Genomic DNA, 57,671 nt, shown 5'->3' with positions numbered 1-57,671 from the left:
GGCAGCACCAGCCCGATGGCCTTGGCCGCCCCGGTCGTCGTCGGCACGATGTTCACGCCGGCAGCGCGGGCCCGACGCAGGTCGCGGTGCGGCCCGTCCTGCAGGTTCTGCTCCTGCGTGTACGCGTGCACGGTGGTCATGAACCCGTGCTCGATGCCCGCCAGGTCGTCGAGCACCGACGCCAGGGGTGCGAGCGCGTTGGTCGTGCACGACGCGTTCGAGATCACCGTGTGCACGGCCGGGTCGAACGTGTCCGAGTTCACGCCGTACGCGATGGTGGCGTCCGCTCCGGTGGCCGGCGCACTGATGAGGACCCGTCGGGCGCCGGCGGTCAGGTGCCCGGCTGCCGCGTCGCGTGCGGTGAAGCGTCCGGTGGACTCGAGGACGACCTCGACGCCGAGTTCGGCCCAGGGCAGGTCCGCCGGCGACGTCGATGCGAGCACGCGGACGCGGCGGCCGTCGATGACGAGCGTGTCGCCGTCGACCTCGACGGTGCCGTCGAACGGCCCGAGGGCGGAGTCGTAGCGGAACAGGTGCGCGAGTGTGTCGGGGGCGGTCAGGTCGTTCACGGCGACGACCTCGAGGTCGTCACCGCCCCGTGCGAGCAGGGCGCGGAGCGTGTTGCGGCCGATGCGGCCGAAGCCGTTGATGGCGATGCGGGTCATGTGGAGTTCCTTTCGTTCCGTGGTCCATGCTCACGGGCCGGGAGGCACGGCTCCAGTGGCAGGGAAGCCAGCGTCCGAAAGGATGTCGCCACCACCGCCGCGTCGGCGCGGTCAGTCCTGGAACGTCCGGCGGTACTCGGTGGGCGAGGTCCCGAGGATCCGCCGGAAGTGCGTCCGCAGGTTCGCGTCGGAACCGAGGCCCGCTCGTTCGGCCACCTGGTCGACGCCGAGGTCGGACTGCTCCAGGAGCTCCCGGGCGAGGTCGACGCGCGCCCGCAGCACCCACTGCATCGGCGTGTACCCGGTGTCCTCCACGAACCGGCGTGAGAACGTCCGGGTCGACACCGTGGCATTGCGCGCGAGCGCTTCGAGCGTGAGCGGCTCGGCGAGGTGCCGGAGCGCCCACTCCCGGGTGTCGGCGAACACGTCGCCGAGCGGTTCGGGAACGCTCCGCGGTACGTACTGCGCCTGGCCGCCGCTGCGGTACGGGGCACTGACGAGCCGTCGGGCGACGTGGTTCGACAGCGCCACGCCGTGGTCCTGTCGGACGATGTGCAGGCACAGGTCGATCCCGCTCGCGGCGCCGGCACTGGTCAGCACCGAGCCCGCGTCGACGAACAGCACGTCCTCGTCGACGTCCACCTCGGGGTACCGCTCACGGAGCACCCGCGTGTAGTGCCAGTGCGTCGTCGCGCGGCGGCCGTCGAGCAGCCCGGCTGCCGCGAGCGCGAACGCCCCGGTGGAGATCGCCGCGATGCGGACGCCGCGCTCGTGGGCCCGCGCGAGTGCCGTGACGACGTCGGCCGGCGGCGCCGAGTCCGACGGGCGGCGGTAGCCGGGCACGAAGACGGTCTCCGCCCAGTCCAGTGCCTCCAGCCCGTGGTCGACCGCGTAGGCCAACCCGTCGCCGCCGGTGATCCGACCGACCCGGGGGCCGCAGACCCGTACCTCGTAGGGCATGCTCGGCCGGTTCGAGAACACCTGCGCGGGGATCCCGACGTCGAGCGGTTTCGCGCCGTCGAGCACCAGGACCGCGACGCGGTGCAGTGGGGTCCGGGCCATACCGGCGACGCTAGCCGAACACGTCACCCTCGCGTTCTCCACAGATCTGTCAGCCCCCTCCCCTAGGATCAGCACACCACGTACGCTCCGTACGTGCCGTACTCACCGGAGGCCCTCGTGCCCATCGCAGCCGACTACCCCACGTACTCGCGCGCCCGCGAGCACTTCAAGGACATGCTCGACGCCACCGCGACCGGCCGCACCGTGACGGTCGCCCGCGACGGCGCCGTCTCCGCGATGCTGCCCGTCGACCGGCTTCGCGACTACTTCTTCCGGACCGTCTCCCCGCGGGTCAGTGTCTTCCGCGAGGCCGGCGCGGTCGTCGCCCTCATGGAGGGGCGCCCGTTCGTCGCCCAGGGAACGGACGTCGACGACGCACTCGACGACCTCGCCCTGTCGCTTCGGGAGTACGCGGTCGACTGGGAAGACCGTCTCCAGCACGCCCCGAACCACCACGACGCGTGGGCGCTCGTCCAGCTGGTCAAGCTGTCCACGGACGCCGAACTGCGCGACTGGTTGGAGCGCGGCGGTGAGTAGCCCGAGGCACCCTGCTCCGAACCGCGAGCACCACGACACGTTCTGCACGACCGAGCGCTGGACACTGGTGCGCGGCGCCACCGGTCAGCCCGTCCGGCACCATCGCACCTACGAGCTCGTGCTCTGGGACGCACGCGTCCTGCGCACCCGGATCTCGAAGCCCGTCGACCGGTCGACCTACGGTGCGCGCATGTGGGCGCACGTCCTGCGCCACCAGCTGCAGGTCGATGCACCGGCCTTCTGGCGCTGCGTCGACGACGGCACGCTGCCGGACCGGGGCAGCCCCGTGCACCAGGCGCCCGCGAACGCCCTCCCGCTGTACCTGGTGCGGGCACTCCACGACCTCGGTGTGCCCGAGTCGGAGATCCTCGATCTCGGACCCGCCGGCGCTGCCGAACTCCACGCCGAGCTCCTGCGCCGGGCGGCCGAGCCGTCCTGACCGTCAGGCGTCGCGGACGGCCAGCACCCGGTGCGGCGATGCCCGTTCCGCTCGCCACCCGGTCGGCAGCGTGTCCCGCAGTTCCGCCAGCGTGAAGGACCGGCGGATCGACCGCAGGCCGTCGACCCGGACGAAGGTCCCCGCGGACACCAGCGGCGACGCCAGCGCGTACGCCCGGTAGGCCTCGCGCGACCGACGGATGTCCGAGTGCACGCTGCGACCCGACGCGAGCGCCTCCGAGTCCGCCAGGAACCCGTTCCGCTCGTCGTCGCCCAGGTGGTGCAGGACGTGGTTCGACACCACGACGTCGAACCGCTCGCCCGCCGTCACCAGGTCACCGCTCGACTGCTGCCGGAAGGTGACACCCCGCGGTGCCCGTCGGTTCGCCGCGTCGATAGCCCGCGGGTCCGGGTCGACCCCGACGACCTCGACGTCGAACCCGTCGCTCGCCGCCCACCGCACGACGGCACGGGCCAGGTCGCCGCCGCCGCACCCGAGGTCGAGGACCCGGGCGCGGCCGTTCACCGGCAGGGCCGGTACGACGTGGGTCCGCCACGCCGAACGCCAGCCGCTCACCAGGGCGTTGACGAGCGCGAAGCGCCGGAAGGTCCGCGCGAGCGCGCGCGGGTCGCAGTCCGGGTCGTCCATGAGTTCGGTCAGGTCGACCGCGCGCGTGCGCAGGTCGAGGACCGGGAGGCCCGTGGAGCCGCCGTCGGGACGGCTCACGTGCGCACCATGGTCAGTCGCGCACTCTCGACCGTGAGACCGGGGCCGAAGGCGAGCGCCACGACGGCAGCACCGTCCGGGGTCCCGGCGTCGAGTGCCTCGCGGAGCACGAACAGCACGGTCGCGCTCGACATGTTCCCGTGGTCGCGCAGCACCGTCCGGCTCGCAGCGATCGCCGTGTCCGGCAGGTCGAGCGCCTGCTGCGTGCGGTCGAGGATCGCACGCCCTCCGGGGTGCACGGCCCACACCGGCACGTCGGCGGCCGGTCCGTCCAGAAGTGACGCGACGGCCTCGGCGACGCTGCTGCCGACGAGCTTGGGGACCGTGGTGCTCAGGACCATCTCGAAGCCCTCGTCGCCGATGTTCCAGGCCATCTCGCCGGCGCTCTCGGGCACGACGGCGGTGGCGAACGCGTCGAGGCGCAGGCCGGGGCCGTCGGCGGTGACCACGACGGCGGCGGCACCGTCCCCGAAGACGCTGTTCGCGACGATCTGGTCCGGGTCGTCGCTCGCGCGGACGTGCAGGGTGCAGAGCTCGGCGCAGACGACCAGCACGACCGCGGCCGGGTCGGCCTCGGCGAACGCGGCCGCGATCCGGAGCGCCGGGAACGCCGCGCAGCACCCCATGAACCCGATGTGGTGGCGGAAGACGTCACGGCGCAGGCGGAGCTCGGTCACGATGTCCAGGTCCGGGCCGGGCTGCGTGAAGCCGGTGCACGACACCGTGACGACGTGCGTGACCGCGGCCGCGTCGACGTCTGCGCGGGCCAACGCGTCACGAGCAGCCTCGACGAAGAGCGGCGGCGCGAGCTCGCGGTAGCGGTCGTTGCGGGTGCCCGTCGAGGGCGAGTGCAGCGCGCCGTCCGTGTCGCGGAACGCGCCCGCTGGACGGCTCCGGTCGAGTTCGGCCAGCACGGTGTGCCGGTGCTCGACCGCCGAGGCGTCGAAGGCTGCGGGGACGAGCCGCCGGCCGAGACGACCGAGCTCGGGCTGCGCAGCGAAGAGGTCTCGCACGGCAGCCTGCTCGAGCGTCGTCTCCGGGACGGCGGTTCCGATGGCGCGGATCGTTGCGGACACGACTCATCCTGTCACCGGGTCGCTGACGCGTCCCCAGGTTCTCCCACACCGCGGAACGGACACAGCACCGTGGTTTCCCACGGTGCTGTGTCCGGAACCTGGTTCCGCGGAACGGAACTGCACGGAACGGCGACTACGCCTGCTGCGCGCGCTCCAGCACCAGCTCACGGACGCGGGCGGCGTCCGCCTGGCCCTTCATGGCCTTCATGACGGCACCGATGATGGCGCCGGCGGCCTGGACCTTGCCGTCCTTGATCTTCGCGAGCACGTCCGGCTGGCCGGCGAGTGCCTCGTCGACCGCGGCGGTGAGCGCCGAGTCGTCGGACACGACCTTGAGCCCGCGGGCCTCGACGACCTGGGCCGGCGAGCCCTCGCCGGCGATGACGCCCTCGAGCACCTGGCGTGCCAGGCGGTCGGTCAGGTCGCCGGACTCGACGAGCGCGATGACCTCGGCGACGTGCTGCGGCGACACGAGGTCGCCGGGCTCGGCGTCCTGCGCGTTCGCGACACGGCTGATCTCGCCGGTCCACCACTTGCGGGCCGCCTGCGGCGCGGCTCCGGCGGCGACGGTGCCCTCGACCTGGTCGAGCAACCCACCGTTCACGACGTCCTGGAACTCCAGGTCGGCGAAGCCCCAGTCGCCCTTCAGGCGACGGCGGCGAGCCACCGGGGCCTCGGGCAGGGACGCACGGAGCTCCTCGACGACCGCGGGGTCCGGCACGACCGGCAGCAGGTCGGGCTCGGGGAAGTAGCGGTAGTCGTCGGCATCCGACTTCGGACGGCCGGCCGAGGTGCGGCCGGTGTCCTCGTGCCAGTGACGGGTCTCCTGCGTGATCGAGCCGCCGTCGGCCAGGATCGCGGCCTGGCGCTGGATCTCGTAGCGGATCGCACGCTCGACGGCACGGAACGAGTTGACGTTCTTCGTCTCGGTGCGGGTGCCGAGCTTCTCCTGGCCGCGGGGGCGCAGCGAGATGTTGGCGTCGCAGCGCAGGTTGCCGCGCTCCATGCGGGCCTCGGAGACACCGAGTGCGCGCACGAGGTCGCGGATGACCTGCACGTACGCGGCACCGAGCTCGGGGGCACGGTGCTCGGCACCGAAGATCGGCTTCGTGACGATCTCGACGAGCGGCACACCGGCGCGGTTGTAGTCGACGAGCGAGTACTCGGCACCCTGGATGCGGCCGGTGGCACCACCGACGTGCGTCAGCTTGCCGGCGTCCTCTTCCATGTGGGCGCGTTCGATCGGGATGTTGAAGATCGTGCCGTCGGCCAGTTCGACCTCGACCTCGCCCTCGAACGCGATCGGCTCGTCGAACTGCGAGACCTGGTAGTTCTTCGGGTTGTCCGGGTAGAAGTAGTTCTTCCGGGCGAACCGCGACGACTCGGCGATCGAGCAGCCGAGCGCGAGCCCGAGCTGGATCGAGTACCGGACGGCCTGCGCGTTGACGACGGGCAGCGACCCGGGCAGCCCGAGGTCGACCGGCGTCACGTTCGTGTTCGGCTCGCCACCGAAGAAGTTCGGCGCGTCCGAGAACATCTTGGTCTTCGTCGCGAGCTCGACGTGCACCTCGAAGCCGAGCACCGGCTCGTAGCGCTCCAGTGCCTCGTCGAAGTCCATGAGCGCGTCCTTCTGCGCCATCAGATCACACCTTCCTGCGCAGCCGACTGCTGACTTTGGTCGAGGTCCGGGATCCGGTCGATGAGCGGGGCTCCCCACTGCTGTTCGAGCAGACGCTCGAGTGCCGCACCGTAGCGGTACAGGCGGGCGTCCTCGCGCTGCGGGGCCATCAGCTGGACGCCGACGGGCAGGCCGTCCTCGGGTGCGAGGCCGTTCGGGATGCTCATCCCGGGCACGCCCGCCAGGTTCGCCGGGATCGTGGTGAGGTCGTTGAGGTACATCGCGAGCGGGTCGTCGATGCGCTCACCGATCGGGAACGCGGTCGTCGGGGCCGACGGGCTGATGAGCAGGTCGACCTGGTCGAACGCGGCCTGGAAGTCGCGCTGCACGAGCGTGCGGACCTTCTGCGCCGAGCCGTAGTAGGCGTCGTAGTACCCGGCGCTCAGGGCGTAGGTGCCGAGGATGATGCGACGCTTCACCTCGGGACCGAACCCGGCTTCGCGCGTGGCGGCCATGACGTCCTCGACCGTCGCACCGTTGTCCGGCGTGACGCGCAGGCCGAAGCGCACCGAGTCGAACTTCGCCAGGTTCGACGAGGCCTCGGCCGGCAGGATCAGGTAGTAGGCGCTGATCGCGTAGGCGAACGACGGGGCGTCGATCTCGACGACGACCGCACCGGCCGACTCGAGCAGCGCGACGGTCTCCTGGAAGCGCTGCGTGACGCCGGCCTGGAAGCCGTCGCCACCGGCGAGCTCCTTCACCACGCCGACGCGCAGGCCGCGCAGCGTGTCCGCCTGCAGTCCTTCGCGGGCGGCGGCGGCCATCGAGGGCCAGGCGTCGGGGATCGAGGTGGAGTCGCGCGGGTCGTGCCCGCCGATGACGTCGTGCAGGAGCGCGGCGTCGAGGACGGTGCGGGCGACCGGGCCGATCTGGTCGAGGCTGGACGCCAGGGCGATCGCGCCGTAGCGGCTGACCCCGCCGTAGGTCGGCTTCACACCGACGGTGCCGGTGACGGCGCCGGGCTGACGGATCGAGCCACCGGTGTCGGAGCCGAGGGCGATGGGTGCCTCGTGCGCGGCGACGGCAGCGGCCGAGCCACCGCCGGACCCGCCGGGGATGCGGTCGAGGTCCCACGGGTTGTGGGTCGGTCCGTACGCCGAGAACTCGGTGGTCGAGCCCATCGCGAACTCGTCCATGTTGGTCTTGCCGAGCGGCACGAGGCCGGCGGCGCGGAGCTTCGCGACCGGGGTGGCGTCGTACGGCGGCATCCACCCTTCGAGGATCTTCGAGCCCGAGGTGGTCGGCATGTCCTGCGTGCACAGGACGTCCTTGATCGCGATCGGGACACCGGCGAGGGGCCCGAGGTCGTCGCCGGCCGAGCGACGCGAGTCGATCGACTTCGCGACGGCGATGGCGTTCTGGTTGACGTGCAGGAAGGCGTGTACGTCGCCGTCGACGGCGGCGATGCGGTCGAGGTGGGCCTGCGTGGCCTCGACGCTCGAGACGTCGCGCGCCACCAGGGCGTCGGCGAGCGCCGCGGCGCTCATGCGCGTGATGTCGGTCACTGTTCTTCTCCCAGGATGGCGGTCACTCGGAACCGTTCGCCGTCGGAGTCCGGCGCTCCGGAGAGCGCCTGCTCCTGCGTCAGCGTCTGGCCGACGACGTCGGGTCGGGTGACGTTGCCGAGCGGCACGGGGTGGCTCGTCAGCGGGACGTCGTCGGTCGCGACCTCGGCGACCTTGGCGACGCTCTCGACGATGTGCGACAGCTCCCCGGTCAGCTTCTCGATCTCGTCGGGCGTGAGTGCGATACGTGCGAGGTTCGCCAGGTGCGCGACCTGCTCGCTCGTGATGTCAGGCATGGTGCTCCGTCGATCGGTTCGTGGACGTCCGACAGTCTATTGGCTGCGGTCGATCACGCAGGCGCGGCTGTGGACGGCTGCCTGGAGGCCCGTCACCGGTCCGGCGGACCGGTGACGGGCCTCCAGGCGGCGTGGACCCGAGCCGTCACTTCCCGTTCTGGTCACCCGCTGCCGGAGCCGCCGTGGCGGCGGGCGCAGCCGGTTCCGCCGGCGCCGCCGGAGCAGCCGGTGCAGCGGGTGCAGCGGGTGCAGCGGTCTGCGTCGGCGTGGTCGGCGTCGACTGGTCGGCCTGCGACGCACCGGATCCCGACGACGCCGAGGACTGCGACTGCGACGACTGCGACGAGTGGCTCGCCTGCCCGATCATCGCCTGGCTCGGCGTGGGCAGGGCGTCCCCGCCGACCGTCTGGTCCAGGTACGCCATCATCGACTTCCCGACCCCGAACTTCGCGCTGTACCCGGTGGTGCCCTGCAGGAACGGCCAGTTCGCCAAGCTCACGCTCCCCTGCACGTTCCCGATCCAGGTGGCGTTCGTGTACTTCGTCGACGACGCGACGAGCCAGTTCTGCACGTCGCCGTCGGTGGTGCCGGTCTTCGCGAACTTCGGCACGCTGTCGCCGGGGTTCGCACTGGCGGCGGTGCCGGAGCCGGACAGCACGCCCTGCAGCGCGTAGTCGACGGTGCCGGCGACGTCCGCCGAGACCCCCTGCGTGCAGGACGACGGCGTCGGGGTGATCTTCGTGCCGTCCGACTCGGTGACCGAGTCGATCGCGGTCGGCGTGCAGACGACGCCGCCGTTCGCGAAGCCCGCGTAGGCCTCGGCCAGGTCGATCGGCGACAGCTCGTTGACGCCGAGGATCGACGAGGGGGTCTGCCCGAGGGCACCGCCGTCGGCGCGGTGGATCCCCATCGACTGCGCGAGCTGCGCGATCTTGCAGAGGTCGAGCTGCTTGCCCATCGCGCCGAAGGCGGTGTTGATCGACTCGACGGTGGCGGCCTGCACGGTCATCGACGCCGGCACGGACTCGGCGTTCGCGACCGGCCACGTCCCGCCGCTGACGTTCTGGCAGGAGTTCGTGAACTCCGAGTTCTGGAACGTGTGCTCGGTGGTCGACACCGATTCGGACAGGGTGTGGCCGGTCGCGAGCCACTCGGCCAGGGTGAACACCTTGTAGGTGGAGCCGGTCTGGAACCCGCCGGAGTTGCCGTAGCCGGAGTCCGCGCTGTAGTCCACCGCGGTCGACCCCGCTGCGGCGTTGTCGCCCTGCGTGTACGACGTGTTCTGCACCATCGACATGATGCGTCCGGTGCCGGGCTCGACGGTGACGTTGGAGCCACCGACGTCGACGCCGGCCATCGTGGCCGGCACGTAGGTCGACAGTGCGGTCTGCGCCTGGCCCTGCAGGTCGAGGTCGAGCGAGGTGTGGATCTGCAGGCCCTTGGTGTCGAGCGTCGCGATGCGCGCCGCGGCGGTCTTGCCGAACGCCGGGTCCTGCAGCACCTGGTCGCGGACGTAGTCGCAGAAGTAGCCGGCGTCGTAGTTCGTCGCCGCGGTCGAGCAGCCGTTCGCGGTCTCGGTGATCTTCGGCGTGACCGGGGTCGCGATGGCCTTCGTCATCTCGGCCTTCGTGATCGACCCGTGCGCCTGCATGCGGCGGAGCACGTAGTCGCGTCGCTCCTTGGTGAGCGCGTAGCCGTTCGCCTGCCCGTTCGCCTTGTCACCGGGCACGTCGATGCGCAGGTTCGAGGGGTTGTTGAGGATCGCCACGAGCGTGGCCGACTGCACCAGCGACAGGTCCTTCGCGTGCACGCCGAAGTAGTACTCGGCACCGGCCTCGGCGCCGTACACCCGACCGCCGAGCCCGACGATGTTCAGGTACCCGGTCAGGATGTCGTCCTTCGAGTACTTCTTGTTCACCGCGATCGCGTACCGCATCTCCTGCAGCTTCCGCTGCGGGGTGACGCCGGCTGCGTCCTCGTAGCAGGCCTCCACCTTCTTCGCCGTGGCGGCCTGGTCCTTGCCGGTGAGCTCCTCGCACTGCTGCACGAGGACGTTCTTGACGTACTGCTGCGTGATGCTCGATCCGCCCTGGACGTCGCCGCCGACGACGGTCGCGGCGACTCCGCGCAGCGTGCCGAGGACGTCGATGCCGCCCTCGTCGTAGTAGCGGGGGTCCTCGGTGTCGATGGCGGCCTGCTTGAGCGTGTCCGCCATCTGGTCGGCTGTGACGTTCGTCCGGTTCTCGGCGTAGAACGACGCGATCTTGACCTGCTTGCCGCCCTTCGTCGCGTACACCGACGACACCTGCTGCGGCGTCTGCACGTCGAGGTAGCTCGGCAGGTCCTCGAAGAACGCGACCGCACCCGAGGTGCTCTCGCCCGCGACGGCGACCGCGGGCGTCACCGCGACGGCGACGAGCATGCCGGCGAGCACGGACATCACCACGAACATCAGGAGAGCACCAGGCCATCGCACCACACGCATGCCCCGAACCGTAGGGAGGCGGGCTGTACTGGTTCTGCCGTGGAACCGACTGAGGCTGCGCCGTCGCTCAGGTTGCCGCTCAGGCACCACCTGTCGCGGGTCGCGATCCGCGCGGGGTCGCGGATCCGGCCGGGAGGCCCGGTGCGGCCCCGGCACGTCGGCCGCCGGTCACGATCCGGTCACGCCCAGGGCCCCACCCTGTCAGTCGCGCGGCTGCAGGTCCTGCGGACGGACCAGGTACATGTCGACCGACGCACCGACGACGCCGTCGTCACCGGTGCTGCCGCGTCGGACCTGCTCGCGGACGAGGTCACCGCGGCCGATCCCGATCAGGGCGACGTCGTGCAGCGATGCGGTCCCCGGCTTGAGGTAGTCGTTGTGCCCGACCGGACGGCGGAACAGGTCGCCGGCGGCCAGCGCGTCGGCACCGCCGGCCAGGTTCATCACGGTGGCGCCGAACGACGAACCACCCGGGTCCGTGCCGTAGTACCCGGACCCCGCGATCGGGTCGCTGTGCGCGACACCGACGAACACCTCGTCCGAGGCGACGTCCAGGTCCGCCGCCGACCGGACGTCACTGCCCGGTGACCCGAGCACGGTGAGGGTGTCGGCGCTCATCCGTCCGGAGGCGAGCGCCATGAGCGCCGTCGTCGACCCGTACGAGTGCGCCACGATGTTCAGCCGGGGCTGGTCGCCGTCGCGGATCTGCCGCAGGCCGTCGACGGTGCGCTCGAGTCGCTGCGCCCCGGAGTCGGCGAGGCTGAGCGACATGATGTTCGACAGGTCGGGCGTGCGGTAGCCCATCCACGCCACGACGGCGACGCCCGTCCCGTCGCCGGAGCCACCGGCCGCCAGCGGCGCGAGGGTCGCTTGTTCGCTCGCCAGGTCGTTGGCGGTGTTCGTGAAGTCGGCCATCTGCCCGGTCACGGTGAAGAACATCCCGGGGACGATGACGGTCACGTCCGCCGCGGTGTCGAGGTCTCCGATGCTGATCGCCGCTCGGCCCGCCGCTCGGGTGTCGAGCGTGATGAGGAACCGCTGCGGGTCACCGGGTTCGCGCCGCAGCGAGTCCCGCACCTGTCCGAGCATCGCGGCGTGCGCGGCTCCGGTGTCGGGGTCGGCGAGTCCGGTGGTCAGGGTCGACCGGTTCGCGCGGTCGCGGACGGCGTACGGCACGCCCTCGAGGTTGCCGATGATCGACGGCGCGTGGACCAGGAGCGTGCCCTGTTCGTCGGCGCCGAGTCCCGCCCACCACTGCGCGACGACGGCCGCTGCGGGCGGGTCGTCCTGCGCGGTCGCCACGACACGGCGGTCGTCGGCGGCGCGGCGCAGGTCACCGGCGTCGAGGACCCCGAGGTCGTCGAGGAACGCCCGACCGTGCGCGTCGGCGACGGTGTCGACGTCGATCTGTCCCCCGGTCATGACCGGCTGGGGCACCGCGTGGCGCTCGGAGACGAGCGCGACCGTCACGGTGGCCGTGGCGGCATGGGTCGGAGGCGCGACGGGGGCCTCGATCACTCCGAGCGAGTGCATCGAGGCGGTGAGCAGAGCCGCGGCGATGAGCAGCAATCGGGTCTCCCCCTGGAAGGCCGTCCCGTCGCCTCCCTGCAGACGACGGGTGATGCTCTGTCGAGTGTAAGGAGAATGCCCGAGGATCGGTCATGCGCGATGCAACTTGTCCCCCGAACTGGGTGCGTCGCACGGCGCGCCGCAGTGTGCGCCCACGTCGACGGCGTGCTCGTCGCCCCGGCTCAGCCCTCGGGCGCGGGCACCTCCGGCTCGGGGAGCGCGCTCGGCCCCTCGGTCACGAGCAGGTGGAACTGCTCGGCATCGATGATCCGGAGCCCCAGCTGCTCGGCCTTCGTGAGCTTCGACCCGGCCCCGGGACCCGCGGCCACGAAGTCGGTCTTCTTGCTGACGCTCGACGCCGCCTTGCCGCCGGCGGTGATGATCGCCTCGAGCGCGCCCTCGCGCGTGTACCCCTCGAGGGACCCGGTCGCCACGACCGTGACACCGCTCAGGACACCGCCCTCGATCGCCGCGCCCCCGGGGCCGGGGTGGTCCGGCGTGGTGAACTGCACGCCCGCCGTCGTCCAGCGGTCGATGATCTCAAGGTGCCAGTCGACCTCGAACCACGCGAGCAGGGCGTCGGCGATGATCCCGCCGACCCCGTCGACCGCCGCGAGTTCCTCGCGCGAGGCGCTGCGGATTCGGTCGAGCGACCCGAAGTGGTTCGCGAGCGCCCACGCCGCGACTGGTCCGACGTGGCGGATGCTCAGCCCCACCATGATGCGCCAGAGCGGTTTCGTCTTCGCCGCGTCGATGTTCGCGAGCATCTCGAACGCGTTCTTCGACGGGAAGCGGCTCGGCTCGCCGGTGTAGTCCGCACCGCGTGCTTCGGGGTCGAACGGCGGGTCGGTCTTCTTGCGCGCGCGGCTGAACGGGGTCACGCGCTTCGGGGCACCGGCGTCGTCGACCTTCTCCATGCCGGTCTCGGCGTCGCGGACGATCACCTCGATCGGGACGATGTCATGCATCGTCAGGTCGAACAACCCGGCCTCGGTCACGAGCGGCGGGGTCTCCGGGTGCAGCGGCTGCGTGAGCGCTGCGGCTGCGACCTCGCCGAGGCCCTCGATGTCGAGGGAACCGCGCGATGCGATGTGCTCGACACGACCGCGGACCTGCGCGGGGCAGCTCTTCGCGTTCGGGCAGCGGAGGTCGATGTCGCCTTCCTTCGCGGGGGCGAGCTCGGTGCCGCACTCCGGGCAGTGCGTCGGCATCACGAACTCGCGCTCCGTGCCGTCGCGCAGGTCGACGACCGGTCCCAGGACCTCGGGGATGACGTCGCCGGCCTTCCGCAGCACCACGGTGTCGCCGATCAGGACGCCCTTCGCCTTGACCACCTGCTGGTTGTGCAGGGTGGCCTGGCGGACGACCGACCCGGCGACCTCGGCCGGGGCCATCACCGCGAACGGGGTCGCACGCCCGGTCCGCCCGACGCTGACCACGATGTCGACGAGCTTTGTGTGGACTTCTTCCGGCGGGTACTTGTACGCGATCGCCCACCGGGGTGCACGAGACGTCGAGCCGAGTTCCTCGTGCAGGGCGAGGTCGTCGACCTTGATGACGACGCCGTCGATCTGGTGCTCGACCGAGGCACGGCGGTCGCCCGTGGAGCGGACGAAGGCGTTCACCTCGTCGATGGTGTCGAAGACCCGGTAGTGGCTGCTCGTCGGCAGGCCCCAGGTCTCGAGCAGCTCGTAGACCTCGGACTGCGAGCGGACGTCGGTCTCCTGTTCGAGCTCGCGCACGGGCCACGCGCCGATGCCGTGCACGAGCATCCGCAAGCGCCGGAGCCGGTCGACCATGAGTGCGCGCTTCGCCTCGGACTTGCCCTCTTCCTTCTGGCGGAGGGACCCGGCGGCGGCGTTGCGCGGGTTGGCGAAGACGCGCTCCCCCGCCTCGCGCTGGTTCGCGTTGAGCTCGTCGAACTCGGCGACCGGGAAGAAGATCTCGCCGCGGACCTCGACCAGCGGCGGGTGGCCCGTCCCCGACAGCCGGTCCGGGATCGTGCCCATCGTCCGGACGTTGCCGGTGACGTCCTCGCCCACGACACCGTCACCACGAGTCGCCGCCGACACCAACCGGCCGTGCTCGTAGCGCAGGTTGATCGCGAGGCCGTCGATCTTCAGCTCGGTCAGGAACCGGACACGCTCGGCACCGGCGTCGCGCTGCACCTTGACGGCCCACTCGGTGAGCTCGTCCGGGCTGAACACGTTGTCGAGCGAGAGCATCCGCTCGGCGTGCTCGACCGGCGCGAACTGCGTGGTCTGCGCCTGCCCGCCGACGGTCTGGGTCGGGCTGTCCTCGGTCAGGAGCTCCGGGAACCGCTGCTCGATCGCGGCGAGCCGTCGGACCAGCACGTCGTAGTCGGCATCGGCTTCCGGTGATCCGTTGTCGCCCTGGTAGTACGCCTGTCGCAGCTCGTTGATGCGGGCCCGCAGCCGGTCGACCTCGCGCCCGGCCTGGGCGGCGTCGAGCCCGTCGGGGTCGATGGTCTCGAACGTGGCGTCGGTCTCGCTCATGCCATCAGTTCTACCGTGTGCCACCGACGGCGCGTGCAGCGGACCCACCGCCCGGGAGCGGCGGTCTCAGGCGTCGACGGGGACGGCGCTGACGGTGCTGTCGATCGTGCACTGTCCGAGCACCCGGGTGCCGACGTAGACCACGGCCGTCTGCCCGGGGGCGACCCCGTGCAGCGGCTCGTCGACGTCGATCACGAGCACGTCGTCCTGCACCCGCGCGGTCGCCGGCACCGGGTCGGCGTGCGCCCGGATCTGCACGTCGCACGCGAACGGCGTCTGCGGGTCGGCCGGTGCGGTGCCGGCCCACGTGAAGCGGGAGCCCGACATCGACGTCACGGCCAGGGCCTCCTTCGGACCGACCACGACGGTGTTGTCCTTCGGGCGGATCTCGAGCACGAACCGGGGCTTGCCGTCGGCGGCGGGGCGCCCGAGCGACAGTCCGCGGCGCTGCCCGACCGTGTAGCCGTGCGCGCCGTCGTGCGAACCGACGACGGTGCCGTCGCGCTCGACGACGTCACCGGTCTCGCTGCCGACACGGTCGGCGAGCCAGCCGCGGGTGTCGCCGTCGGGGATGAAGCAGATGTCGTAGGAGTCGGGCTTCTGCGCGACCGTCAGCCCACGCTCGGCGGCCTCGGCACGGACCGCGTCCTTCGACGGGGTCGCCCCGAGCGGGAACATCGCGTGCTGCAGCTGCTCGGCGGTCAGGACCCCGAGCACGTAGGACTGGTCCTTCGCCCACGCGGCCGACCGGTGGAGTTCGCGGGAGCCGTCCGGGCCGGTGACGATCGAGGCGTAGTGCCCGGTCGCGACGGCGTCGAAGCCCAGGGCCAGCGCCTTCTCGAGCAGCGCCGCGAACTTGATCCGCTCGTTGCACCGCATGCAGGGGTTCGGGGTGCGGCCGGCCTGGTACTCGGCGACGAAGTCGTCGACGACGTCCTCCTTGAACCGGGCCGAGAAGTCCCACACGTAGTAGGGGATGCCGAGGGCGGACGCGGCGCGCTGGGCGTCCATCGAGTCCTCGATCGTGCAGCACCCGCGACTGCCGGTGCGGAGCGTGCCCGGCATCCGGCTCAACGCCAGGTGCACGCCGACCACGTCGTGCCCGGCGTCGACCGCCCGGGCAGCAGCCACCGCCGAGTCGACCCCACCGCTCATCGCCGCCAGAACACGCATGCCTCCAGGGTAACCCGCCGACGAACCCGTACCGCTGGCGTACCGTTGGTCGAGCGATGGCCACGACGGGGAACGACTCATTCGACTTCCGGTCCGTCCTGTTGTCCGGGTTCCTGCCCGCGGCACTGTTCGCCATCGGCGAGGGCGCGATCATCCCGATCATCCCGATCGCCGCGGACTCCCTCGGCGCGACCCTGGCGTTCGCGGGCTTCGTCGCGTCGCTCATCCTGGTCGGCGAACTCATCGGCGACGTGCCGTCGGGCATCGTCGTCGCGCGGATCGGCGAGCGGAACGCGATGATCGGCGCCGCCCTGGTGTCGGTCGGCGGCCTGGTCGTCTGCACGACCGCGGCGAACGCGTGGGTGCTCGCGCTCGGGGTGTTCCTGGTCGGCGTCTCGACCGCGGTGTTCGCCCTGGCACGGCACGCCTACATGACCACCGCGATCCCCGTCCGCATCCGTGCCCGGGCACTGTCGAGCCTGGGCGGGGTCTTCCGCTTCGGGTACTTCGTCGGGCCGTTCCTCGCCGCCGGCGTGATCCACCTGACCGGCACCACCGCGAGCGCCTTCTGGATCCACGTCGTGTGCTGCCTGGCGGCGGCGACCGTGCTCCTGGTGCTGCGCGACCCGGCGACGGGCGCACGCGGTCTGCGGTTGCCGCCACGGGCCTCCCGGTCGGGGTCGGACGCGACCGGCGTGACGGAGCCGTCCACCGACACCGGAGCGGTCTTCGTCGGCAAGGAGGCGCACGGCCTCTTCCGGACCCTGCGCACGAACCGGGCCGTGCTGCTGCGGCTCGGCAGCGGCGCCGCGCTCATCGGCGCGATGCGCGCCGGACGCCAGGTGATCCTGCCGCTGTGGGCGGTCAGTGTCGGGCTGAACGACTCGACGGCCGCGTTGATCATCGGCATCGCCGGTGCCGTCGACTTCGCGCTGTTCTACACGAGCGGCCAGATCATGGACCGCTGGGGGCGGTTGGCGAGCGCACTCCCCTGCATGCTCGGGCTGAGCATCAGCTACTTCCTGCTCGCCTGGAGCGGGCACCTCGACGCGCGGGTCGGCTGGTTCGTGGGGATCGCGATGGGGATGTCGCTCGCCAACGGCGTCGGCTCCGGCATCCTCATGACGCTCGGCGCCGACCTCGCCCCGCGCGACGACCCGGCGCCGTTCCTCGGGGCCTGGCGGTTCACCGGCGACTTCGGGTCGGCAGCGGCACCGCTCGTGATCTCCGGGGTGACGGCCGTCGCGACGATCGCGGTGGCCAGCGGCGTGATGGGCGTGCTCGGCCTGATCGGTGCCGGAGTGCTGCTGCGGTACGTGCCGCGGTACCTGCCGCGCCAGCTGCGCTGACGCGCGCGCCGCGCGCTGCGCGCAGCCGTTTCCCACGACTCGGTGCGAGGTTGCCCACTCGGTGCGCGCTTTCTGCGCCGCACGGAGTGATCAACCTCGCACCACCGACGTCCACCGACGTCCGCCGACGCCGGCCGACGTCCGCCGACCAGGCGCCGCTCGGTAGACTGCCGCTGCTCGCGGGAGTGGTGGAATCGGTAGACACGCAGGATTTAGGTTCCTGTGCCCCAGGCGTGAGGGTTCGAGTCCCTCCTTCCGCACCGACCGTTGCGTGCTCGCGCATCTCATACCACCGAGGGACGTTCCGGTCACGGGCGGACGGTACCCTCGTCGTGCGGGTGACCCTCCCGTCACCGCATCTGCACGACCGGAAGAGACATGCACTCCGTCGCACTCGCCCTGATCCCATGGCTGGATCCGCAGTACATCCTCGACCACTTCGGGGCGGTCGCAGTGCTCGTCGTCTGTGCGATCGTCTTCGCCGAGACCGGTCTGCTGATCGGCTTCATCTTCCCGGGCGACAGCCTGCTCGTCATCACCGGCCTGTTCGCGTTCGACCGCGGCGGCGAGATCGGCGGCATCCCGATCTGGGTCGCGGCCCTGATGATCGGCGCTGCCGCGTTCCTCGGTGGGGAGCTCGGCTACTACATCGGCAAGAAAGCCGGCCCGCCGATCTTCGAGCGCAAGGAGAGCGGTCTGTTCTCCAAGGCGAACGTCGAGCGGACCAACGCGTTCTTCCACCGGTTCGGCCCGCTCGCGGTGATCCTGGCGCGCTTCGTGCCGGTCGTCCGCACCTTCGCGCCGATCGCCGCCGGCGTCGGCCGCATGGACTACAAGAAGTACTCGCTCTACAACGCGATCGGCGCCGTCGTCTGGGGTGTCGGTGTGACGTTCCTCGGGTACTTCATCGGGCACATCCCCTTCGTCGCCCACATCGTGCGCGAGTACATCGACATCATCCTGCTCGCCGCCGTCCTGGTCACCGTCGTGCCGATGGCGCTGACGTACATCCGGAACGCCCGCAAGGCGAAGAAGCACGAGCACCAGGCCGAGTCGACGGCCGTCGACCCGCAGCTGTAGCGGGACCGAACACAACAGGCCCACACCGTTCGGTGTGGGCCTGTTGTCGTTGCAGGTGGGCAGTTCAGAGCCCGAAGTGCTCCCGCACGACCGGCGCGATGGCCCGGAACGCCTTGCTGCGGTGCGACAGGGCGTTCTTCTCGTCGCGGGTGAGCTCTGCCGACGAGCGGTCGGCGTCGTCCGGCCGGAACACCGGGTCGTAGCCGTGTCCGCCGTCGCCGACCGGCGCGGTCAGCACCTCGCCGTTCCACACCGCCTCGACCACGTGCTCGAACCCGTCGGGCGTGACGAACGCGGCCGCGCACACGAAGGCGGCGGTACGCTCCACGACGCCGTCGAGGTTCTGCAGCAGCAGCGCGATGTTGTCGGCGTCCGACCGTGTGCCCGCGTACCGCGCCGAGTGGATGCCCGGGGCGCCGTCGAGCGCGTCGACCGCGATGCCGGAGTCGTCGGCGAGCGCCGGCAGCCCCGTGTGGGCGACCGCGGCACGGGCCTTGATCAGGGCGTTCGCGGCGTAGGTGTCGCCGTCCTCGACCGGCTCGGGGCCGTCGTAACCGACCAGCTCGACCCCCTCGCCCAGCGCCGACCCGAGGATCTCGCGCAGTTCCACGACCTTGCCCTGGTTGTGGGTGGCCAGGACGACGGTCCCGGTCACGCCAGCCCCAGCACGGTCTTCTGGATCGCCGCGAGCGACTGGTTGCCGGCCAGGCCCAGGTCGAGCAGGACGTTCAGCTCGTCGCGGTCGAAGGGCGCGTGCTCGGCGGTCCCCTGCACCTCGATGAACTTGCCCGACCCGGTCGTGACGATGTTCATGTCGGTGTCGGCGGCGGAGTCCTCGGTGTACGCCAGGTCGAGCATCGGCTCGCCCGTGACGATGCCGACCGAGATCGCCTGCACGCTGTCGGTGAGCGGGGTGGCCTTCTTGCCGATGAAGCCCTTGCCCCGGCCCCACTCGATCGCGTCGACCATGGCCACGTAGGCGCCGGTGATCGACGCCGTGCGGGTGCCGCCGTCGGCCTGCAGCACGTCGCAGTCGATGACCAGGGTGTTCTCGCCGAGGGCCTTCGTGTCGACCACGGCGCGGAGCGAACGCCCGATCAACCGGGAGATCTCGTGGGTGCGGCCGCCGACCTTGCCCTTGATCGACTCGCGCTGCATGCGCTCGTTCGTCGACCGCGGCAGCATCGAGTACTCGGCGGTGACCCAGCCGGTGCCCTTGCCGGCGAGCCAACGGGGCACGCCGTTCGTGAACGAGGCGGTGCAGAGCACCTTGGTGTTGCCGAACGAGATGAGCGCGCTGCCCTCGGCCTGCGTGCTCCACCCCCGCTCGATGGTGACGGGACGGTGTTCCTCGGCCTGGCGGCCGTCGATGCGGGTGGTCATGGTGTCCTTTCGGTCCGGCCTGGAGGCGCGGTGCGGGTCATCGGGGCGGGCGGCGGCTGGCGGCTGGTCGCCGCTCAGGCCCGCCCACGGGGCAGCGTGATGGCGCCGGTCTCGAGGTGGCCGACGCGGACGATCTCGGGGCCGAGGAACCGGCGGGCGAGCCGCAGGAACCCGTCCTCGTCGTCGCCGGTCGACTCGAACGAGTACGTCGGGGCGGTGGTGGAGGTGCGTTCGAGGCCGTGTTCGACGAGCCGCCGGTACACGTCGTTGGCGGTCTCCTCGGCACTCGACACCAGGGTGACGTCCGGGCCCATCACGTACTGGATGGCGGCGGACATCAGCGGGTAGTGGGTGCAGCCGAGCACGAGGGTGTCGACGTCGGCGGCGCGGATCGGGTCGAGGTAGCCGGCGGCGACCTCGCGCAGCTCCGGCGACGAGGTGTCCCCCGCCTCGACGAACTCGACGAACCGCGGGCACGCCGCCAGGGTCAGGCCGACGTCGGAGGCCACCGCGAAGGCGTCCTCGTAGGCGCGCGAGGTGATGGTGCCGACCGTGCCGATGACGCCGATGCGCCCGGTCCGGGTCTGCTTCACGGCGGCGCGGGCGGCGGGCTGGATGACCTCGACCACCGGGATGCCGTACGCCTGCTCGTACCGTTCGCGGGCGTCGCGGAGCACGGCCGACGACGCGGTGTTGCAGGCGATGACGAGGGCCTTGACGCCGAGTTCGACCAGGTCGTCCATGACCTCGAGCGCGTAGCGGCGGACGTCGGCGATGGGCTTCGGGCCGTACGGCGAGTGCACGGTGTCGCCGACGTACCGGATGCTCTCGCGCGGCAGCTGGTCGATGATCGCGCGGGCCACCGTGAGCCCGCCGACCCCGCTGTCGAAGACTCCGATCGGTGCATCCGTCACGGTGACCAGCGTACCGACGCGCGCTGCGGACGTCGGGACCGACCGCCTGCGCGCCGCGGGCCGCACGCCCGAGGCGATCCGGGCCTCCCGGAGGTCACGACACTAGTGTCGACAGCGTGACCAGCGCGCTCCTGACGGACCAGTACGAACTCACCATGGTCGACGCGGCCCTGAAGGACGGCACCGCCCACCGGCGGTGCGTCTTCGAGGTGTTCGCCCGGCGGCTGCCCGACGGTCGTCGCTACGGCGTCGCGGCCGGCCTCGGCCGGTTCCTGACCGCCCTCGGCGACTTCCGCTTCGGCGACGACGAGATCGGGTTCCTGCGCGACCGCGGGGTCATCGACGAGGGCACCGCAGCCTTCCTCGCCGACTACCGGTTCACCGGGGACATCCGGGCGTACCGCGAGGGCGAGGTGTACTTCCCCAACTCCCCGATCCTGCAGGTCGAGGGCACGTTCGCCGAGGCCGTCGTGCTCGAGACGCTCGCCCTGTCGGTCTTCAACGCCGACTCCGCCATCGCCTCGGCCGCCGCGCGCATGGTCTCCGCCGCCGACGGGCGTCCGCTCGCCGAGATGGGCTCCCGCCGCACCGGCGAGTGGAACGCCGTCGCCGCAGCACGGGCCGCGTACATCGCCGGGTTCGGCGCGACGAGCAACCTCGAGGCCGGCCGCACCTGGGGCATCCCGACGATGGGCACCGCGGCGCACGCGTTCACCCTGCTGCACGACTCCGAGGAAGCGGCGTTCCGGTCGCAGCTCGACGCCCTCGGCAACGGCACGACGCTGCTCGTCGACACCTACGACATCGAGCAGGCCGTCGAGACCGCCGTCCGGCTGACCGACGGCAAGCTCGGCGGTGTCCGCATCGACAGCGGCGACCTGCCCTCGGTCGTCGCGGCCGTCCGGGCGCAGCTCGACCGGCTCGGCGCGACCGACACCAAGATCACGGTCACGAACGACCTGGACGAGTACACGATCGCGGCCCTCCGTGCGGCCCCGGTCGACTCGTACGGCGTCGGCACCTCGGTCGTCTCCGGCTCGGGGCACCCGGCCGCCGGCATGGTCTTCAAGCTCGTGGCGCACCAGTCCGCCGACGGCGACGACTGGGTCGCCGTGGCGAAGAAGTCGGCGGACAAGGCCTCGATCGGCGGGCGCAAGGAAGCCGGCCGACGCCTGCGCAACGGTGTCGCCACGGCCGAGGTCGTGCTCACCGCCGGACAGGTCGGCCCCGACGAGCGCGCCCTGCTCGTGCCCGTGGTCACCGGCGGCGTGGTCGATCCGGCGTTCCTCGGAGCACAGGGCGTCGAGGTCGCGCGGGCGCACCACAAGCGGGCGAAGGCCGAGCTGCCGGCGGACGCCGCGCGCATCGGTCGCGGCGACCCCGCGATCCCCACCCTGGTGATCTAGCGCGCCGCTGCGCATCGCTTGGTGAGCAGAAATGGTCGGGTCCCCGAAGGCGACCCGACCATTTCTGCTCACGATGCGCAGGCTGCGTCTACTCGGACTTCATCTTCTCGTAGATCGCCTTGCAGTCCGGGCACACCGGGAACTTCTCCGGGTCGCGGCCCGGGATCCACTTCTTGCCGCACAGCGCCTTGACCGGCTTGCCGGACAGGGCGGACTGCAGGATCTTGTCCTTCTTGACGTAGTGCGAGAACCGCTCGTGGTCGCCGGGTTCGATCGCTTCGTCTTCGAGGAGCTTCTCGAGCTCCCGGTCCATCACGTCGAGGCCGCCGCCTGGTTCCGTCATGCTCATGGGTCCAGGGTACGACGGTCTGCGCACGTTGGTCTGCGCACCTCGAGTTCGTTCCGGAACGCTAGTTGCGCTGCGCCGCGGCCAGCAGGTCCGGGCCGCGCCGGTCGAACAGCCGCCCGCCCGCGAAGATCCCGATGACGAGCACGACCGCGCCGACCCCGATGCCCACCGCGAGCGTCAGCATCGACCACGGCTCAGCGCCGCGGACGAAGGCCAGCACCGCGAGCCACGCCGCCGGGACGGTGCAGAGCACGATGCCGATCACCATCATCGACTGCGCGACCGTCGCCGTCACCCCCGCGGCCTGCGGCTGCTGGAACGGGTGGTCGCCCGGCCGCACGGTCGGGTAGGGCAGCAGCACGGACACGACGCTCGACAGCCCGAGTCCGGACAGCAGGGCGCTGGCACTCACGCCGATCAGCAGCGGGAACACCGTCCAGTCGTCGAACAACCAGGCGGACACCGCCGAGCCGGCCACGATCGCCGGCGCACCGACGACGAGGACCGGGACGACACGGCCGAGACGGTCGCTCCACCCGGGAGCCCCGGAGGCGACGTGCAGCCACACCGCGGTGTTGTCGTACGAGACGTCGTTGTGCGGCAGGAACCCGGCGATCAGCGCCATGAGCGGCAACGGCACGAGCGCGGTCCAGTGCCACGGCACCCCGGCGACCCCGAGCGGGATGACGACGAGCGGGACGAACAGGATGATCAGGTACGAGGTGCGGTACCGCGGGTCGCGCACCCAGTAGGTCAGGGCGCGCGCGGCGACGGCGGCGACCGGTGTCGAGCCGAGCCGGTCGAACCAGCCGAGCCCCTGGTAGCGCCGGGTCCGGGTGCGACCGTCGACGGTGTCGAGCGCCCGACCGACGAGCGCCCACCACGCCCAGGTGAGCAGGGCGACGACGGCGATCGCGACGAGCAGCTTGAGGAACCCGGTGCCGACGTGGCCGCTGGCGACCTCGGCGGGCACGGCCCAGGCGGCGCCCCACGGCGTCCACCCCGCGACGTCCGCGACGCGTTGCATCTCGGTGCCCTCGGGGTCGAGCCAGTCGACGCGGAGCAGCAGCGAGATCGCCGGGATCGCGAGCACGATGATCACGAGCGCGACGAGCCACCCGGCGTCGCGGGACCGGTGCGGACCGATCAGCCGCGAGCCGACGGTGCAGCACACGCGGACCAGGAGCGCGCAGGTGGCGATCGCGAGCAGGCCGCCGATCACCGCGAGCACACCGGTGCCGGCGTCACGCGCCCAGGCGATCGACTGGGCGACGGCCACGACGACGACCCCGATCACCGGGACGCCGATCAGCCCTGCGACGACGAGGCCGATCGCGAGCCCGCGACGGCCGATGCCGAACACCGCGAAGCGCCGCGGGTCGAGCTGGTCGCTCCGTCCGACGACGAGCGGGACGACGGTGAACGCGAACGCGATGAGCGTGCCGACCGGCACGGTGACCGCCCGGGCCGTATCGGGGTCGGCGGAGCGCAGCGCGACCGTCTGCGTCGCGACGAACACGGCGGCGAGGAGCCCCACGAGGCTGCCGAGCACCACGAGCACGGACCGGCGGGCGCTGCCGCGGACCTCGCCCGCGAGCAGATCGGCCCTCAGCCGGAGAAGCTGTGCAACCATTCCATGCTCTCTGCCACGACGCGGCCGCCCGCGAGTTCGACGAACTTGTCCTCGAGGCTCTTGCGACCGCGCACCTGGGCCATGGTCCCCGAGGCGAGGACCTTGCCGCCGACGATGATGGCGACGGAGTCGCAGGTGCGCTGCACGAGCTCCATGGAGTGGCTGGAGAGCACGACGGTGCCGCCACCGCGCGTGTAGCGGCGCAGGATGTCGGTGATGGTCGCAGCGCTCACGGGGTCGACCGACTCGAACGGTTCGTCGAGCACGAGGACCCGCGGCGAGTGGATGAGCGTGGCGGCCAGGGCGATCTTCTTCGCCATGCCCACCGAGTAGTCGGCGACCTGGCGACCGAGCGCCTCGCCGAGCCCGAACGCCTCGGCCAGGTCGGTGCTGCGCTCACGAGCCGTGGCACCGTCGAGACCGCGCAGGGTGGCCGAGTAGTAGAGCAGCTGCGCACCGGTGAGGCGGTCGAACAGCCGCAGGCGGTCCGGCAGCACGCCGAGGCTGCGCTTGGCGGCCGTGGGGTCGGCCCAGACGTCGTGGTCCAGGACCGTCACGGACCCGGCGTCGGGACGCAGCAGACCGGTGATCATCGACAGGGTGGTCGTCTTGCCGGCGCCGTTCGGGCCGACCACGCCGAAGATCGAGCCCTGACGGATCTCGAGGTCGACCTCGTCGACGGCGAGGGTCTGCCCGTACCGCTTGACGAGGCCGTCGGCGGCGAGCACGACGGGCTGCAGCTTCTGCGGGGCCTTGGGCGCGGTGGCCCGGGGAGCACGCTTCTTCGCGGCGGGGCTCGTCGCGGCGTCCGCCTCCGGTGCGTCGGTCTCCGGTGCGCCCTGCGCTGCGTGCGCGGTCGCGTCCGTCGCGGACGTCGCGTCGCTCGCGGTGGGGCCGGGAGGCACGGTGCCGGTCGTGCCGGCGGCCTTCGCCGGTCGCTTGGTGCGTTGCTTCGTGGTGCGCGCCTTGGCGGGTCGGGCACCGGTGGTCGTCGTCGGGGCCGCTGCCGCGGCACGGGCCGCGGGACCGGGCACTGCGTCCGACTGCGGCTCGGTGACCGGATCGGTGTCGGCGGCCGTGGTGTCGGCAGCCGTGGTGTCGTCGGTCATCTCGTCATCAACGGAGGCGTCGCGCGCATCCGGTTCCCCCATGTCGTCGTCGTCGGCGTCGTCCCCCGCCGCGGCGTCCACCCGGTCGGCGGCACGCTCGTCGGCGTCCTGCTCGTCGGTGTCACTCGCTTCGGTCATCCAGGCAGCGTCGGTCGTGGCGTACACGTCCTCGTTCTCTGCTCTGGCGGCCATCGCCCAACCGTACCAACGCTCTCCGGACAGCGGGGAACCGCCGGCTCCAGTGTCACGAAATGAGTACGAAGCGCGGCGGACCTACCCCTTGAGCGGGTGTTTCCGTATCATTCACCAGGGCACGAAGAAGTGTTCACCACTTGGAAACCTGCTCCGGCGGGCTCTCCGACACCGTGCAGCGGCCGCCCTCGTGGCCCGCGGCGTCCGGTTCTCGGCGAACTCGGACGTTCCGCGAGCAGACTCGACGAGGCCCGCCCGTGCCCCAGGGCGCGCGGGCGGACACCAGAAGGGACCAGCATGACCACGCAGATCGTGATCCTCGCAGCGGGGATGGGCAGCCGGCTCGGCCGCAGCCTGCCGAAGCCGCTCACGGAGCTCAGTGACGGCCGCACCATCATGCAGCAGCAGTTCGACAACATCCGCGCCGCGTTCGGTTCGAGCGCCCGCGTGACGATCGTCGTCGGCTACAAGTCGGAGCACATCGTCGAGGCCTTCCCCGACGCGTCCTTCGTCTACAACGAGTCCTACGACTCCACCAACACCTCGAAGAGCCTGCTGCGCGCCCTCAAGGCGACCGGCAAGAGCGGTGTCCTCTGGATGAACGGCGACGTGGTCTTCGACCCGATGGCGCTCGTCCGTGCGGCCGACATGATCGACGAGGACCACTCGTTCGTCAGCGTCAACACCGACAAGGTCTCCGACGAAGAGGTCAAGTACACCGTCGACGCCGAGGGCTTCATCCACAAGCTCTCCAAGCAGGTCGTCGGCGGGCTCGGCGAAGCCGTCGGCATCAACTACGTGTCGGCGAACGACAAGCAGGCCCTCATCCGCCAGCTCGGTCGCGTCGACGACCAGGAGTACTTCGAGGGCGGCATCGAGGCTGCCATCGCCGAGGACGGGCTACGCTGGTCCCCGATCGACATCTCCGACCTGTACGCGGTCGAGATCGACTTCGCCGAGGACCTCGAGCGCGCGAACAACCTGTTCGCCTGAACCTCCGTCAGGACCCCTTCGGCGGTTCCGCCCGAAGGGAAACCGTGACCACAGCGAGCGCGCCGACCGTGCCCGCGGCTGCCGCACCAGCGGCGACCCGGAGCGCCGGTCGGCGCTATCGTCATGCCCTCTGGCTGCTGACCGTCCGCGACCTCCGGGTCCGGTACTCGACGTCGGCGCTCGGGTACGTCTGGTCGATCCTCGACCCGCTCGTGATGTCGGCGATCTACTGGTTCGTCTTCACCCAGGTGTTCCACCGCGGTTCGGTCGGTGAAGACCCGTACATCGTCTTCCTGCTCTCCGCGCTGCTGCCGTGGATGTGGTTCACCGGGGGCGTCTCGGACTCCACGCGGGCGTTCATCAAGGAGTCGAAGCTCATCCGCTCGACGACGATCCCCCGCACCATCTGGGTCGCGCGGATCGACGCGTCGAAGGGCATCGAGTTCCTGCTGAGCCTGCCGGTGCTGGCGGCGTTCGCGATCGCGACGGGTGCGCACCTGCACTGGCAGGTCGTCTTCTTCCCGCTGGCGATCGTGCTGCAGTGCGCGCTGGTGTACGGCCTCGGCCTGATCGTCGCGCCGCTCGTCGTCTTCTTCCGCGACCTCGAGCGGGCGACCAAGCTCGTCCTGCGCTTCCTGTTCTACGCATCGCCGATCATCTACGGCACGCACGCGCTGCCCGACGCCCTGCGCCCCATCGCTGCGGTCAACCCGCTCACCGGCATCTTCGGGATGTACCGCGCCGCGTTCTTCCCGAGCCAGCTCGACTGGCTCGAGGTCGGGGCGTCGGTGGTCATCACGGGCGTCGTCCTGGTCATCGGCTTCGCGGTGTTCCGACGCAGCGAGCACCGCGTGCTGAAGGAGCTGTGATGACCGCCACCGACCAGACCCGACGCACCGAGACCGTCGCGCCGGTGATCTCCGTGCGCGACGCCGGCATCTGCTTCAAGCGCAACCGACGGGCGAGCCGGAACTTCAAGGACCTCTTCGCCGGACGCGGCCGCCGCAAGCGTGCCGACGAGTTCTGGGCGCTCCGCAACGTGTCGTTCGACGTCCGTCCGGGCGAGGCGATCGGCGTCGTCGGTCGCAACGGTCAGGGCAAGTCCACGCTCCTGAAGCTCGTGGCGCAGGTGATGCTGCCGGACGAGGGCCGGATCGACGTCGGGGCCGGCGTCGCGCCGCTCATCGAGATCACCGGTGGGTTCGTCGGCGACCTGTCCGTCCGCGACAACGTCTACCTGACCGCCGGCCTGCACGGCATGTCGCGCGCCGAGATCCGTGGCGCCTTCGACGAGATCATCGACTTCGCCGAGATCGCGGACTTCGTCGACACCCCGTACAAGCACCTGTCGAGCGGCATGAAGGTGCGCATCGCGTTCGCGGTGATCTCGCGGCTCGACGAGCCCGTCATCCTGGTGGACGAGGTCCTCGCCGTCGGCGACAAGGCCTTCCGCGAGAAGTGCTACAAGCGGATCGAGGAGCTCCTGGCCGGCGGTCGGACGCTCTTCTTCGTGTCCCACAGCGACAAGGACCTGCGCCGCTTCTGCGACCGCGGTCTGTACCTCGACAAGGGCCGGCTGCAGCTCGACGGCACCATCGAGGAAGCGCTGGCGCAGTACTCCGCCGACTACGGCGTCTGACCGGTCGGGTACTCCCCCTCCACAACCAGGGCACCACCGTGCCCCCTCCACAGCGACGGGTTCCCGGGTGCTGCGCCGGGGCCCCACCGTCGGACCCTCCCCCTAGCGTTCTCGCCATGCACCACCCAGCACCCGCGTACGCCGTCCCGTTCACCATCGACCGCTCGCAGGCCCCGCGCCGGTACGACCTCGTCAACACCGGGGACGAACCGGTCGACGGCCTGACCCTCACCCACCTCGGCAACGGCTACAGCCCGCCGCTGGCGGTGCACCGGCTCGAACCGGGTCGACGTCTGTCCGTCGCCGTGTTCGGCGCGGATCCGCAGGACACCGGCGTCGTGATCGTCCGCTGGCGCCGTCCGGACCGCTCCGAGTACGTGTGGCGGATGTCACTGGTCGGTCAGGGGCTGCACCCGTGACCGTGTCCGGACGGGGCTCAGCGTTCGCCGCGCTCGGCAGCGACGGTGCGCCAGCGCTCCAGCAGCCACTCGACGGCAGCGTGGAACCTGGCCGTCGCGGCACCGGGCGTGGTGTCGCCGAAGTAGCGCGCCACCCACTGCTGCAGCTTGGCGAGCTCGGCGGCGTCCCCCACGGAGGCGTCGATCCGCGCGAGCACAGTCGGCGCGTCGGCCGCGGTCAGCCAGTTGGCGTCGCTCAGGTAGCCGCGTTCGTCCACATCGGCCTCCGGCGACACCGGGCGGGTCACGATCAGGGGCTTCCCGACCGCCAGGCGGTCGTAGATCATCGCGCTGATGTCGGTGATCGCCACGTCGGCGTCGGCCAGCTGCCAGCCGAGCTCGCCGCCCTCGTCGTGGACGTGGTGCGCGGTGGGGTCGGCCGCGTTCGCCGCCGTGATCGCCGCGACGATCCGCTCGTGTGCCGTTCGGTACGCCGGGTCGAGCACGCCGCTCCGCGGGTGCGGGCGGTACACCAGGCGGTGGCGGGGCGACGCGAGCACCTGCTCGGCGATGGTGGTGCCGTGGGACGCGATCGAGCCGTACGCCGCGGCGCCGCGGTCGCCCTCCCACGTCGGTGCGTACAGCACGACGGTCCGGTCGTCGGCGGGGTACGGTGCCGCGCCGGCGAAGTGGTCGGCCTGGGGGCGGCCGATCGCGATGGTCCTGGCGTCGAGGTCGTAGTCCCACAGCGCCTCGGCGAGCCGGCCACGTGCGGCGTCCCCAGCGATCAACGCGTAGTCGTACGCCTTGAACTGGTTCGTCGTCATGTACATCTTGTCGCTCTCGCCGTGGTTGACGAAGACGTGCCACATGCGCCCGTACCGCATCATCTGGAAGTTGCGGGCGTTCTGGTTGACGTAGAGCACCACCTTCGGCGCCTGGGTCTCGACGAACTGCTCCAGGTCGACCACCTGACGGGCGTACACGGCGGGGACCGGCGACTCGTCGATGAGCGTGGTCATCGTGCCCGGGCTGCGCGCGATGATCGCGACCGGGTGCGTCTTCGCCAGTTCGGCCAGCGGCGCGTACCACTGGCGCACCTGGTACATGTTCACGGGGCCGTCGGCGAAGTAGACCGCGATCTCGATCGTGCCGGGCGCCGGCGCCGCGACCGACGGCAGGCGACGGGCGAGCTCCCGGCGGCTCCGGCGCGAGGCGAGCAGGCGCTGGGCCAGGCGCACGGCGGTCCGCACGTCACTGGTGATCGGCATGGACTGTCTCCCGTTCTGCGGTGGCGGTGGCGGTGGCGGTGGGGTTCGGGGTGGTCAGACGACGGGCGGGCGCCCGGCGAGCGTCATCCGGGCGACGGTCAGCCAGCTCATCGGTCGGGTCGGTCCGCAGTCGGTGGTCCGTCCTTCGCGGATGCCGGCGAACCACGTCGTCAGGCGTCGCGGGTGTCGCCACCAGCGCGCGACCTGGATCGCGGCCCACGAACCGACGTAGAGCGGTCGGAGCGGTGCCGGCAGGTTCCGTCGGGCCAGCCACACCCGGTTGCGGGCGTTCAGGCGGTAGTACTCGGTGTGCCGCGCCGGGTCGATGGCCGGGTGGTGGGCGACCAGGTCGCCGGCGTACCAAGCACGTCGACCGGCGTCCCACACGCGCCACGCGAGTTCGATGCCCTCGTGCGCGTAGAAGTACTCCGCTCCCCAGCCCCCGACGATCCGGTACACGTCCATCGGCAGCACGACGGCGCCCTCCCACACCGAGAACACCGGCGACGAGTGGTCCGGCTCGCCCTTGCGGATGCGCGGGACCCAGCGCCGCGGGTTGGCAGCGCCGGTCGGGTCGACCACGCGGGGCTGGAGCAGTCCGAGCGAGGGGTCGCGTTCGAAGCGGCCGACGGCGTCCTGCAGGAACGTCACCGAGGGGATCGAGGCGTCGTCGTCCAGGAAGAACACGTAGTCCCCGTCGACGACCTCGGCACCGGCGTTGCGGCCGGCCGGGATCCCGAGGTTCTCCGGCAGCGCCAGCGTCCGCACCCCGTCCGGCAGGCCGGTCGGCTCCCAGCCGTTGCCGACGCAGACCACGTCGAGTTCGACGCCCTGCTGCGCGAGCACGCTGTCGAGCCCGCGGCGCAGGTCGTCGGGCCGGGTGCCCTGCGACAGGCTCACGACGGCGACACGGGGTCGCTTCGGGTGCGCGACCGCGTGGCGACGAACGGTGCTCGGGGTCACGGTGCCATCGGTCACCGCGCCGTCGGGCACCGCGTCGTGGGGCACCGCGTCGTGGGGCACCGCGTCGTCGGTCACGCCTTGACCCGCTTGGACGCGATGATCGCCAGGAAGTGTCCGACGGTCGCCAGCACGGCCAGCGGCAGCAGCGCCCCGACCAGGATCCGGCTGGCGAGCGTGTCGCCGATCGCCAGTCCGATGAGCGCGAACAGGAACGCGAGCATGCTCAGCTCGACCGAGTGGTACAGGCGGTGGAACGGCAGGAACCGCGCCAGGCGGCGGAGCGAGGCGAGCTTCCGGCCGGACGGCGCGGTCGAGGCGTCGCGTCGGTCGACGAGCTTGTCGAGCCCCGCGTTCGCCCGGGCGACGTGCACCATGTCGTTGAGGGCCTTGTTCAGCACGATCACCAGGCCGAGTGCGCAGCCGATCGTGGTCCACATCCAGTCGGCGCCGTGGATCGGCCAGGTGGCGGCTCGGATGCCCAGCGCCACCGGGATCAGTCCCTCGGTCGTGTAGTGCCCGACCTTGTCCAGGAACACCCCGGCGGGCGAGCGGGTGCCACGCCACCGTGCGACCTCGCCGTCGCAGCAGTCCACGAGCATCTGCAGCTGTCCGAGCACCAGGGCGAGCGCTGCGCCCCAGATGCCGGGGATGAGCAGGGCCGCGGCGATGCTCCACCCGACCAGGATCATCAGGCCGGTCACCTGGTTGGCGCTGACGCGGGTCTTCAGCAGCACCCAGGTCAGGTACGGCGAGACGTCGCGCAGGTACAGCGACGCCGTCCAGTGCTCGGCGTTGGCGCGGGCGCGGACCTCGTCCGGCTGGGCGACGGCCCGCAGCTCGGCGATCGACGTCGGGCGTGCGGATCCGCGGCCGTGGGTGGCGGGGTCGGTCATGGGGTCACCGTCCGGTGTGGGTGGTCAGCTCGGAGGTACGGGTGAGGAACCCGATGATGAAACCGAGCCCCCATCCCACGTGGATGCAGGGCAGCACCACGAGCAACCAGAGGAAGGTCGCCACCCCGGACCGGCGCGCGACGGCGACCGACCCGAGGACGACGAAGAGCAGGTACACGGCGGGCACGGCGAACCCGAGGAGCGCCCAGGCGACCGGGCTGCCGAGGGCTGCGCCGACGACACCGACGACGCCGGCGAGGATTCCGACGGCCATGGCGGCGACCATCGCGGGCGGCACGAAGTACCGCAGGCCGTTGTTCGCGGGGAACCGACGGGCGAGCTCGCCTCGCCACAACCCGGTGGCGACGAACTGCCGCACCAGGCGCTTCAGGCTCGGTCGCGGGCGGTAGGTGACGACCAGCTCGGGCGTGAACCACACCGTGCCGCCGGTCTGGCGCAGGCGTCGGTTCAGTTCCCAGTCCTGGCCGCGCTTGATGCCCTCGTCGAACAGGCCGACCTCGAACAGGCGGTCGCGGCGGAAGACGCCGAGGTACGCGGTCTCGGCCGGGCCGGCGGTCCCACCGACGTGGTGCGGGGTGCCGCCGAGGCCGACGCGGCTGCCGTACGCCAACGCGACGGCCCGCTCGAACGGGCTGCGGCCCTCGGCGCGCATGATGCCGCCGACGTTGTCCGCACCGGACTCGAGCAGGGTGCGGACGGCGATGCGCGTGTAGTCCGGTGGCAGCACCGAGTGCGCGTCGACGCGGACCACCACGGGGTGCACCGACGCCGTGATCGCGACGTTCAGGCCGGCCGGCGTGGACCCGACCGGGTTGTCGATCGCCCGGATGCGTGGGTCGGCCGCGCTCATCTCGGCCACGAGTTCGTTCGTGCCGTCGATCGAGGGGCCGAGCGCGAGGATGACCTCGAACACGCCGGTGTAGTCCTGGTCGAGCAGGCTGGCGACCGCAGCGCGGACCTCGGTGACCTCGTTGAGCACGGGCATCACGTACGAGACGCCCGGCAGGGGCTGTCCGTCTGTCTGCATGCGTACCTCGGGGTGCTGGCTGGGTGCACGGGACGCACCGGGGCGGTGCCGCCCCGCAGAGCGACCATGAGCCTATCAAGACCCGAACCCGGAACCTGCGGGGCGCCCGCGACGCGACCCGCAGACGGACGGGAGGCCCGGCGCACGTCGTGCACCGGGCCTCCCGTCCTGTCCGTGGTGGCGTCAGCCCTTGCTGTCGTACGTGCCCAGGGTCACGTCCGCCTCGCGGGACTGCCCGTTCCGGAGGTAGCTGATCGTCGTCGACGCACCGCCTGCGAAGTAGCGGACCTGCGCCGTCAGGTCGGTGGCGTCCGAGACGGTCGCCGAACCGATCTTCGTGACGACGTCACCCTTCTGCAGACCGGCCTTGGCCGCCGCACCGCCGGACGAGACCGACTTGATGAGCGCACCCATCTGGGTCGCGCTCGCGTTCTCCGAGGCGTCGCCGACCGTGGCACCGAGCAGGCCGTGCGTGGCCGAGCCCTTGTCCTTGATCTCGTTCGCGACGCGCTTCACCAGGTTCGACGGGATCGAGAAGCCGACGCCGATGCTGCCGGCCGCCGAGTCCGACGACGACGAGCTGCCGGCCGAGGCGATGGCCACGTTGATGCCGATCAGCTTGCCCTTCGCGTCGAGCAGGGCACCACCGGAGTTGCCCGGGTTGATCGACGCGTCGGTCTGGATGACGGGCAGCGAGACCGTGGTGTTCGCGGACGAGCTGCTGCCGTTGTCGCCGTTGCCCCAGAAGTCGAACGGGCCGCTGCCGCCGTTGCCGCCCTCGTTCGAGTCGCCGCCCTCGCTGGGAGCGCTCGACGTGACCTGGATGCTGCGGTTCAGGGTCGAGACGATGCCGTCCGTGACCGTGTTCGACAGGCCCAGGGGCGCACCGATCGCGACCGCGGTGTCACCGACGTTGAGCTTCGTGGAGTCGGCGAACTCCATCGGCTTGAGGTCGGTCGCGTCGATCTTGATGACCGCGAGGTCGACCGTCGGGTCGGTGCCGATGAGCTTGCCCTCGTAGATCTTGCCGTTCGAGGTCGTCACGGTGATCGAACCGTTCGAGCTGTCGCCGTCGAGCGTCACCACGTGGGTGTTCGTGACGATGTAGCCGTCCTTGCTCATCACGACACCCGAACCGGTGCCGGCCTCGTTGCTGGACGACACGTTGATCGTCACGACCGACGGCGTCGCCTGAGCAGCGACCGCGGTGACGACCGTCGCGGAGTCGTAGTCGTTGACCGTGAGGTTGCCGCCCTGCGACGAACCGGAGGACGACGTGACGGTGCCGCCCTGCGACGACCCGGCGAGCCACCCGGCGCCGCCGCCGACCAGACCCGCGACGACCAGTCCGGCGATGATCGGCAGGACGAGCTTGCTGCGCCCGGAACGGGTGGTGGTCGTGGTGGCAGCGGCACCCGCTGTTCCGTCGGCGAAGTAGTGGCCGTTGCGCTGGTTCGCGCCGTCCACGTCGCCGAAGGCGCTCGTGGCGGACTGCGGTGCCTGCGCCGACGCCGTCGCGTACTCCGACGAGGACGCGGGGGCAGCGGCGGAGGCCGGCTGGGCGTACTCGCCGTACCGCGGCTGGCCCGCGGTCGGCTGCTGGCCGTACGGCGGCTGCTGGGCCTGGCCGTACTGGCCCTGCTGGCCGTACTGCGACTGCTGACCGTACTGGGACTGCTGGTTCGGCTGGTTTTGACCGTACTGGGACTGCTGGCTCTGGCCGTACTGGGACTGCTGGCCCTGGCCGTACTGCGACTGCTGGCCGTACGGGCTCTGCTGGGCCTGCCCGTACTGCGGCTGCTGGTTCTGCCCGTACTGGCTCTGCTGGGCCTGCCCGTACTGGCTCGTCTGGTCTGCGGCGGGCTGCTGGCCGTACTGGGACGCCTGCCCGTACGGGGAGGTCTGCTGGCCGTACCCGGCCGGCTGCTGGCCGGCATCGCGCTGCTGGTCGCCCGAGAGCGTCGGGTACGGGGCCGTGTAGCGGTCCGTGGGGTGGTCGGTCGCCGACGGGATCACGTCGGTGTGGTCGGCGCTCGTGGCGTCGTCGGACCGCTCGGCGTTCTCGGGCTGCTCGGCGTCGTTGGACTGCTCGGAGTCGTTGAACTGCTCGGAGTCGTTCGGCATCGACGTGTTCCCCTTCGTGGCCGCTGCGGCGGCGTCCTCACTGGCGGCAGGCGATGCCGCATCGTCCGGACGGCGGTCGTCGCCCTGCCCGTTGGGCGTGGTGTCGGTCATGCTGGACGTGCTCCTTTCAAGCTCGTGCAGTCTGTCGCAACCACCTGAGCGGTGCTTCTGGCGACGCTGGAAGCATCCTCTGCCGATCTTATGCGTGGGCTGTGGGTCCGTCCCCGGATCGCCGTCGGACGGCCAGCTAGGTTGGGGTCCGTTCAGCGCGACACGTCGTCGCCGTCACCGGAGGGAACCACATGCGGCAGGCAGGACCCTGGTTGCGAGCAGCCGAGGGAGCGATGCTCCTGGGACCCGACGGCGTCCCGGCGCCCACCGTCTTCGCCGAGATGAGCGCCCTCGCCGCGAGCACCGGCGCGATCAACCTCGGGCAGGGCTTCCCCGACCAGGACGGCCCCGCCGAGGTGCTCGAAGCCGCGGTCCGCGCCATCCGGGACGGCGTCAACCAGTACCCGCCCGGACGCGGGACGGTCGACCTCCGCACCGCCGTGGCCGAACACCAGCAGCGGTGGTACGGCCTCGAGGTCGATCCCGACCGGCAGGTCCTGGTCACCGCCGGCGCCACCGAAGCGCTCTCCGCGACGCTCCTCGCCCTGGTCGAACCGGGCGACGAGGTCATCACGTTCGAACCGTTCTACGACGCCTACGGTGCGCTCGTCCGGCTCGCCGGCGGCACCCACGTCACCGTGCCCCTCACCGCTCCGGACTTCCTGCCGGACGAGGACACGCTGCGCGCCGCGTTCACCGACCGCACCCGCGTCGTGCTCGTCAACACGCCGCACAACCCGACCGGCCGGGTCCTGCCCGACGAGGTCCTGCGCACGATCGTGGAACTCGCGACGCAGTACGACGCCCTCATCGTCACCGACGAGGTCTACGAGCACCTGACGTTCACCGTCCCGCACACGCCGATCGCGACAATGCCCGGAGCCGCCGAGCGGACGGTCTCGATCTCGAGCGCCGGCAAGACCTTCAGCACCACCGGCTGGAAGATCGGCTGGCTCACCGCTCCCCCGACGCTCGTCGACGCGATCACGACGGTGAAGCAGTACCTGACCTTCGTCAACGGCGCACCGTTCCAGCCGGCCGTCGCCGTCGGACTGCGGTTGCCCGACGCCGTCTTCGCCGGGATCGCCGCCGAACTCGCCGCCAAGCACGAACTGCTCGCCTCGGGGCTCCGGTCAGCGGGCTTCGACGTCATGCGGCCGGACGGCGGGTACTTCGTCATCGCCGACACCGCGCCGCTCGGGTACGACGACGCACGGGCCTTCTGCCTCGAGCTGCCCACCCTGGCCGGGGTCGTCGGCGTGCCGGTGTCGGCCTTCGTCCGGCCGGAGCACGCCGCGGGCTACCGGTCCCTCGTGCGCTTCGCGTTCTGCAAGCGGCGTTCCGTCCTCGAGGACGCCGCCGGCCGCCTGGCACGCCTCCACGCGCCGTCCTGAGCCCGATCCCGCCACCGGCGCAGTCGCGACCACGGATCGGACGGGACCTGCCGGTCAGGGGCGAGCCGCGCCTCCAGGCCGGGCGCGCAGCGCGACGTCGTACCGGCGGAGTGCCAGCGACGGGTTGACCTGCCGGACCGCCTCGGTCACGGCGGTGTCGACCGTCGCGACGAGCGTGCCGGGCGCAGAGCCGGCCGACGCCACGGCGACACCGGAGGGGTCGAGCACCACCGAGGCGCCGATGCCGATCGGCGGCGTCTGGCCGACACCGACGACCCACACGGTGTTCTCGATCGCCCGCGCGGTGAGCAGGGTCCGCCAGTGGTGCTCCTTGCCGGGGCCGCGCACCCACTCGGCCGGCAGCACGACGACGTCGGCCGCACCGTGCTCGGGCGCTGCCAGCCGGCGGGTGACCTCGGGGAAACGCAGGTCGTAACAGGTCTCGAGCCCGATCCGGAGGCCTTCGAACTCGAAGACCGGCAGCTGCTCCGGGTCTCCGGACTCGATGCGGTCGGACTCCCGCGACCCGAAGGCGTCGTAGAGGTGCACCTTCCGGTAGGTCGCCGCGAGCTCGCCGGTGGGGAGCACTGCCACCAGGGTGTTGCGGAAGCGCGTGGGGCCTGCCGGGGTCGCTGCGTCGGACGTTGATACGTCGGTCGTCTCGGCGATCCCGACGACGAGCGCGAGTCCGGTGTCGCGGGCGATGTCCTGCAGCCCTGACACGAAGGGGCCGTCGAGCGGCTGCGCTGCGGCGACGAACCGGTCGTCGATGTCGGCGGTGAAGTACGACGAGTACTCCGGCGTGACGAGCAGCGCCGCTCCCCGCGCCGCTGCGTCGACCGCCGCGGTCCGGACGGTCTCGAGGTTGGCCACCGGGTCGTCCACGGGAGCGAACTGCGCGGCGGCGATCGTGAGGGTGCCCATCCGCCGAGCGTACCGGCGCACTGCGGAGCGTTCCGGCGTGGAGGATCCCGGGAACGAGGAAAGCCCCGGTCCTTCCGGACCGGGGCTTTCGTGTGACGCTTGGTTGCGGGGGCAGGATTTGAACCTACGACCTCTGGGTTATGAGCCCAGCGAGCTACCGAACTGCTCCACCCCGCGGCACATTGAATAGCCTACACACGGTCGTGGCGGGGCACAAATCGTGTGCCCCGCCACGGCGTGTCAGCTGCCGTCTTCGGCTGCGGTCGCGGCCTCGATCGCCTCTTGCAGGCGCTTGTCGGCCTCGGCTGCAGCGACCAGGTCGTTGTCGGCGTAGGCCTGCTGACGGTCCTGCAGGGCGTCGTTCGCGTCGGACAGCGCCTGCTGCAGTGCGTCGTTGTCCGTGGTGCCCGAACCGGTCGAGCCGTCGGTCGACCCGGAGCCCGAGTCGGAACCAGAGTCGGACGAGCCCGACCCAGACGAACCGGAGTCGCTCCCCGAACCACTGGCATCGGAGTCTCCGGCAGCAGCACCCGAGTCACCGCCGAACAGCGAGTTGAGTGCCTCGTCGAGGGTGTCCTCGAACGCGATCTTGTCGCCGAACGCGACGAGCACCTTCTGCAGCAGCGGGTACGAACCGCTCGACGTCGACTGCACGTACACGGGCTGCACGTACAGGAAGCCGCCGCCGACCGGAAGGGTGAGCAGGTTGCCCTGCTTCACCGTCGAGTTGCCGCGCTTCAGGATGTTCAGCTCCTGCGACACCGTGGTGTCCGAGTTGAACAGGTTCTGCACCTGCGCCGGGCCCGGGATGTTGTCGGTCTTCGGCATCGTCAACAACGTGAGCTTGCCGTAGCCCGACGCCTTCTTGCCCTTGCCCGCACCTCCCGCGTCGGAGTCGGCGGCCAGGTAGCCGGTCAGCACGTTGCGGTTGTTCGCACCGGCGGACTGCTGGGGGATGTAGGTCGTGTACAGGTTGTACGCGGTCTCCTGCCCCGGCACCTTCATCGTCAGGTAGTACGGATCCTGCAGGTTCGCCTTGCTCGCGGTCGTCGTCGTCTGCGCGCCCAGGGCGTTGGTGGTCGTCGACGTGTCGGCGGCGCTCGCATCCGTGTCGGTCGACCCCGTGGTGGTGGGCTCCTGTGGTGTGTTCCACGCGTCGTCACCCGAGTAGAACGAGTTCGCGTTCGTCACGTGGTAGGTGCCGAGGATCGACCGCTGCACCTTGAACAGGTCCGTCGGGTAGCGGACGTGGTCCAGCAGCTCGGCGCTCATGCTCGACACCGACTTGACCGACGTCGGGAAGATCTTCTCCCACGTCTTCAGCACCGGGTCCTTGGTGTCCCACGCGTAGAGGGTCACCTTGCCCGTGTAGGCGTCGACCGTGGCCTTCACCGAGTTGCGGATGTAGTTGACCTGGTCGGTGCGGTACGCCGAGGACTCCGAACCGGCGATGCTGTCCGACAGGCTCTGGCTCTGCGAGTACGGGTAGGCGTCGCTCGTCGTGTAGCCGTCGACGACCCACTGGATGCGGTGGTCGACGATCGCCGGGTAGGCGTCGCTGTCGACCGTCAGGTACGGCGCGACCTTCTGGACACGCGTGATCGGGTCGCGGTCGTAGAGGATCTGCGAGTCCTTGTTGACCGCGTCCGACAGCAGGACCTGCTCCGACTGGAACTTCGCCGCGTAGACGAGTCGGTTGAAGAAGTTGCCCACACTCGGTCCGCCGTCGCCGGAGTACGTCGTGGTGGCGTTGCCGCCGTTGTCGTCGTCGGATCCGGACGGGTAGTCGAGCTCGACGTCCTTCGAGCCCTTCGGCGCCCCGACGATCGAGTACGCCGGCGAGGTCTCGCCGAAGTACACGCGCTGCTGGAAGTCACCCAGCGCACCGTTCGAGGGGATGCCCGACTCGAGGAACACCGGCTTGCCGTCGCTCGCGCGCTGGTTGCCGAAGGCCGCGGTGACGCCGTAGCCGTGGGTGTACACGAACGCCCGGTTGTACTGGGTGTTCGCGGCCGAGCTCAGACCGTCGAGGTCGATGTCGCGCACCGCGATGACGGTGTCCTCGGTCTCGCCCTTGACGTCGTACCGGTCGACGTCGAGCTCGTCCGGGAACTGGTAGTACTGCCGGTACTGCTGCAGCTGGCTGAAGGTGTCGGAGACGATCTTCGGGTCGATGAGGCGGATGTTCGCCGTCGTCTGGGCGTCCTGCGCGAGGGCGCCGGAGCTGGCCTCGGTCGTGGCGTCGTAGTTCTGTTCCTTGACGTCGGAGACACCGTAGGCGTCACGCGTGGCCTTGATGTTCCGCTCGATGTACGCGGACTCGTAGGTACGCTCCGAGGGCTTGACCTGCAGGCGCTGGACGATCCAGGGGTAGATGCCCCCGATGACGATCGCGGCGACGAGCAGCAGGCCGGTGCCGACGATCGAGATGCGCCAGCGGCCGATCACCGCGGTGACGATGAACAGGATCGCGACGATCGCCGCGATGCCCGCCATGATCTCGCGACCCGGGATGACCGCGTTGACCTCGGTGTACTGCGCACCGGTGATGAGCGAGTTCGACTTGGTGAGCGCCGCGTACTGGTCGAGCCACAGGCTGACGGCCTGCAGCGCGATGTAGAGCGCAGCGGTGACGGCGAGCTGGATGCGCGCGGCACGGGAGATCCGGACTTCACGTCCCCCGAAGCGCAACGCGCCGTACAGGTAGCAGGCGGCGAGGGCGGCGAGCCCCGCGATCAGCACCACGGCCGACGAGTACGCCACGATCGAGCGCCAGAACGGCAGCTCGAAGACGTAGAAGCCGATGTCCAGGCCGAACTGCGGGTCCGTCTTGCCGAACGGGGTCCGGTTGAAGTACTCGAGCACCATGCTCCAGCGCCCCGAGGTCGACAGCCCGGCGAAGATGCCGAGCACCACCGGGATGCCGATCATGACGGCGCGGCGCAGCGGTTCGATGACCTGCTGGTACCGGTCCAGCTGCGAGTTGAGCTTCGCGTAGACCGGGCGGTACCGGAAGGCCAGTCCGATGCTCAGGAAGACCGGGATCGCCATTCCCAGGAAGCCCGCGAGGAACATCAGGGTCCCTGCGATCCACCGCGTCGTGAGGACCTGCTGGAACCCGAGCTGCGCGAACCACGCGTAGTCGGTGTACAGGCTGGCGAAGATGAAGAAGCCGATCACCAGTGCGGCCAGCACGATGATCGTGACCACGATCGGGACCCGCGGCGAACGCCGCCCCGAGGTGGACGAGGTTGTCGTCACTTGATGTGCTCCAGACGTGTCGGACCGGCGGGCCCGGCTCGCGGCGGGCCGTCAGTGCACTGATCCTATTGGACCGGGCGGACTGTGAAACTGTGCGAGGACTCAGGAACTCGGTCAGGAACCGCAGCGGGCGAGCTTCGCGGTGCTCTTCCCGTCGGCGATGGTCTGCAGGTCGGTGACGGCCTGGTCGAGCGTCGACACCTTGTAGACGTCGAGCCCGTCCGGCACGTGCCCGACGACCTCGCCGCAGTTGTCGGCCGGGGCGAGGAACACCGTCGCCCCCGCTTCCCGCGCGCCGTAGAGCTTCTGCCGGATGCCGCCGATGGCTCCGACCTCGCCGTCGGCGGTGATCGTGCCCGTCCCCGCGACGTGCTTGCCGCCGTTGAGCTTGCCTGGTGTGATCTCGTCGATGATCCCGAGCGCGAACATCATGCCGGCCGAGGGTCCACCGACGTCCTGCAGCTTGATCGAGACGTCGAACGGGAAGTCGTACTTCTCCGTGACGCCGACGCCCAGGAGCGCGGTGCCCTGCTCGTCGCGCGGGGTCACCCGGACGTCCTTCGTCGCACCGTCGCGCTCGATGGTGACGGTGGCCGGGGTCGACGTGCCGTGCTTCGCGACGAGCTCGCGCAGCGAGGTGGCGTCGGCGTTCGTCGTGAGCGGGGTGCCGTCGAAGGCCGTGATGACGTCGCCCTTCTCGATCGGACCGTCGGCAGCCGAGCCGGGCTGCACGGTTCCGACCTCGAGTTCGGTCGGCAGGTCGTTCCCCTGCTGGATCAGTGCTGCGGCCACCGCGGACTGCTGCGACGCCTGCATGTCGGCGGAGTCCTGCTGGTTCACCTGCTCGGTCGTGGTGCCGGTCGGGTAGATCGCCTCGACCGGGATCACGGCCTCGGACTTCGTGAAGATCGCCCGGACGACGCTGGTCCACGACGGACGGTTCGTCGCGTCGCCCTGGATGCCGACCGTCAGCATGTCGAGCGCACCGGCGGTGGGGTAGGTCTCGTGCCCGGAGACCTGGATCAGCTTGACGTCCTTCGCGTCCTTGCCCGTCCCCTGCTTCTGGGTCCCGATGGTGTTGTAGACCGGTCCGGGGACCTCGATCAGGTACGGGCTCGGCAGCACGCTCGCCAGGATCCCCAGCACGACGGCACCGATCACGAACGCCCACCCGACGGTCCTGGCACGCGAACGACGACGGGGCGCGGGGGTGAAGAGGGTCACGCGGGGTCCTTCCAGGGGCGGTCGCCGGGCCTGACGGCGGGGCGGTCGTCCGCGCCGTGCGGCGGGACTGTTCGCCCTCGGCGCAGCGGTTCGGGCGTTCCCACGGGGGCATCCCAGGTGCGGCCCCGTGAGCAGCGATTAGCGTAGTCGGCATGCCTGATGAACCACAGCCGGGGCCGGACGACGACTTCCAGGAGATGCTGCGCAAGCTGCTCTCGGGCGAGGGCCAGATCGACCCGTCGCAGCTCGCCGGTGCAGCCGGCCTGCCGAACGACCCGGCCTTCGTCGCGAACCTGATGAGCCAGCTGCAGCGTGCCGCGCAGTCCGGCGGCGACGGCATCGACTTCTCCGCGACCGCCGAGCGCGCCACCGCGATCGCCCGCGAGGGCGGCCACGCCGTCGACCCGGTGGCCTCGCAGGCGGCCGACCAGGCGTTCCAGGTCGCCGCCCTCTGGTTGGACGAGGTCACGACCGTGGCCGAGCTCACCGCGACCCCGAGCCTGTACACGCGGGAGCAGTGGGCGAAGGCGACGGTTCCGGTGTGGACCCAGATCGCCGAGCCCGTCGCGTTCAGCATCGCCGATGCGCTGACCGAGGCCATCGACCAGCGTGCTCCCGAAGAACTCAAGGCGATGCTCGGTGACGTCTCGAAGGCGATGCGCGGCGTCGGCGGTGCCCTCTTCGCCATCCAGCTCGGCCAGGTCGTCGGCCAGCTGTCGAAGGAGGTCGTGTCCGGCGGCGACGTGGGTGTCCCGCTGCTGGACGAGCAGGTGGCCGCACTCCTGCCGCAGAACGTGGCCGAGTTCGCCGAGGGCCTCGACGTCTCCGAGGACGAGGTCCGCATCTACCTGGCGGTCCGCGAACTCGCCCACGCACGGCTCTTCCGCTCGGCGCGGTGGCTGCGACTGCACATCATCTCGTCGATCACGGACTACGCACGGGGCATCCACATCCCCTTCGACCGCGTCGAGGAGCTCGCCGCGGACATCGACCCGACCAACCAGGAGCAGCTGCGGGACGCGCTCGCCTCCGGTGCGCTCATCCCGCCGCGCACGCCCGAGCAGGATGCTGCGCTGGCACGACTCGAGACCATGCTCGCGCTCGTCGAGGGCTGGGTCGACACGGTGACCGCCGCCGCCACCGTCCGGCTGCCGAAGAGCGGTGCCATCGCCGAGATGGTCCGTCGTCGCCGTGCAGCCGGAGGACCCGCCGAGTCCGCGTTCGCGACGCTCGTCGGCCTCGAACTGCGACCCCGCCGTCTGCGCGAGGCCGCCGCGATGTGGCAGCGGGTGACGGACGAGCTCGGTGCCGAGCAGCGTGACGCACTCTGGTCGCACTTCGACCTGGTCCCCACGTCCGACGACGTCGACGCACCGGACGCTCTGGTCGCCCGTCTGCGGAACCCCGCGCAGACCGAGGAGGACGACGCGTTCGACAAGGCGCTCGAGGACCTGCTCAACGACGCCACCGGCGCCCGTCCGCACGAGGACGAGTCCGGCCGGATCGACGACGGCGCCCCGGGCACCGACGGAACGGGCACCGGCAAGACGGCCACCGACGGAACGGGCACCGACGAGACAGGCACCGACGAGGACCACCCCGGCGACCAGCCCCGCTGAGTCCGGCACCGCCGAGTTCTCCACAGATCCACCACCCGGCCCCACGCGTGCCCCCGACTCGGGCACCGTGGGGTCATGGGCATCCGCATCGATCCGACACTCGAGTTCGTCTGGCGCGACCCGACGACGGTGCAGCTCGGGGTCGATCCGCCTCGTGCCGTCGTCGACGTCCCGACCACGGGCGAGGAACGGTTCCTCAGTGCACTGCGGCGTGAGACGGGGCGCGAAGCGCTGAGCGGCCTCGCCGTCACCTCGGGCTGCCCACCGGACGTCGCCGCGCGCGTGCTCGGTGCGGCATCCCCCGCCGTGATCGACGTCCTGCCCGAACCGCTCGAACGGGTCGAGGTGCACGGCGCCGGCGGGTTGGCGGACACGATCGCGGCACACCTGTCCGGCGAGGGCGTGACCGTCGCCCGGACCTCGTCCCCGCCGGGCGGCCCCGTCGACCTGCCGGAGCACGAACCCCGGCTCGCCGTGGTGGTCGCCGACCACGTCGTCGACCCGGCGCTCCGCGCCGCCTGGACCCGCAGGGGCGTGCCGCACCTGGCGGTCGTGGTGGGCGACGGCCGCATCCGCCTCGGGCCGTTCGTGGTCCCGGGGGCCGGCCCGTGCCTCCAGTGCGCCGAGTTCGCACGCGTGGACGACGACCCGGCGTGGCCGGCGATCGCGTCGCAGCTGTGGGGACGACCACCGTCGCCGCTGTCACCGTGGCGGTCCGCCGCGGTGGCCGCGGCCACCACCCGGCTGCTCGTGCGGCGCCTGCCGCTCCGGTCGCAACGCGCCGACCCGGACCAGGTGGTGTTCGACCGCGACGACCTGGCCGTCAGCCGGTGGTCGGTGCCGCTCCATCCGCGGTGCGCGTGCCGAGCGCTGCCAGGAACCGACTCGGAGCGCGGGCTCCCCCACGCGTGGAACCCTGTCTCGACCACGTGATCGTCACGGTCCGCCGGGCGCGGGTCAGGCCGACGTAGAACAGGCGACGTTCCTCGTCCACCTCGGTGTCGGTGGTGGCGTGTGAGATCGGCAGGAGTCCCTCGGCGGCACCGGCGATGACCACGTTCGGCCACTCGAGCCCCTTGGACGAGTGCAGGGTCGCCAGGGTCACGGCGTCGACCTCGGGCTCGTGGTGGGTCGCGGCACGGTCCACCAGGTCCTGGGTGAACTGCTGCATGGTCGTGCCGGCAGGGGCGTCCTCGGCCAGGCCCATGATCGCCTGCAGGGCTTCCCACTGCTCGCGGACGGCGCCGGTGCCCTCGGGGGCGGTCGACGTCCACCCGCTGACCTGCAGCACGAGGCGGACACGGCGGGTCAGTTCGTCGTCGGTCTGCCGGATCGCCTCGCCGCGCATGTGGTGCACCGCGAGCTTGACCTCGGGCCGGTTGAAGAAGCGCGTGCCGCCCTGCACCCGGTAGGGGATGCCGTTGCGGCCGAGCGCGGACTCGAGGGCCGCGGACTGGGCGCCGACGCGGAACAGCACCGCGCAGTCGCCGTACGACGCTCCGCCGGCGACGAGTTCCGCGATGCGCCGGGCGATGGTCTGGGCCTCGTCGCCGTCGTGCACGCACGGCACGACGACCGGGTCCGGACCGGGCTCCTGCGTCTGCGCGACCAGGTCGAGCGCACCCGGTTGCCCGCGCATCAGGGCGTTGGCGGCGTGCACGACCTCGCGGGTGGAGCGGTAGTTCCGCTCGAGTCGCACGACCGATCCGCGGGGGAACTCCGAGCCGAAGCCGAGCAGGTAGTCGCTCGACGCACCGGCGAACGAGTAGATCGTCTGGCTGGCGTCGCCGACGACGCACAGGTCGTCGCGGCCACCGAGCCAGGCCCGCAGCAGGTCGTGCTGCACGGGCGAGACGTCCTGGTACTCGTCGACCACGAAGAACCGGTACTGCTGCCGCACGTAGGACGCCACCCGCGGCTCCGACTCGACCATGCCGAGCGTGGCGAGCAGGACGTCCTCGAAGTCGAGCTGTCGGCGGTCGTCCTTCAGGCGCTCGTAGGCCTTCATCAGGTCGATCACCCGGCGGGGCGAGGTGTCGCGCGGCATCACCCGTTCGGCGGCGGCGGCCTCGTACTCCTCGAGCGAGAGCATCTGCACCTTGCGCCACTCGACCTCGGCGGCCAGGTCGCGCAGCACCGGGGTGTCGACCGACATCCCGACGGTGTCCGCGGCGTGCGCGATCATCCGGCCCTTGGACTCGACGATCTTCGGCGCGTGCCCGCCGACGGTGTCCGGCCAGAAGTAGCTGAGCTGCGCCATCGCCGCGGCGTGGAAGGTCCGCGCCTGCACCGTGCCGGCGCCGAGCGAGCGCAGCCGCGACCGCAGCTCCCCGGCGGCGCGGGTGGTGAACGTCAGCGCGAGGACGTGGTTCGGTGCGTAGGTGCCGGTCGCGACGCCGTAGGCGATGCGGTGGGTGATCGCACGGGTCTTACCGGTGCCGGCGCCCGCCAGGACCACGACGGGGCCCAGCAGGGTCCGGGCGACGGTGCGCTGCTCGGTGTCGAGGGCGGCGAGGAGTTCATCGGGCGACGGCGGACGGACCTCGGCCGAACCGGCCGAACCGGCAGAACCGGCCGAACCGGCCGAACCGCCCGGACCAGCGCCAGCCGGCACCGGCCCACCACCAGCACTGCTCACGGCAGGTCCAGCGGCCCGCCGTACCACTCCTCGATGATGGCGCGGGCGATCGAGGTCCGACCGGGCAGCAGCAGGGTGTCCCCCGCGCGCTCCCGGATGTCCTCGCGCGAGAACCAGCGCACGTCGAGGATCTCGACGCCGTCGGGCCGGGCAGTGGACGGGTCGCCGTCCACTGCGCGGGCACGGAAGCCGACCATCAGCGACGCGGGGAACGGCCACGGCTGCGAGCCGAGGTACTCGGGCTCCTCGACGTGCACGCCGGACTCCTCGAAGACCTCGCGGCGGACGGCGTCCTCGAGCGACTCCCCCGGTTCGACGAACCCGGCGAGCAGCGAGTAGCGGTTGGCGTCCCACGCGGCGTTCGAGCCGAGCAGGATGCGGTCGTCGGCGTCGACGACACCGACGATGATCGCGGCGTCGGTACGCGGGAAGTGCTCGTGTCCTTCAGGGTCGCGGCGCACCCACCCGCCGGTGACGACGTCGGTCGCGGACCCGGTGCGGGGCGAGAAGCCGTGGACGGCGTGCCAGTTCGCCATCGCCACGGCCTCGACCGCCAGGCCCTGGTCGCGCGGGGACAGCTCGGTGCCGAACATGCGCAGGCTCTCCCACGCGTCGTCGGACGGTTCGATGGCCGACGCGGTGGCGTCGTCGACGAGGGCCGCGACGAAGCGGGTGCCGGCGGGGGCGTCTGCACCGTCGGACACGGCGCGGCCGAGGTACAGCGTCACGGTGCCGTCCGGCACGTCGGCCGCGGTCACGAACCGCAGGGTGCCGTCGGCGTTCCGGAGCATCTCCGAGCCGTGCACCGGCAGGTACCGGGTCGCGGAGTCCTCGCGCAGGACCCGGTCGAGGTCCGGCGTCGTGCGGAACTCGGCGTCGCGGTCGAGTTCGTTGCGGGACAGCGGGAGCCGGGAGGCGAACTCGACGGTCACGGCAGAGGGCTCCTCGGTTCAGGTGCAGGCGAGGCCTGCGGGCGGGGCGTGCGGCAAGGCGTACTGGGAAGGCTTCGGGAACAGCGTGGCGTGCACCGGTGCAGGCGTCACGCACCTACCCTGAGGGGCATGGCGGGATCCCAGTTCACTCTAGCCGCGTTGGCGACGACGGCCGTGCCCGGTCTCGTCGTCACGGGCACGCGCACGCTCGGCTCGGCCGCGGCCGGCGACTACGAGTCGGCTCTCCTCCGCGACGCCGACGGCGCCCTGACGGTCATCCGACGTCCCCGGAACCAGCGGGCGGAAGCCCGGCAGTCGGCCGACCTCGTCGCGATCCGTGCGCTGAGCGCCGGGATCCGCACGCGCCTCCCGTTCGGTGTGGCCGAGTACCGCGGTCAGGCGCCGATCGGATCGACCCGCGCCATCGTCACCACCCGGCTGCCGGGCGCGCACCCGACGCTCGCGTCGTTCGCCGAGCGCCCCGAGCTCGCCACGAGCGTCGGCCGCGCCCTCGCCGCGATCCACCAGCTGCCGACGAGCTTCGTCTCGGACGCCGGCCTGCCGTCGCTCACCCCGTTCGAGGTGCTGCGCTCCGCCGTGTCCGTGATGGACCGCGCCGTCGCCACCAAGCTCGTGCCCGCCGCCCTGGTCGAACGGTGGGAGGGTGCCGCGCGCGACCAGCAGCTGTGGCAGTTCACCCCCACCGTCGTGCACGGATCGATCGGCACCGGCGTGCTGCTCGTCGACGGCGACTCCGTCAGCGGGATCCTCGACTGGGGCGAGCTCCGACTCGGAGACCCGGCGAAGGACCTCGCCTGGGTGCTCGCCGGCCGACGCGACGCCTTCGACACCGTCCTGAGCGCCTACGAGGCGAACGGCGGCGGACGCGACCGTCAGCTCGCACAGCGCGCCCGGGTGCACCACGAACTCGAGACGGCGCACTGGCTGCTGCACGGCGTCCAGGCGAAGAGCACCGAGGTCGTCGACGACGCGGTCGCGATGATGCACCGGCTGGTCGACGCGGTGCACGCGCCGAGCGCGGAGCCGCTGCAGTCGGTGTCCCCCGAGACGATGGAGATCGGCGAGGTCGAGCAGTTGCTGTCGTCGACCGAACGCCGACACGGCTGATCTCCGCTCCGACGTTCCGGCTCGTGCGCCGCGCTGACCTCTGCCGAGCGGTCACGCAACGTCGTCCGCCCCGCGTTCGAGCGACCGTCCACGACCGGTCCGCAGCCGCCGACGGGCTGTCGTGACCAGTGGCGGTCGCGCTGGGCGGTGGGCGCGACTGCCTGGAGGCCCGGTGCCGGTCCGCGAGACCGGCACCGGGCCTCCCGGGTGGCCGGCTGGGGCGCGGCGCGCTCCCCGCCCGCGTCCGGCCCCGAGCCGTCACGACTCCCCGCCCTCCGAGCACCGACCGGCCGCGAGCCGTCGGCCGTCGAGCCGCGCACTGACGGCCTGTGACCGGTGCGCCGTGCACGCCGCGGGGTGTCGCGACCCCTCGTCCGTCAGCCGATCGCGGCCGTCCAGGCGCGCTCGAGTCCAGCACGGTCCAGCAGCTCGGTCGGACGGACCTCGAGGTCGTCCGCGACGAAGTAGAACACGGCGTCGACCTGGTCGAGCGGTCGACCGGTGAACTCGGCGTACGCCACCCGGTACAGGGCGAGCTGCAGCGTCCGTCGGGCCAGGTCGTCGGCACCGGACGGTGCCTTGCCCGTCTTCCAGTCGACGACCTCGGCACGCCCGTCGATCTCGTAGACGGCGTCGAGCTTGCAGACGACGCTGTGCCCGAGGAACGGGATGTGGATCTCCCGCTCGACCTCGACCGGCGTGCGGCCGGCCCACCGTGAGCGGGCGAAGGTGGCCTGGAAGTCCGCCAGCCGTCGGGCGTCGTCGTCCGTGACCACAGCGTCCGGCGAGGCGTCGACCAGGTCGTCGGCGTCGAGGTCGAGCTCGTCGCCCCACACGTCGAGCGTCTCGAGCGACCCGCCCGTCCGGGCACGCTGCTCCACCCACTGGTGGAAGAGCGTGCCGAGCCGGGTCGCTCGGTACGGACGCTCCGGCATCGGCCGCCGCAGGCGTTCGGCCACCTTGTCCGGCTCGGTGAGGTAGTCCTTGAAGCCGGAGGCCGGCACGCGGTGCGGGACCACGACCGCGTGCTTCGCGTTCCGGGTCGCGCGTCGTTCGGCGAGCAGCAGGTCGATGTCGGCCGCGTACCGGCCGGAGGCACCGGGGTTGGCGTTCCGGACCCGCTCGGCCGCCGCCAGCACCCGGGGCGCCCGCTGCCCGAACGGCACGTGCGGCCAGAGCTGCTGGGCGCCGTCCTCGCCGAGGGGGTTCTCGTCGTGCACGGTGGTCTCCGGGATCGCGGTGCCGTCGACGACCCCGGCCTCGACCAGGTCGTGCAGGTACCGGCTCGGCTCGGTGGGGCGCACGCCGCCGGCCCAGAACGAACCGGACACGAGCAGGTCGTGGCGGGCACGGGTCAGCGCGACGTACGTGAGTCGGCGTTCCTCGTCCTCGTTGCGGGCCTTCACCTGCTCCTTGAAGGCGTCGATCGCGGTCGTGACGTCCTTCTGAGTCTCCTGCCCGCGCCACGCCAGGCTCGGCAGCTCGGCGCCGTCCCCCCGGAACTCGTACGGCAGACGGCCGAAGCCGAGCCACCCGGACGAGCCCTCCTGCGGCCGCGCGGGCAGGCCGCCCTCGACCATGCGCGGCACCGCGACGGCGTCCCACTCGAGGCCCTTCGACCCGTGGATCGTCAGGATCTGGACCGTGCCGGCTTCGGGTTCCTCGGAGCGCGGGCCCATGTCGTCACGACGGGCGGCTGCGTCGATCCACCCCAGGAACGACCCGAGGTCGGCACGGTCGTCGGTGGACACGAACCCGGCGAGCTCGTCGATGAAGGCGTCGAGGTACGCCCCGCTGCCCTGCTCGTGCGCCGCGACCTCGATGTCGAGCCGCATCTCCTGCACCACGAGCGTCACGAAGTCGACCAGGTCGCTGCCGGCCCGCGACCGCAGCATCGCGAGCTGCGTGCCGAGCGCCCGCATCCGGCTCCGGCCGGCGGGCGTGATGCCCTCGAGCGCGCCGTGCTCGTCCGGTGCGGTCGCCACGAAGTCCAGGGCGTCGACGATCGAACCGTGCTCCCCCGCGGCCACCGAGGCGCGGAACGCCGCCGTCAGTTCGTCGTCGAGCCGCTGCTGGGTGTGGTCGCGCTGGAACAGCCACCGCGCGAGGTGGTGGAGGGCGACGACGTCCGCCGCGCCCACCCGCCACCGGGCACCCGCGAGCAACCGGATGAGGTCGTTGCCGGCAGCCGGGTCGTGCAGCACCCGGAGGCACGCGACCAGGTCCACGATCTCGGGGCGCTGCAGCAGGCCGCCGGTGCCGAGCACGTGGAAGGGCACAGCACGCGCCCCGAGCGCCGCGGTGAACGACGCCAGGTCCTTGCGGGCACGGAGCAGCAGGGCCATCGACCCGGTCGGGTTCCGCTTCCGGTGGCCCTGGAACCACGCGGCGACCTCGTCGGCCTCTTCCGGCAGGGTCTCCGGGAACACCGCTCGGACCGACCCGGCGTCCGCACCGGGTCGCGGTGACAGGCGCTCGACGTCGACCTCGGATGCCTCGGACAGCGGCGCCACGATCGCGTTCGCCCCCGCGAGGACGTCGACCGGGTTCCGCCAGCTCGTCGACAGCACGAACGTCACGGGCCGGACCGCATCCGGCTCGGTGCCGCCGAAGTCGTGCGGGAAGCGTGCGAGGTTCGCGGCGCTCGCACCGCGGAACCCGTAGATCGACTGGTGCGGGTCGCCCACGGCCATCACCGAGTGCCCGCGGAACAGCCGGGCGAGGAACCGGGTCTGCACCACCGAGGTGTCCTGGTACTCGTCGAGCAGCACGACGCCGAACCGCTGCCGCAGGTCCGTGACCACCCGCGGCGCGGACTCGGCCGCGGCGAGCGCCAGGGCGATCTGGTCGGAGAACTCGACGAAGCCGCGGTCGACCTTCTGCCGCCGGAACTCCGCGACCAGGTCGGCCAGGGGCTCCAGCGCACCGATCGCAGCGACGGCGTCGGTGATCGCCTTGTACGGCTTGCCACGGTTGCCGGGCAGTTCGAGCAGGTCGGAGAACTCGACGGCGAACCGGCGGAGGTCCTCGGGTTCGACGAGGTGCTCGGACGTGGCCCCGGCGAGCGCCACGACGGCCGCCGTGAGCGTGTCGACGTCGCGGTCGAGTCCGGCCAGTCGGTCGTCACGCGCGGCCACCACGACGCGGCGGGCCAGCTGCCAGGCGGACGGTTCGGTCAGGACCTGGGACTCCCCGTCGCGGCCGACGAGCAGGGCGTTCTCGCGGAAGACGGCGTTCGCGAACGCGTTGTAGGTCGACACGGTGGGCGCTTCGAAGGCGTCGCCCGGGGTGATCAGACCGACGTCCTCGAGTGCACGGATGCGGTCGTTGATGCGCACCGAGAGCTCGCCGGCGGCCTTGCGGGTGAAGGTCAGGCCGAGGACCTCGTCGGGGCGGACCATGCCGTTCGCGAGCAGCCAGACCACCCGCGACGCCATCGTCTCGGTCTTGCCGCTGCCGGCTCCGGCGACGACCAGGGCGGGGGTGAGCGGGGACTCGATGACGGCGCGCTGCTGTGCGGTCGGGCGCGGGCGGCCGAGGGCGTCGGCGATGGCGTCGGCGTCGTGCCGGACCACAGGCGCAACGAGGACGTCAGTCGTGTCGGTCGTGTCGGTCACCAGGTCACCTCCGAGACCACGTGGATGCGGCACTCGACGCCGGTCCGGGCCTTCTCGCAGTGGTCGTCCACGTTCGCCAGGAAGGTCCGTCCGGCCATGCCGCGCGCGACCCCGTGCAGGCGCTCCCGGTAGGCGTCGCGCGCCTCGGCGTCGAACGCGTGCTGGGTGCGCTCCGAGTAGGCCTGCCCGCCGCGGGGGTTCTGCACGAACACGAGTCGGGCGTCCGTCATGGCCGAGCCGGCTGGAACGCCCTCGACCGCGCCGTCCTCGATCGCCAGCTGGTACGCACCGAGCTGCGGGTGCTCCGGCATGTCGTTCTTCTCGCTCGGCATCGAGCGTCCGGTCTTGAGGTCCACGACGCTGACACGGCCCTCGGGGTCGACCTCGATGCGGTCGATGCTGCCGCGCATCCGGGCGGGGCCGGTGACCAGGGCGAACGAGGTCTCGGCGCCGAGCAACCGGCGGCCAGCGCCCGCGAAGGTCCGCAGGTAGTCGCTGAGCCCCTCGATCATGCGGCGGGTGCGCGCGCGTTCCCGATCGGCCACCCACGGCGACTCGAAGGTCAGTTCGTCCCACCGGGCCTCGACCCGTTCCCACAGCGACTCGACGTCGATCTCGGTCGCGTGCTCCATCGCCTCGTGCACGATCGTGCCGATCCCCATCGCCGGACTCGGCGCACCGCCGCCGAAGGTCTGCACGAACCAGTGCACCGGGCAATCCTCGAACGTGCCGATGCGCGACGGCGAGACGGACACGGTCGGGGCGACGGGTTCGCCGCCCTCGACCTCGGGCACCGGCTCGGCGTCGAGGTCGACCAGCGGCTCGTCGGTGGTGGGCTCGGCGAGGCCGTACCAGTCGTCCGGTGCGGCCCCGGGGACCTCGGCCTCGGCCAGTCGGGCGAGCGCCGAGGCGGCATCGTGGTCGCCGGACAGGACGACCCGACGTCGCAGGGACCCGGCCAGTCCGCGCAGGGACAGCGGGTGCACGGTCGGCTGCCGGTCCGGCGGCACCGGCACCAGGCGGACGAACGGCGACGGGGACTCGTCGTCGTTGGCGACGGTGCCGATCACGACCTGCGTGGTCGCGCGGGAGACGGCGCGGGCGAACAGGCGGAGCTCGTCGGCGACCACCGCGGCGCGGTCGTCGATCGGCGAACGCTCGGCCCCCGACGCCGCACGGACCAGGCCGTCCGGGTCGAGCAGACTGCCGCGCACCCGGGTGTTGGGCCACACGCCGTCCTGCAGTCCGAGCACCACGACGACGTCGCACTCGAGTCCGATCGTCGCCGAGGGGGTGAGCACCCGGACCCGGCCGGCGGTGCGGTCGGGGCCGATGGAGTCCTCGGGCAGGTCGGCGCCGAGCAGGTCGTCGACGAACACCCGGGCCGGGGCGTCCGGGGTGCGTTCGACGAACCGCTTGGCGGCGGTGAACAGGCCGACGACGGCGTCGAGGTGCCGGTCCGCTTCGCCGGCTCCGACCCCGCCGGCTGCGGACTGCCCACCCCACGACTTCGCGAGGCCGCTGCGCTCCCACAGGCCCCAGAGGATCTCCTCGATGCTCGATCCGCCCTCGGCGTCGGCGTGTGCCTGCACCAGACTGCGTGCGAGACGGGTCGCCCGTCTGGCGAAGCCGGCGTCGACCGTGGCCAGACGCTCCGGGGCACCGAGCGCGTCGATCAGGAGTTCGTCGGCCGTGCGGGTGCCGTCGCCGGCGAGCTCTTCGCGCCGCAGGGCGAGCCGCAGGCGGCGCATCGCCAGGGTGTCGAGTCCGCCGAGCGGCCCGGTGGCGAACGCCGTGGCCAGGGCGGCGTCGAGGGGCAGGACCCCGAGGGCGACCGCCGCGGCGTCGAGCAGCGCCCGTGCCGCGGAGTCGTCACGGGGGCGGACGGGCGCGGCACCGGCGGTCGCAGGGACCTCGGCCACCGAGAGCGCACGCACGAGCTCGGGGATCGCGGCGCCGCTGCGGGTGACGACGGCCATCCGGTGCCACGGCACACCGTCGAGCAGGCGGTGCTCCCGGAGCCGTCGGGCGACGGCCACCAGCAGCGCCGACCGGCTCGCCGCCTCGAGGTGCACGACGGCGTCGGCTCGGGCGTCCTCGTCACTCGCCGCCGCCGCGCGCTGCCGACCGGCCGCTGCCGTGCCGATGCGCCCCGTGATCCCGGAGACCAACGACCGGATCGGCGCGGGGTACCGGTGCACGGTGCCGAGGAAGAGTTCGTCGACGCGGTCCACGCCGAGCCGCACGGCCAGGCGCCCGAGCACGTCCGGTTCGGCCCCGCGGAACGCCGAGGCGGCGATGTCCGGGTCGCCGAACGCGACGACCTGCACGCCGGACCGGGCGAGCGCACCGAGCAGTGCCACCTCGCCCTCGACGAGTTCCTGGGTGTCGTCGACCACGATGAGTCCGAGGGCGGCGATGCTCGCCGGGAGTTCCCCGCGCAGCACGGCGGCGGTGGCGAACGCGACGAGCTCGCCGGAGTCGAGGCTGGTCGCGCGGAACGCGGTGACCGAGGCCCGGTACTCGTCGACGAAGTCACCGACGGCCCGCCACTCGGGTCGACCGCCCTCGTCGCCGAGCTCGCGCATGTCCTCGGGCTCGACGCCCGCCGCGACCGCACGCATCATGACGTCGCGCAGCGCGGTCCGGAACCCGGCGCGCTCGCGCACCACCGCGGTGATGGGTTCGGGCCAGGCCGGACCGGTGCCGTCGAGCTCGTGACCGGCGAGCAGGTCGGCGATGATGCGGTCCTGCTCGCCACCGGTCAGCAGCGTGGGCGCTTCCTGCCCCTGGACCGCGGCGGCGTGCGCGACGATCTGGAAGGCCAACGAGTTCACGGTCCGGGCGAGGGCTCCGGGCACCACGCGGTCGACGGCGGCGGCGAGGCGGTCACGCAGGGCGGTGGCAGCGGTCCGCGACGAGGTCAGCGCGAGCACGGTGGCGTGCCCGTCGGGGCTGATCGCGTCCGGTCGGCGCAACCGGTCGGCGACGAGCCGGGCGAGCGTGGTCGTCTTGCCCGTGCCGGGAGCGCCGATGACCGCCGCGTGCCGGCCGTCGGGCAGCGCGAGCACGGCGGTCTGGGACGGGTCGTCGACCAGGGCGCGTGCGACGCCGACGTCTGCGGGGGCTGGCGTCAGCGTGGTCTGCGGCACGCTCGTACGGTACCCACGACCGCCGACACCACCCGGCCTGACGCGGGCGCGGCGCGCACCCGGGCCGCAGAGTGCGCCCGCGGCGAACGTCCGATGTCCTCCGCGACCGCTCGGATACGCTGTGCTCGTGGACATCAAGATCGGCATCATCAACAGCCCGCGCGAGATCGCGTTCGAGACCGCCCAGACCGCCGACGAGATCGAGAAGGCCGTGTCTGAGGCCCTCGCGTCGAAGGCGACGCACCTGTCGCTCCAGGACGAGAAGGGCCGTCGCTTCATCGTTCCGGTCGCCGCCCTGGCGTACGTCGAGGTCGGCGCGGAAGAGGCACGCCGCATCGGCTTCGTCGCCTGACGACGTGGAACTGCTCTTCGCCGTCCTCGGCGGCCTGATCATCGGCGGGATCGCGCACGTGGTCCTGCCCTGGCGCGCCAGTCGTGGCGTCCTGATCGGGCCCGCCGTGGGCGGCATCGCCGCTGCCGTGCTGTGGGAGGCGCTGACCTGGGCCGGGTGGCGGTACGACGCCACCTGGATCTGGGTCGTGGCCCTGGTCGGTGCGGGCGTCGTCGCCCTGGTCGTCGAGTGGCTGCTCGGGACGCGCCGCGACAAGAGCGACCTCGAGTACTACGAACGACTCAAGGCCCGCGGGGCCTAAGCCGTCAGGCCGAGCGCGTCCATCCGACGGGTGTGCGCCGCGATCAGTTCGGTCCAGACCGGCTCGAGCCGCTCCTGGTCCTCGCGCGCGTGCGACGCCAGTGCCGACCGCGCCACGAGCAGGGTGTCGCCGACCAGACGCCGGCCCCACATCGCCAAGCGCGAACCGACCTCGGGGTCGTCCTCGATGCGGGCGGTCAGTTCCTCGACGACCGCGGGTTCCTCACGCGCGTCGAACACGGAGCGCAACCGCTGCCGCACGTCGTTCGGCAGCGACCGCAGCAGGTTGCCGAACAGGTCGTTCAGGATGCCGGCCGTGACGTAGCCGGTCAGCATCGACTCGTACCAGTCGGCGCCGCTCGTGCGCTCGAGGAACCGGTCGATCGCCTCGCGGTGCGGCGCCATCAGTTCCGCCGGGTCCGACCCGTTGCGTTCGATCTCGGCGACGATCGTGCGGTGCCGGTCGAGCGCCGTCGTCGCGAGCACACCCGTCACCAGGCGACCGGACAGCGTCGGCGCCGAGGCACCGGCACGACCCATCGTCTCGTAGACGGAGAGCTGCAGGTACGCGGCCTGGCCCAGGTAGACGTCGAGCTCGGGGGTGACGTCGTCGAGCGCCAGACGCTTGACCTGGCTTGCGTTGCGCGGGTTCCGCGACGCGAGCCACGCTGCTGCGAGCTGCGCCGCGCGCTTCCGGTTCCACCACGACACCACCCGGAGAGCATAGCGGGAACCGCCTCGCGCCCCGCTCCACCCGCCCATCGGTAGACTGGCCCGGACTTCCACCAGAACTAAGGTGATTCTTTGACTTTCGCAGACCTCTCCATCGAGCAGGACATCGTCGACGCGCTCGCGGGCAAGGGCATCCTCGAGCCCTTCCCGATCCAGCAGCAGACGATCCCGCTCGCCCTCACCGGCCAGGACATCATCGGCCAGGCCAAGACCGGTACCGGCAAGACCTTCGGGTTCGGCCTCCCCCTCATCCAGCGCCTCGGTGCCGACCCGGCGCCCGGCGTCAAGGCCCTCGTCGTCGTCCCGACCCGCGAACTCGCGGTCCAGGTGACCGAGGACCTCGAGGTCGCCACCTCGAACCGCCCGACCACCGTCGCGGCGATCTACGGCGGCAAGGCGTACGAGGGCCAGATCGAGCAGCTCAAGGCCGGCGCCCAGATCGTCGTCGGCACGCCCGGGCGCCTCATCGACCTGCAGCGCCAGCGACTCCTCGACCTGTCCCACGTGCAGGAAGTCGTCCTCGACGAGGCCGACCGCATGCTCGACCTGGGCTTCCTGTCGGACATCGAGCGCATCTTCCAGGCCATCCCCGAGGTGCGGCACACGATGCTGTTCTCGGCCACGATGCCCGCGCCGATCGTCGCCCTCGCCCGCCGGTTCATGAGCCGTCCGGTGCACATCCGGGCGACCGACCCGGACGAGGGCCTCATGCAGGCCAACATCAAGCACCTCATCTACCGCGCGCACTCCCTGGACAAGGACGAGGTCATCGCCCGCATCCTCCAGGCCGAGGGCCGCGGCAAGACCGTGATCTTCACCCGCACCAAGCGTGCGGCGGCGAAGCTCGTCGAGGAGCTCAAGGACCGCGGGTTCAACGCCGCAGCGGTGCACGGTGACCTCAACCAGGAGCAGCGCGAGCGCGCGATGGCCGCCTTCAAGGCCGGCAAGCGTGATGTGCTCATCGCCACCGACGTCGCCGCCCGCGGCATCGACGTGGACGACGTCACGCACGTCATCAACCACACGATCCCGGACGACCCGGACACCTACCTGCACCGCGCCGGTCGTACCGGCCGTGCCGGCAAGACCGGCATCGCGGTCACGTTCGTCGACTGGGACGACCTGCACAAGTGGACGCTGATCGACAAGGCCCTCGAGTTCGGTATCCCCGAGCCCGTCGAGACCTACTCGTCGTCGCCGCACCTGTTCGAGGAACTCGACATCCCGAAGGGCACCAAGGGCCGTCTGCCCGGTGCCTCGTCGCACGCCGCGTCGGCCGGTGCCCCCGCCGAGAAGCGCAGCAGCGACCGTCCGGCCTCCGGTCCGCGTGACGCGTCGCGTTCGCGGTCGCGCAGCCGCACCCGGTCAGGAGGCTCGGAGCAGCCCGCCTCGCAGGCTCCCGCCACCGAGTCCGCGGCTCCGACCTCCGCGCCCACCGACGACTCGTCGGCCACCGAGGGCGGGACCACCGACGGCGCCGCGAAGCGTCGCCGCCGTCGCCGCCGTCGCGGAGCCGGCACCGGCGATGCCTCGGCGACCGCCTCGGCACCGCAGGGTTCGTCGGACGGCGAGTAGCGCCTCCAGACCGAAGGGTCCGTCGCTGACGCGACGGGCCCTTCGTCGTCCTCACCTGCCGACTGCCCCCGCGAAAGCGACAGATTGCCGCGAACCGTCGGCGGGAATCTGTCGCTTTCGCGAAGGGGTCAGGCCGCGCCGAGCGAGATCTGTCGCTTCGGTGAGACAGCGCGACGGGTCAGGACTGCGTCAGGACAGGCGCGAGCCGGGGCCGACCACGGGGGCGCTGCCGGTGGCCTCG

At 71.6% G+C, this 57,671-nt stretch carries 47 protein-coding genes and 2 tRNA genes (2 of these 49 cut by a window edge); 17 read left to right on the top strand and 32 right to left on the bottom strand.

Features of this window, described 5'->3' with window-relative positions; translation table 11 throughout:
- Both gap and EDF48_RS04525 read right to left on the bottom strand, forming a co-directional pair.
- On the bottom strand, positions 1 to 665 hold the 5' portion of the coding sequence (gap, locus tag EDF48_RS04530; protein ID WP_131878398.1) for a type I glyceraldehyde-3-phosphate dehydrogenase. 340 nt of this gene lie to the left of the window's left edge; the window shows 665 of its 1,005 coding nt (coding positions 1–665); the start codon lies at positions 663 to 665; its stop codon lies beyond the left edge, outside the window.
- 111 nt (positions 666 to 776) lie between these two features.
- On the bottom strand, positions 777 to 1,727 hold the full coding sequence (locus EDF48_RS04525; protein WP_131878396.1) for a helix-turn-helix domain-containing protein: 951 nt from the start codon (positions 1,725 to 1,727) through the stop codon (positions 777 to 779).
- 93 nt (positions 1,728 to 1,820) lie between these two features.
- Between EDF48_RS04525 and EDF48_RS04520 the strand changes: the two genes are divergently transcribed.
- Together EDF48_RS04520 and EDF48_RS04515 are read left to right on the top strand one after the other, a co-directional pair.
- Positions 1,821 to 2,264 carry a prevent-host-death protein gene (locus EDF48_RS04520; protein ID WP_123294062.1) on the top strand — a complete coding sequence of 148 codons (444 nt, stop codon included), beginning with the start codon at positions 1,821 to 1,823 and terminating at the stop codon, positions 2,262 to 2,264.
- Entirely contained in the window at positions 2,257 to 2,703 is a 447-nt protein-coding gene (locus EDF48_RS04515) for a cytotoxic translational repressor of toxin-antitoxin stability system (RefSeq protein ID WP_185094268.1), read from the top strand. Before EDF48_RS04520 ends, EDF48_RS04515 begins: the two co-directional genes overlap by 8 nt.
- 3 nt (positions 2,704 to 2,706) lie before the next feature.
- On the opposite strand, the gene EDF48_RS04510 is transcribed toward EDF48_RS04515, so the two are convergent.
- From EDF48_RS04510 to mnmA, 9 genes are all read right to left on the bottom strand, one after another.
- On the bottom strand, positions 2,707 to 3,429 hold the full coding sequence (locus tag EDF48_RS04510) for a methyltransferase domain-containing protein (RefSeq protein WP_123340740.1): 723 nt from the start codon (positions 3,427 to 3,429) through the stop codon (positions 2,707 to 2,709).
- Positions 3,426 to 4,505, bottom strand: a complete 1,080-nt coding sequence (locus tag EDF48_RS04505) for a 3-oxoacyl-[acyl-carrier-protein] synthase III C-terminal domain-containing protein (protein WP_131878394.1) — start codon at positions 4,503 to 4,505, stop codon at positions 3,426 to 3,428. Before EDF48_RS04505 ends, EDF48_RS04510 begins: the two co-directional genes overlap by 4 nt.
- 133 nt (positions 4,506 to 4,638) lie before the next feature.
- The gene (gene gatB, locus EDF48_RS04500; RefSeq protein ID WP_123340738.1) at positions 4,639 to 6,144 is read right to left on the bottom strand and encodes an Asp-tRNA(Asn)/Glu-tRNA(Gln) amidotransferase subunit GatB; all 1,506 of its coding nucleotides are present in this window, start codon (positions 6,142 to 6,144) and stop codon (positions 4,639 to 4,641) included.
- Positions 6,144 to 7,688, bottom strand: a complete 1,545-nt coding sequence (gene gatA, locus EDF48_RS04495) for an Asp-tRNA(Asn)/Glu-tRNA(Gln) amidotransferase subunit GatA (protein WP_131845371.1) — start codon at positions 7,686 to 7,688, stop codon at positions 6,144 to 6,146. The genes gatB and gatA overlap by 1 nt, the downstream gene beginning before the upstream one ends.
- The gene (gene gatC, locus EDF48_RS04490) at positions 7,685 to 7,984 is read right to left on the bottom strand and encodes an Asp-tRNA(Asn)/Glu-tRNA(Gln) amidotransferase subunit GatC (protein WP_111085021.1); all 300 of its coding nucleotides are present in this window, start codon (positions 7,982 to 7,984) and stop codon (positions 7,685 to 7,687) included. Before gatC ends, gatA begins: the two co-directional genes overlap by 4 nt.
- 145 nt (positions 7,985 to 8,129) lie before the next feature.
- On the bottom strand, positions 8,130 to 10,469 hold the full coding sequence (locus tag EDF48_RS04485) for a transglycosylase domain-containing protein (RefSeq protein WP_131878392.1): 2,340 nt from the start codon (positions 10,467 to 10,469) through the stop codon (positions 8,130 to 8,132).
- A gap of 201 nt (positions 10,470 to 10,670) precedes the next feature.
- A complete protein-coding gene (locus EDF48_RS04480; protein ID WP_131845369.1) occupies positions 10,671 to 12,038 on the bottom strand; it encodes an alpha/beta hydrolase in 1,368 nt (455 codons plus the stop codon).
- A gap of 182 nt (positions 12,039 to 12,220) precedes the next feature.
- A complete protein-coding gene (gene ligA / locus EDF48_RS04475; RefSeq protein ID WP_131878390.1) occupies positions 12,221 to 14,554 on the bottom strand; it encodes an NAD-dependent DNA ligase LigA in 2,334 nt (777 codons plus the stop codon).
- A gap of 66 nt (positions 14,555 to 14,620) precedes the next feature.
- Positions 14,621 to 15,727, bottom strand: coding sequence for a tRNA 2-thiouridine(34) synthase MnmA (mnmA, locus tag EDF48_RS04470; protein ID WP_131845367.1), 1,107 nt, complete (start codon positions 15,725 to 15,727; stop codon positions 14,621 to 14,623).
- A gap of 56 nt (positions 15,728 to 15,783) precedes the next feature.
- Between mnmA and EDF48_RS04465 the strand changes: the two genes are divergently transcribed.
- From EDF48_RS04465 to EDF48_RS04455, 3 genes are all read left to right on the top strand, one after another.
- Positions 15,784 to 17,076, top strand: coding sequence for an MFS transporter (locus EDF48_RS04465; protein WP_123294070.1), 1,293 nt, complete (start codon positions 15,784 to 15,786; stop codon positions 17,074 to 17,076).
- Positions 17,077 to 17,255: 179 nt separating this feature from the next.
- Positions 17,256 to 17,336: transfer RNA gene (locus EDF48_RS04460), tRNA-Leu, on the top strand.
- Between the two features lie 118 nt (positions 17,337 to 17,454).
- The gene (locus EDF48_RS04455; RefSeq protein ID WP_131878388.1) at positions 17,455 to 18,156 is read left to right on the top strand and encodes a DedA family protein; all 702 of its coding nucleotides are present in this window, start codon (positions 17,455 to 17,457) and stop codon (positions 18,154 to 18,156) included.
- A gap of 64 nt (positions 18,157 to 18,220) precedes the next feature.
- Here the strand turns inward: EDF48_RS04455 and rdgB are convergent, their stop codons facing one another.
- The 3 genes from rdgB to murI all read right to left on the bottom strand — a co-directional run bounded on the left by rdgB (position 18,221) and on the right by murI (position 20,453).
- Entirely contained in the window at positions 18,221 to 18,811 is a 591-nt protein-coding gene (gene rdgB / locus EDF48_RS04450) for an RdgB/HAM1 family non-canonical purine NTP pyrophosphatase (RefSeq protein ID WP_131878386.1), read from the bottom strand.
- Positions 18,808 to 19,539 (bottom strand): ribonuclease PH, encoded by a 732-nt coding sequence (gene rph, locus EDF48_RS04445; RefSeq protein ID WP_111085013.1) that lies wholly within the window; start codon positions 19,537 to 19,539, stop codon positions 18,808 to 18,810. The genes rdgB and rph overlap by 4 nt, the downstream gene beginning before the upstream one ends.
- Before the next feature lie 74 nt (positions 19,540 to 19,613).
- Positions 19,614 to 20,453, bottom strand: a complete 840-nt coding sequence (gene murI / locus EDF48_RS04440) for a glutamate racemase (protein ID WP_131878384.1) — start codon at positions 20,451 to 20,453, stop codon at positions 19,614 to 19,616.
- A gap of 116 nt (positions 20,454 to 20,569) precedes the next feature.
- Between murI and EDF48_RS04435 the strand changes: the two genes are divergently transcribed.
- Positions 20,570 to 21,859 (top strand): nicotinate phosphoribosyltransferase, encoded by a 1,290-nt coding sequence (locus tag EDF48_RS04435; protein ID WP_131878382.1) that lies wholly within the window; start codon positions 20,570 to 20,572, stop codon positions 21,857 to 21,859.
- A gap of 88 nt (positions 21,860 to 21,947) precedes the next feature.
- Here EDF48_RS04435 and EDF48_RS04430 read toward each other — a convergent pair whose 3' ends face one another.
- The 3 genes from EDF48_RS04430 to EDF48_RS04420 form a co-directional block, all read right to left on the bottom strand.
- A complete protein-coding gene (locus EDF48_RS04430; RefSeq protein ID WP_111033217.1) occupies positions 21,948 to 22,208 on the bottom strand; it encodes a DUF3039 domain-containing protein in 261 nt (86 codons plus the stop codon).
- A 61-nt stretch (positions 22,209 to 22,269) separates the two neighbouring features.
- Entirely contained in the window at positions 22,270 to 23,841 is a 1,572-nt protein-coding gene (locus tag EDF48_RS04425; protein ID WP_131878380.1) for an ABC transporter permease, read from the bottom strand.
- Positions 23,817 to 25,142 (bottom strand): ABC transporter ATP-binding protein, encoded by a 1,326-nt coding sequence (locus EDF48_RS04420; RefSeq protein WP_243698030.1) that lies wholly within the window; start codon positions 25,140 to 25,142, stop codon positions 23,817 to 23,819. Before EDF48_RS04420 ends, EDF48_RS04425 begins: the two co-directional genes overlap by 25 nt.
- A 297-nt stretch (positions 25,143 to 25,439) precedes the next feature.
- On the opposite strand from EDF48_RS04420, the gene EDF48_RS04415 reads away from it, so the two are divergent.
- From EDF48_RS04415 to EDF48_RS04400, 4 genes are all read left to right on the top strand, one after another.
- Positions 25,440 to 26,135: a phosphocholine cytidylyltransferase family protein gene (locus EDF48_RS04415; RefSeq protein WP_111085011.1), complete on the top strand. Its 696-nt coding sequence runs from the start codon at positions 25,440 to 25,442 to the stop codon at positions 26,133 to 26,135.
- Positions 26,136 to 26,203: 68 nt separating this feature from the next.
- A complete protein-coding gene (locus EDF48_RS04410) occupies positions 26,204 to 27,004 on the top strand; it encodes an ABC transporter permease (protein WP_131878692.1) in 801 nt (266 codons plus the stop codon).
- Positions 27,004 to 27,774 (top strand): ABC transporter ATP-binding protein, encoded by a 771-nt coding sequence (locus tag EDF48_RS04405; protein ID WP_123673150.1) that lies wholly within the window; start codon positions 27,004 to 27,006, stop codon positions 27,772 to 27,774. The genes EDF48_RS04410 and EDF48_RS04405 overlap by 1 nt, the downstream gene beginning before the upstream one ends.
- Positions 27,775 to 27,890: 116 nt before the next feature.
- Positions 27,891 to 28,193, top strand: a complete 303-nt coding sequence (locus EDF48_RS04400) for a hypothetical protein (RefSeq protein ID WP_111085009.1) — start codon at positions 27,891 to 27,893, stop codon at positions 28,191 to 28,193.
- Positions 28,194 to 28,210: 17 nt separating this feature from the next.
- Here the strand turns inward: EDF48_RS04400 and EDF48_RS04395 are convergent, their stop codons facing one another.
- The 5 genes from EDF48_RS04395 to EDF48_RS04375 all read right to left on the bottom strand — a co-directional run bounded on the left by EDF48_RS04395 (position 28,211) and on the right by EDF48_RS04375 (position 34,582).
- Positions 28,211 to 29,443, bottom strand: coding sequence for a CDP-glycerol glycerophosphotransferase family protein (locus EDF48_RS04395; protein WP_131878378.1), 1,233 nt, complete (start codon positions 29,441 to 29,443; stop codon positions 28,211 to 28,213).
- 54 nt (positions 29,444 to 29,497) lie between these two features.
- Entirely contained in the window at positions 29,498 to 30,406 is a 909-nt protein-coding gene (locus EDF48_RS04390) for a glycosyltransferase (RefSeq protein ID WP_243698044.1), read from the bottom strand.
- A 71-nt stretch (positions 30,407 to 30,477) separates the two neighbouring features.
- The gene (locus EDF48_RS04385; protein WP_123294078.1) at positions 30,478 to 31,299 is read right to left on the bottom strand and encodes a CDP-alcohol phosphatidyltransferase family protein; all 822 of its coding nucleotides are present in this window, start codon (positions 31,297 to 31,299) and stop codon (positions 30,478 to 30,480) included.
- A 4-nt stretch (positions 31,300 to 31,303) separates the two neighbouring features.
- Complete coding sequence (locus EDF48_RS04380; protein WP_123294079.1) at positions 31,304 to 32,347, bottom strand: glycosyltransferase family 2 protein; 1,044 nt, start codon at positions 32,345 to 32,347, stop codon at positions 31,304 to 31,306.
- Positions 32,348 to 32,530: 183 nt separating this feature from the next.
- A complete protein-coding gene (locus EDF48_RS04375; RefSeq protein ID WP_243698029.1) occupies positions 32,531 to 34,582 on the bottom strand; it encodes a trypsin-like peptidase domain-containing protein in 2,052 nt (683 codons plus the stop codon).
- 191 nt (positions 34,583 to 34,773) lie between these two features.
- Here EDF48_RS04375 and EDF48_RS04370 point away from each other — a divergent pair, with 191 nt between their 5' ends.
- On the top strand, positions 34,774 to 35,976 hold the full coding sequence (locus tag EDF48_RS04370) for an aminotransferase class I/II-fold pyridoxal phosphate-dependent enzyme (RefSeq protein WP_131878376.1): 1,203 nt from the start codon (positions 34,774 to 34,776) through the stop codon (positions 35,974 to 35,976).
- Between the two features lie 54 nt (positions 35,977 to 36,030).
- Here EDF48_RS04370 and EDF48_RS04365 read toward each other — a convergent pair whose 3' ends face one another.
- The 4 genes from EDF48_RS04365 to EDF48_RS04350 all read right to left on the bottom strand — a co-directional run bounded on the left by EDF48_RS04365 (position 36,031) and on the right by EDF48_RS04350 (position 41,385).
- On the bottom strand, positions 36,031 to 36,900 hold the full coding sequence (locus tag EDF48_RS04365) for a carbon-nitrogen hydrolase family protein (protein WP_131878375.1): 870 nt from the start codon (positions 36,898 to 36,900) through the stop codon (positions 36,031 to 36,033).
- 100 nt (positions 36,901 to 37,000) lie between these two features.
- Positions 37,001 to 37,077: transfer RNA gene (locus tag EDF48_RS04360), tRNA-Met, on the bottom strand.
- A gap of 63 nt (positions 37,078 to 37,140) precedes the next feature.
- On the bottom strand, positions 37,141 to 40,110 hold the full coding sequence (locus tag EDF48_RS04355) for a UPF0182 family protein (protein ID WP_207913217.1): 2,970 nt from the start codon (positions 40,108 to 40,110) through the stop codon (positions 37,141 to 37,143).
- Positions 40,111 to 40,275: 165 nt separating this feature from the next.
- A complete protein-coding gene (locus EDF48_RS04350) occupies positions 40,276 to 41,385 on the bottom strand; it encodes a S16 family serine protease (RefSeq protein ID WP_243649853.1) in 1,110 nt (369 codons plus the stop codon).
- Between the two features lie 152 nt (positions 41,386 to 41,537).
- Between EDF48_RS04350 and EDF48_RS04345 the strand changes: the two genes are divergently transcribed.
- Both EDF48_RS04345 and EDF48_RS04340 read left to right on the top strand, forming a co-directional pair.
- Positions 41,538 to 43,004, top strand: coding sequence for a zinc-dependent metalloprotease (locus EDF48_RS04345; RefSeq protein WP_243649851.1), 1,467 nt, complete (start codon positions 41,538 to 41,540; stop codon positions 43,002 to 43,004).
- A 75-nt stretch (positions 43,005 to 43,079) separates the two neighbouring features.
- Positions 43,080 to 43,937, top strand: a complete 858-nt coding sequence (locus tag EDF48_RS04340) for a hypothetical protein (protein ID WP_131878373.1) — start codon at positions 43,080 to 43,082, stop codon at positions 43,935 to 43,937.
- Here the strand turns inward: EDF48_RS04340 and EDF48_RS04335 are convergent.
- Entirely contained in the window at positions 43,828 to 45,642 is a 1,815-nt protein-coding gene (locus EDF48_RS04335; RefSeq protein ID WP_243698028.1) for an ATP-dependent helicase, read from the bottom strand. The two genes, EDF48_RS04340 and EDF48_RS04335, sit on opposite strands and share 110 nt — an antisense overlap.
- Complete coding sequence (gene nudC / locus EDF48_RS04330) at positions 45,639 to 46,574, bottom strand: NAD(+) diphosphatase (protein WP_131878371.1); 936 nt, start codon at positions 46,572 to 46,574, stop codon at positions 45,639 to 45,641. The genes EDF48_RS04335 and nudC overlap by 4 nt, the downstream gene beginning before the upstream one ends.
- Before the next feature lie 129 nt (positions 46,575 to 46,703).
- Here nudC and EDF48_RS04325 point away from each other — a divergent pair, with 129 nt between their 5' ends.
- The gene (locus EDF48_RS04325; protein WP_123938945.1) at positions 46,704 to 47,702 is read left to right on the top strand and encodes a phosphotransferase; all 999 of its coding nucleotides are present in this window, start codon (positions 46,704 to 46,706) and stop codon (positions 47,700 to 47,702) included.
- Between the two features lie 377 nt (positions 47,703 to 48,079).
- Here the strand turns inward: EDF48_RS04325 and EDF48_RS04320 are convergent, their stop codons facing one another.
- Together EDF48_RS04320 and EDF48_RS04315 are read right to left on the bottom strand one after the other, a co-directional pair.
- Positions 48,080 to 51,319, bottom strand: a complete 3,240-nt coding sequence (locus EDF48_RS04320; RefSeq protein WP_131878369.1) for an ATP-dependent DNA helicase — start codon at positions 51,317 to 51,319, stop codon at positions 48,080 to 48,082.
- On the bottom strand, positions 51,316 to 54,471 hold the full coding sequence (locus tag EDF48_RS04315; protein WP_165932311.1) for a UrvD/REP family ATP-dependent DNA helicase: 3,156 nt from the start codon (positions 54,469 to 54,471) through the stop codon (positions 51,316 to 51,318). The genes EDF48_RS04320 and EDF48_RS04315 overlap by 4 nt, the downstream gene beginning before the upstream one ends.
- A 127-nt stretch (positions 54,472 to 54,598) precedes the next feature.
- Here EDF48_RS04315 and EDF48_RS04310 point away from each other — a divergent pair, with 127 nt between their 5' ends.
- The gene (locus EDF48_RS04310; protein WP_111084998.1) at positions 54,599 to 54,823 is read left to right on the top strand and encodes a DUF3107 domain-containing protein; all 225 of its coding nucleotides are present in this window, start codon (positions 54,599 to 54,601) and stop codon (positions 54,821 to 54,823) included.
- A 4-nt stretch (positions 54,824 to 54,827) separates the two neighbouring features.
- Entirely contained in the window at positions 54,828 to 55,124 is a 297-nt protein-coding gene (locus tag EDF48_RS04305) for a hypothetical protein (RefSeq protein ID WP_131878365.1), read from the top strand.
- On the opposite strand, the gene EDF48_RS04300 is transcribed toward EDF48_RS04305, so the two are convergent.
- Positions 55,121 to 55,837, bottom strand: a complete 717-nt coding sequence (locus tag EDF48_RS04300; RefSeq protein WP_235035842.1) for a ferritin-like fold-containing protein — start codon at positions 55,835 to 55,837, stop codon at positions 55,121 to 55,123. The genes EDF48_RS04305 and EDF48_RS04300 overlap by 4 nt on opposite strands.
- Positions 55,838 to 55,927: 90 nt before the next feature.
- Here EDF48_RS04300 and EDF48_RS04295 point away from each other — a divergent pair, with 90 nt between their 5' ends.
- Positions 55,928 to 57,430 carry a DEAD/DEAH box helicase gene (locus EDF48_RS04295; protein WP_131878363.1) on the top strand — a complete coding sequence of 501 codons (1,503 nt, stop codon included), beginning with the start codon at positions 55,928 to 55,930 and terminating at the stop codon, positions 57,428 to 57,430.
- 189 nt (positions 57,431 to 57,619) lie between these two features.
- Here the strand turns inward: EDF48_RS04295 and EDF48_RS04290 are convergent, their stop codons facing one another.
- A protein-coding gene (locus EDF48_RS04290; RefSeq protein ID WP_131878361.1) for a PHP domain-containing protein crosses the window boundary here: on the bottom strand, positions 57,620 to 57,671 show its 3' end. It continues 821 nt past the right edge of the window; 52 of the gene's 873 nt are visible here — the last part of the coding sequence; its start codon lies beyond the right edge, outside the window; it ends in the stop codon at positions 57,620 to 57,622.

This window comes from Curtobacterium sp. PhB191, assembly GCF_004346515.1.
Classification (GTDB): Bacteria; Actinomycetota; Actinomycetes; order Actinomycetales; family Microbacteriaceae; genus Curtobacterium.
The sequence above is the reverse complement of the archived record's forward strand: the minus strand, read 5'-3'. Positions and strand labels throughout refer to the sequence as shown.

Excerpts from the sequence above, each read along its gene's own strand:
- EDF48_RS04525 (WP_131878396.1), bottom strand. The coding sequence starts at position 1,727 with ATGGCCCGGACCCCACTGCACCGCGTCGCGGTCCTGGTGCTCGACGGC.
- gatB (WP_123340738.1), bottom strand. The coding sequence starts at position 6,144 with ATGGCGCAGAAGGACGCGCTCATGGACTTCGACGAGGCACTGGAGCGC.
- gatC (WP_111085021.1), bottom strand. The coding sequence starts at position 7,984 with ATGCCTGACATCACGAGCGAGCAGGTCGCGCACCTGGCGAACCTCGCA.
- EDF48_RS04485 (WP_131878392.1), bottom strand. The coding sequence starts at position 10,469 with ATGCGTGTGGTGCGATGGCCTGGTGCTCTCCTGATGTTCGTGGTGATG.
- ligA (WP_131878390.1), bottom strand. The coding sequence starts at position 14,554 with ATGAGCGAGACCGACGCCACGTTCGAGACCATCGACCCCGACGGGCTC.
- mnmA (WP_131845367.1), bottom strand. The coding sequence starts at position 15,727 with ATGCGTGTTCTGGCGGCGATGAGCGGTGGGGTCGACTCGGCGGTGGCT.
- EDF48_RS04465 (WP_123294070.1), top strand. The coding sequence starts at position 15,784 with ATGGCCACGACGGGGAACGACTCATTCGACTTCCGGTCCGTCCTGTTG.
- EDF48_RS04455 (WP_131878388.1), top strand. The coding sequence starts at position 17,455 with ATGCACTCCGTCGCACTCGCCCTGATCCCATGGCTGGATCCGCAGTAC.
- rph (WP_111085013.1), bottom strand. The coding sequence starts at position 19,539 with ATGACCACCCGCATCGACGGCCGCCAGGCCGAGGAACACCGTCCCGTC.
- EDF48_RS04430 (WP_111033217.1), bottom strand. The coding sequence starts at position 22,208 with ATGAGCATGACGGAACCAGGCGGCGGCCTCGACGTGATGGACCGGGAG.
- EDF48_RS04425 (WP_131878380.1), bottom strand. The coding sequence starts at position 23,841 with ATGGTTGCACAGCTTCTCCGGCTGAGGGCCGATCTGCTCGCGGGCGAG.
- EDF48_RS04420 (WP_243698030.1), bottom strand. The coding sequence starts at position 25,142 with ATGGCCGCCAGAGCAGAGAACGAGGACGTGTACGCCACGACCGACGCT.
- EDF48_RS04415 (WP_111085011.1), top strand. The coding sequence starts at position 25,440 with ATGACCACGCAGATCGTGATCCTCGCAGCGGGGATGGGCAGCCGGCTC.
- EDF48_RS04405 (WP_123673150.1), top strand. The coding sequence starts at position 27,004 with ATGACCGCCACCGACCAGACCCGACGCACCGAGACCGTCGCGCCGGTG.
- EDF48_RS04400 (WP_111085009.1), top strand. The coding sequence starts at position 27,891 with ATGCACCACCCAGCACCCGCGTACGCCGTCCCGTTCACCATCGACCGC.
- EDF48_RS04395 (WP_131878378.1), bottom strand. The coding sequence starts at position 29,443 with ATGCCGATCACCAGTGACGTGCGGACCGCCGTGCGCCTGGCCCAGCGC.
- EDF48_RS04385 (WP_123294078.1), bottom strand. The coding sequence starts at position 31,299 with ATGACCGACCCCGCCACCCACGGCCGCGGATCCGCACGCCCGACGTCG.
- EDF48_RS04380 (WP_123294079.1), bottom strand. The coding sequence starts at position 32,347 with ATGCAGACAGACGGACAGCCCCTGCCGGGCGTCTCGTACGTGATGCCC.
- EDF48_RS04375 (WP_243698029.1), bottom strand. The coding sequence starts at position 34,582 with ATGACCGACACCACGCCCAACGGGCAGGGCGACGACCGCCGTCCGGAC.
- EDF48_RS04370 (WP_131878376.1), top strand. The coding sequence starts at position 34,774 with ATGCGGCAGGCAGGACCCTGGTTGCGAGCAGCCGAGGGAGCGATGCTC.
- EDF48_RS04365 (WP_131878375.1), bottom strand. The coding sequence starts at position 36,900 with ATGGGCACCCTCACGATCGCCGCCGCGCAGTTCGCTCCCGTGGACGAC.
- EDF48_RS04345 (WP_243649851.1), top strand. The coding sequence starts at position 41,538 with ATGCCTGATGAACCACAGCCGGGGCCGGACGACGACTTCCAGGAGATG.
- EDF48_RS04340 (WP_131878373.1), top strand. The coding sequence starts at position 43,080 with ATGGGCATCCGCATCGATCCGACACTCGAGTTCGTCTGGCGCGACCCG.
- EDF48_RS04325 (WP_123938945.1), top strand. The coding sequence starts at position 46,704 with ATGGCGGGATCCCAGTTCACTCTAGCCGCGTTGGCGACGACGGCCGTG.